The organism is Pseudomonas sp. B424 (assembly GCF_055408345.1).
Window position 1 is genome coordinate 1 of the sequence record NZ_JBUZTL010000011.1, and the last position, 57,671, is coordinate 57,671.

49 protein-coding genes, 4 pseudogenes and 1 riboswitch (1 of these 54 running past the window's edge) are annotated in these 57,671 nt (G+C 59.1%); of the genes and pseudogenes, 22 read left to right on the forward strand and 31 right to left on the reverse strand.

Going from position 1 to position 57,671, the window contains the following annotated elements:
- The 7 genes and pseudogenes from ACZRMS_RS14475 to ACZRMS_RS14505 form a co-directional block, all read left to right on the forward strand.
- A partial coding sequence (locus tag ACZRMS_RS14475; protein WP_463995788.1) for a YadA C-terminal domain-containing protein occupies positions 1-544 on the forward strand: 544 nt, incomplete at its 5' end.
- Between the two features lie 308 nt (positions 545-852).
- On the forward strand, positions 853-1,236 hold the full coding sequence (locus tag ACZRMS_RS14480; RefSeq protein ID WP_463995789.1) for a DUF1090 domain-containing protein: 384 nt from the start codon (positions 853-855) through the stop codon (positions 1,234-1,236).
- A 32-nt stretch (positions 1,237-1,268) separates the two neighbouring features.
- Positions 1,269-1,604, forward strand: coding sequence for a DUF2388 domain-containing protein (locus ACZRMS_RS14485; RefSeq protein WP_463995790.1), 336 nt, complete (start codon positions 1,269-1,271; stop codon positions 1,602-1,604).
- The gene (locus tag ACZRMS_RS14490; RefSeq protein WP_463995791.1) at positions 1,601-1,780 is read left to right on the forward strand and encodes a hypothetical protein; all 180 of its coding nucleotides are present in this window, start codon (positions 1,601-1,603) and stop codon (positions 1,778-1,780) included. Before ACZRMS_RS14485 ends, ACZRMS_RS14490 begins: the two co-directional genes overlap by 4 nt.
- 436 nt (positions 1,781-2,216) lie before the next feature.
- A pseudogene (locus ACZRMS_RS14495) lies at positions 2,217-2,291 on the forward strand (glycoside hydrolase family 19 protein); the annotation flags it as partial.
- Between the two features lie 142 nt (positions 2,292-2,433).
- The gene (locus tag ACZRMS_RS14500) at positions 2,434-2,976 is read left to right on the forward strand and encodes a lysis protein (RefSeq protein ID WP_463995792.1); all 543 of its coding nucleotides are present in this window, start codon (positions 2,434-2,436) and stop codon (positions 2,974-2,976) included.
- A 209-nt stretch (positions 2,977-3,185) separates the two neighbouring features.
- Positions 3,186-3,968, forward strand: a complete 783-nt coding sequence (locus tag ACZRMS_RS14505) for a hypothetical protein (RefSeq protein ID WP_463995793.1) — start codon at positions 3,186-3,188, stop codon at positions 3,966-3,968.
- 487 nt (positions 3,969-4,455) lie between these two features.
- On the opposite strand, the pseudogene ACZRMS_RS14510 reads toward ACZRMS_RS14505, so the two are convergent.
- A pseudogene (locus tag ACZRMS_RS14510) lies at positions 4,456-4,995 on the reverse strand (SOS response-associated peptidase family protein); the annotation flags it as partial.
- Positions 4,996-5,011: 16 nt separating this feature from the next.
- Between ACZRMS_RS14510 and ACZRMS_RS14515 the strand changes: the two are divergent.
- Positions 5,012-5,218: pseudogene (locus tag ACZRMS_RS14515) on the forward strand (LexA family protein); the annotation flags it as partial.
- Between the two features lie 103 nt (positions 5,219-5,321).
- Here the strand turns inward: ACZRMS_RS14515 and ACZRMS_RS14520 are convergent.
- Positions 5,322-6,236: a LysR substrate-binding domain-containing protein gene (locus ACZRMS_RS14520; RefSeq protein WP_133076794.1), complete on the reverse strand. Its 915-nt coding sequence runs from the start codon at positions 6,234-6,236 to the stop codon at positions 5,322-5,324.
- 278 nt (positions 6,237-6,514) lie between these two features.
- On the opposite strand from ACZRMS_RS14520, the gene ACZRMS_RS14525 reads away from it, so the two are divergent.
- The 6 genes from ACZRMS_RS14525 to ACZRMS_RS14550 all read left to right on the forward strand — a co-directional run bounded on the left by ACZRMS_RS14525 (position 6,515) and on the right by ACZRMS_RS14550 (position 15,036).
- A complete protein-coding gene (locus ACZRMS_RS14525) occupies positions 6,515-7,537 on the forward strand; it encodes a zinc-dependent alcohol dehydrogenase family protein (RefSeq protein ID WP_463995794.1) in 1,023 nt (340 codons plus the stop codon).
- A 324-nt stretch (positions 7,538-7,861) separates the two neighbouring features.
- Entirely contained in the window at positions 7,862-9,322 is a 1,461-nt protein-coding gene (locus ACZRMS_RS14530; RefSeq protein WP_463995795.1) for a hypothetical protein, read from the forward strand.
- Positions 9,323-9,417: 95 nt separating this feature from the next.
- Positions 9,418-11,067, forward strand: a complete 1,650-nt coding sequence (locus tag ACZRMS_RS14535) for a VRR-NUC domain-containing protein (protein WP_463995796.1) — start codon at positions 9,418-9,420, stop codon at positions 11,065-11,067.
- Positions 11,064-13,316, forward strand: a complete 2,253-nt coding sequence (locus tag ACZRMS_RS14540; protein WP_463995797.1) for an ATP-dependent DNA helicase — start codon at positions 11,064-11,066, stop codon at positions 13,314-13,316. The genes ACZRMS_RS14535 and ACZRMS_RS14540 overlap by 4 nt, the downstream gene beginning before the upstream one ends.
- Before the next feature lie 71 nt (positions 13,317-13,387).
- Positions 13,388-13,777, forward strand: coding sequence for a RidA family protein (locus ACZRMS_RS14545; RefSeq protein WP_003445324.1), 390 nt, complete (start codon positions 13,388-13,390; stop codon positions 13,775-13,777).
- 41 nt (positions 13,778-13,818) lie between these two features.
- Positions 13,819-15,036: an amino acid deaminase gene (locus tag ACZRMS_RS14550; RefSeq protein WP_463995798.1), complete on the forward strand. Its 1,218-nt coding sequence runs from the start codon at positions 13,819-13,821 to the stop codon at positions 15,034-15,036.
- 65 nt (positions 15,037-15,101) lie between these two features.
- Here the strand turns inward: ACZRMS_RS14550 and ACZRMS_RS14555 are convergent, their stop codons facing one another.
- Both ACZRMS_RS14555 and ACZRMS_RS14560 read right to left on the reverse strand, forming a co-directional pair.
- On the reverse strand, positions 15,102-15,377 hold the full coding sequence (locus ACZRMS_RS14555; protein WP_003445327.1) for a peptidylprolyl isomerase: 276 nt from the start codon (positions 15,375-15,377) through the stop codon (positions 15,102-15,104).
- A 71-nt stretch (positions 15,378-15,448) separates the two neighbouring features.
- Positions 15,449-16,300: pseudogene (locus ACZRMS_RS14560) on the reverse strand (ATP-binding protein); the annotation flags it as partial.
- Positions 16,301-16,810: 510 nt separating this feature from the next.
- On the opposite strand from ACZRMS_RS14560, the gene ACZRMS_RS14565 reads away from it, so the two are divergent.
- Positions 16,811-18,112, forward strand: a complete 1,302-nt coding sequence (locus ACZRMS_RS14565; RefSeq protein ID WP_463995799.1) for an OprD family porin — start codon at positions 16,811-16,813, stop codon at positions 18,110-18,112.
- 158 nt (positions 18,113-18,270) lie between these two features.
- Here the strand turns inward: ACZRMS_RS14565 and ACZRMS_RS14570 are convergent, their stop codons facing one another.
- From ACZRMS_RS14570 to ACZRMS_RS14605, 8 genes are all read right to left on the reverse strand, one after another.
- Positions 18,271-19,209, reverse strand: a complete 939-nt coding sequence (locus ACZRMS_RS14570) for a carbohydrate kinase family protein (RefSeq protein ID WP_463995800.1) — start codon at positions 19,207-19,209, stop codon at positions 18,271-18,273.
- 5 nt (positions 19,210-19,214) lie between these two features.
- Positions 19,215-20,708, reverse strand: a complete 1,494-nt coding sequence (gene xylB / locus ACZRMS_RS14575; protein WP_463995801.1) for a xylulokinase — start codon at positions 20,706-20,708, stop codon at positions 19,215-19,217.
- Positions 20,709-20,775: 67 nt separating this feature from the next.
- A complete protein-coding gene (locus ACZRMS_RS14580) occupies positions 20,776-22,251 on the reverse strand; it encodes a mannitol dehydrogenase family protein (protein WP_463995802.1) in 1,476 nt (491 codons plus the stop codon).
- Between the two features lie 32 nt (positions 22,252-22,283).
- Positions 22,284-23,387 carry an ABC transporter ATP-binding protein gene (locus ACZRMS_RS14585; RefSeq protein WP_463995803.1) on the reverse strand — a complete coding sequence of 368 codons (1,104 nt, stop codon included), beginning with the start codon at positions 23,385-23,387 and terminating at the stop codon, positions 22,284-22,286.
- 22 nt (positions 23,388-23,409) lie between these two features.
- Positions 23,410-24,240, reverse strand: coding sequence for a carbohydrate ABC transporter permease (locus tag ACZRMS_RS14590; RefSeq protein WP_463995804.1), 831 nt, complete (start codon positions 24,238-24,240; stop codon positions 23,410-23,412).
- An 8-nt stretch (positions 24,241-24,248) separates the two neighbouring features.
- Positions 24,249-25,175, reverse strand: a complete 927-nt coding sequence (locus tag ACZRMS_RS14595) for a carbohydrate ABC transporter permease (protein WP_463995805.1) — start codon at positions 25,173-25,175, stop codon at positions 24,249-24,251.
- A 168-nt stretch (positions 25,176-25,343) separates the two neighbouring features.
- Positions 25,344-26,654: an ABC transporter substrate-binding protein gene (locus tag ACZRMS_RS14600; RefSeq protein ID WP_463995806.1), complete on the reverse strand. Its 1,311-nt coding sequence runs from the start codon at positions 26,652-26,654 to the stop codon at positions 25,344-25,346.
- 140 nt (positions 26,655-26,794) lie between these two features.
- On the reverse strand, positions 26,795-27,730 hold the full coding sequence (locus ACZRMS_RS14605) for an AraC family transcriptional regulator (RefSeq protein ID WP_463995807.1): 936 nt from the start codon (positions 27,728-27,730) through the stop codon (positions 26,795-26,797).
- A 99-nt stretch (positions 27,731-27,829) separates the two neighbouring features.
- On the opposite strand from ACZRMS_RS14605, the gene cobF reads away from it, so the two are divergent.
- Positions 27,830-28,585, forward strand: coding sequence for a precorrin-6A synthase (deacetylating) (gene cobF, locus ACZRMS_RS14610; RefSeq protein ID WP_463995808.1), 756 nt, complete (start codon positions 27,830-27,832; stop codon positions 28,583-28,585).
- Between the two features lie 99 nt (positions 28,586-28,684).
- Positions 28,685-30,649: an acyltransferase family protein gene (locus tag ACZRMS_RS14615; RefSeq protein WP_463995809.1), complete on the forward strand. Its 1,965-nt coding sequence runs from the start codon at positions 28,685-28,687 to the stop codon at positions 30,647-30,649.
- Here ACZRMS_RS14615 and ACZRMS_RS14620 read toward each other — a convergent pair whose 3' ends face one another.
- Positions 30,650-31,939: a glycosyltransferase gene (locus tag ACZRMS_RS14620; protein WP_463995810.1), complete on the reverse strand. Its 1,290-nt coding sequence runs from the start codon at positions 31,937-31,939 to the stop codon at positions 30,650-30,652.
- A 202-nt stretch (positions 31,940-32,141) separates the two neighbouring features.
- Positions 32,142-32,338: riboswitch (cobalamin riboswitch) on the forward strand.
- Positions 32,339-32,432: 94 nt separating this feature from the next.
- On the opposite strand from ACZRMS_RS14620, the gene cobW reads away from it, so the two are divergent.
- The 4 genes from cobW (at position 32,433) to ACZRMS_RS14640 (ending at position 39,048) form a co-directional block, all read left to right on the forward strand.
- Positions 32,433-33,503 carry a cobalamin biosynthesis protein CobW gene (gene cobW / locus ACZRMS_RS14625; RefSeq protein WP_463995886.1) on the forward strand — a complete coding sequence of 357 codons (1,071 nt, stop codon included), beginning with the start codon at positions 32,433-32,435 and terminating at the stop codon, positions 33,501-33,503.
- Between the two features lie 3 nt (positions 33,504-33,506).
- Entirely contained in the window at positions 33,507-37,277 is a 3,771-nt protein-coding gene (gene cobN / locus ACZRMS_RS14630; RefSeq protein ID WP_463995811.1) for a cobaltochelatase subunit CobN, read from the forward strand.
- Positions 37,278-37,375: 98 nt separating this feature from the next.
- Positions 37,376-38,383 (forward strand): ATP-binding protein, encoded by a 1,008-nt coding sequence (locus ACZRMS_RS14635; RefSeq protein ID WP_463995812.1) that lies wholly within the window; start codon positions 37,376-37,378, stop codon positions 38,381-38,383.
- A 110-nt stretch (positions 38,384-38,493) separates the two neighbouring features.
- Positions 38,494-39,048: a vWA domain-containing protein gene (locus ACZRMS_RS14640; protein ID WP_463995887.1), complete on the forward strand. Its 555-nt coding sequence runs from the start codon at positions 38,494-38,496 to the stop codon at positions 39,046-39,048.
- A 60-nt stretch (positions 39,049-39,108) separates the two neighbouring features.
- On the opposite strand, the gene ACZRMS_RS14645 is transcribed toward ACZRMS_RS14640, so the two are convergent.
- Positions 39,109-39,375, reverse strand: coding sequence for a hypothetical protein (locus tag ACZRMS_RS14645; RefSeq protein WP_463995813.1), 267 nt, complete (start codon positions 39,373-39,375; stop codon positions 39,109-39,111).
- 339 nt (positions 39,376-39,714) lie between these two features.
- Here ACZRMS_RS14645 and ACZRMS_RS14650 point away from each other — a divergent pair, with 339 nt between their 5' ends.
- Positions 39,715-41,031, forward strand: a complete 1,317-nt coding sequence (locus ACZRMS_RS14650; protein ID WP_463995888.1) for a sigma-54 dependent transcriptional regulator — start codon at positions 39,715-39,717, stop codon at positions 41,029-41,031.
- Between the two features lie 72 nt (positions 41,032-41,103).
- Here the strand turns inward: ACZRMS_RS14650 and ACZRMS_RS14655 are convergent, their stop codons facing one another.
- The 17 genes from ACZRMS_RS14655 to efeO form a co-directional block, all read right to left on the reverse strand.
- Positions 41,104-42,408: a transporter family protein gene (locus ACZRMS_RS14655; protein WP_463995814.1), complete on the reverse strand. Its 1,305-nt coding sequence runs from the start codon at positions 42,406-42,408 to the stop codon at positions 41,104-41,106.
- Positions 42,409-42,454: 46 nt separating this feature from the next.
- Entirely contained in the window at positions 42,455-43,195 is a 741-nt protein-coding gene (locus ACZRMS_RS14660; protein WP_463995815.1) for a hypothetical protein, read from the reverse strand.
- Positions 43,196-43,240: 45 nt separating this feature from the next.
- A complete protein-coding gene (locus tag ACZRMS_RS14665; protein WP_463995816.1) occupies positions 43,241-43,921 on the reverse strand; it encodes a C39 family peptidase in 681 nt (226 codons plus the stop codon).
- A gap of 62 nt (positions 43,922-43,983) precedes the next feature.
- Entirely contained in the window at positions 43,984-44,763 is a 780-nt protein-coding gene (locus ACZRMS_RS14670; RefSeq protein WP_463995817.1) for a heme utilization protein, read from the reverse strand.
- Positions 44,764-44,832: 69 nt separating this feature from the next.
- Positions 44,833-45,408 (reverse strand): adhesin, encoded by a 576-nt coding sequence (locus tag ACZRMS_RS14675; RefSeq protein ID WP_463995818.1) that lies wholly within the window; start codon positions 45,406-45,408, stop codon positions 44,833-44,835.
- Between the two features lies 1 nt (position 45,409).
- Positions 45,410-45,850, reverse strand: a complete 441-nt coding sequence (locus ACZRMS_RS14680; RefSeq protein ID WP_463995819.1) for a hypothetical protein — start codon at positions 45,848-45,850, stop codon at positions 45,410-45,412.
- A 384-nt stretch (positions 45,851-46,234) separates the two neighbouring features.
- Entirely contained in the window at positions 46,235-46,771 is a 537-nt protein-coding gene (locus ACZRMS_RS14685; protein WP_463995820.1) for an AAA family ATPase, read from the reverse strand.
- Positions 46,768-47,331 (reverse strand): nicotinamide riboside transporter PnuC, encoded by a 564-nt coding sequence (pnuC, locus tag ACZRMS_RS14690; RefSeq protein WP_463995821.1) that lies wholly within the window; start codon positions 47,329-47,331, stop codon positions 46,768-46,770. Before pnuC ends, ACZRMS_RS14685 begins: the two co-directional genes overlap by 4 nt.
- A 133-nt stretch (positions 47,332-47,464) precedes the next feature.
- A complete protein-coding gene (locus ACZRMS_RS14695) occupies positions 47,465-49,075 on the reverse strand; it encodes an ArnT family glycosyltransferase (protein ID WP_463995822.1) in 1,611 nt (536 codons plus the stop codon).
- A 74-nt stretch (positions 49,076-49,149) separates the two neighbouring features.
- Complete coding sequence (locus ACZRMS_RS14700; protein ID WP_463995823.1) at positions 49,150-50,514, reverse strand: UDP-glucose dehydrogenase family protein; 1,365 nt, start codon at positions 50,512-50,514, stop codon at positions 49,150-49,152.
- The gene (gene arnF, locus ACZRMS_RS14705) at positions 50,511-50,918 is read right to left on the reverse strand and encodes a 4-amino-4-deoxy-L-arabinose-phosphoundecaprenol flippase subunit ArnF (RefSeq protein ID WP_463995824.1); all 408 of its coding nucleotides are present in this window, start codon (positions 50,916-50,918) and stop codon (positions 50,511-50,513) included. Before arnF ends, ACZRMS_RS14700 begins: the two co-directional genes overlap by 4 nt.
- Positions 50,915-51,259 (reverse strand): 4-amino-4-deoxy-L-arabinose-phosphoundecaprenol flippase subunit ArnE, encoded by a 345-nt coding sequence (gene arnE, locus ACZRMS_RS14710; RefSeq protein WP_463995825.1) that lies wholly within the window; start codon positions 51,257-51,259, stop codon positions 50,915-50,917. The genes arnF and arnE overlap by 4 nt, the downstream gene beginning before the upstream one ends.
- Positions 51,256-52,905: a lipid IV(A) 4-amino-4-deoxy-L-arabinosyltransferase gene (gene arnT, locus ACZRMS_RS14715; RefSeq protein WP_463995826.1), complete on the reverse strand. Its 1,650-nt coding sequence runs from the start codon at positions 52,903-52,905 to the stop codon at positions 51,256-51,258. Before arnT ends, arnE begins: the two co-directional genes overlap by 4 nt.
- Entirely contained in the window at positions 52,902-53,786 is an 885-nt protein-coding gene (arnD, locus tag ACZRMS_RS14720; protein ID WP_463995827.1) for a 4-deoxy-4-formamido-L-arabinose-phosphoundecaprenol deformylase, read from the reverse strand. The genes arnT and arnD overlap by 4 nt, the downstream gene beginning before the upstream one ends.
- A complete protein-coding gene (gene arnA / locus ACZRMS_RS14725) occupies positions 53,786-55,777 on the reverse strand; it encodes a bifunctional UDP-4-amino-4-deoxy-L-arabinose formyltransferase/UDP-glucuronic acid oxidase ArnA (RefSeq protein WP_463995828.1) in 1,992 nt (663 codons plus the stop codon). Before arnA ends, arnD begins: the two co-directional genes overlap by 1 nt.
- On the reverse strand, positions 55,774-56,787 hold the full coding sequence (gene arnC, locus ACZRMS_RS14730; protein ID WP_463995829.1) for an undecaprenyl-phosphate 4-deoxy-4-formamido-L-arabinose transferase: 1,014 nt from the start codon (positions 56,785-56,787) through the stop codon (positions 55,774-55,776). Before arnC ends, arnA begins: the two co-directional genes overlap by 4 nt.
- Before the next feature lie 484 nt (positions 56,788-57,271).
- Positions 57,272-57,671, reverse strand: the end of a protein-coding gene (gene efeO, locus ACZRMS_RS14735; protein WP_463995830.1) for an iron uptake system protein EfeO. 425 nt of this gene lie beyond the right edge of the window; 400 of the gene's 825 nt are visible here — the last part of the coding sequence; its start codon lies beyond the right edge, outside the window — the gene reads right to left on this strand; it ends in the stop codon at positions 57,272-57,274.

A 57,671-nucleotide genomic window follows, 5' to 3' on the forward strand; every position in this document is an offset into this window, starting at 1 on the left:
TGCGACGAATAAACAGATCGCTGCAGCCGCCACGAACGCGGTGGATGCCAAGGCATCTAAAAACAGTAGCGATATTACGACGAACAAACAGATCGCGGCTGACGCAACCCGCACGGTTGATGCTAAGGCCGTACAGAATATAAGCGATATTGCGGTAAACAGAAGCGTAATTCAAACTAATACTCGGGCCATAAATACCAATAGCCGTATGATATCCTGGGTTAACGGACGGGTAGATGAGTTAGATGCAAGGCTCAATGGACTTGATAATCGGGTCAGTAGAACTGAAAAGAAACTGGCCGAATTAAAGTTGAATGTAAGTGGTTTTATGGCTCAGAGCGCAGCGATGTCGTCATTGATCACGCCCATGACCCCAGGTAAAATCTCAATCACGGCCGGTGTAGGGTCTTCAGGACCTGCGCAAGCTTTTGCAATTGGCGCGGGGACAAGGTTTGACGAGATGTGGAGTGCGAAAATCAGTGCGTCCTATGACAACGTAACGGAGCAAGTTACGGCTGGCGTTGGTGTTGGCATGGAGTTTTGAAAGTGGCTATGTCCGAAGAGTGTGAGGTATATCATACTACTATGATGGTGATGTGCAACTGGCGACGAGCGAGTATAAAGTCAGTTCTAAATATAGCATGCGCTCAGAAGTTCAATTGAACTGGCTGTGTATTGAAAGTGGAAATCTTGGAGGGTACGCTCAGTAGCCTTGAATAAATAAGGCATTTTGTTCGTGAACGAAAAGTGGTGGATGGTTACCTGGGTGCTGTTGAAGGACATGTTCAGCCCCCAGGGTGGGTTCTATTATATGTGCGTATTTAATTCAAATTGTCGTGCCGAGGCCTATAGATGCGTAAGAAAGTAGTCAGTCAATGGACATTAGGCGTTGGGTTGGGTTGCCTCTTGATGAGTGGTTACTCTGCGGGTCATAATGACAGTACCTGTGCTGAGCGTCGTGATGAAATACTGTATCAATTAGAACAGGCCAAACTAAGTGGTAATCGGTATAAGCAGTCGGGGCTGGAAACAGCCCTGCGCAACGTAGAACGGTACTGTCAGGACGATCCGGTTGAGCGTCATCAAAATAAAATAGCAAGCGCTGCGGCTGAGGTGATTTACAGAAGTGAGCAACTTGAAAAAGCGTTGGAAGAGGGCGCGCCAAGTAAAGTTAAAGTATGTCGAGAGAAACTGCATCACGCTCGTAGGGAGTTAGCCCGTGCAACAGCGGATTAATGGTATATCGTTATTAAATAATGAGAGTCAGCATGAGCAATGCATGGGTTAAGGGTATGTTGATTTGCGCACTGGCAACATTTTCCAGTTCGGCAATGGCCATGAATGATTTTTGGCTTGAAACGTTAATATCCAGTACGTCCGGTGGAACAACCTATCTCACTTCCAAGGACAACAAACTGAACGTGTCCGTACTTGGTGATGCGAGCAGTTTTGTTGCAAGCGGTGGTACTATCCGCGGCCCTTACCTGGAGGCGTCAATTAATGCTATGCGGGAGTCTAACCCCGACCTGGATGTTAGTGATATGGAGTTGGCCACACGTTTATTGTTGCTATCGGTATCTGAGTCGTTGGGGGAGTCATCATGAAGCTTAAGATTTTACTTGCCGGCGTCCTTATGTTTACTGTAAGCATTTCAGGTTGCACGACCAGAGACTGGATTCAAGCAGTGGGTGGTGCTGCACAAGCCCGTGACGATTACGCCAAAAAAAGCCGTATCGAACGTCTAAAAAAAGCAAATACCGCGTCCTCTCGCGTAAAATAAATTCGAAGCGTTTGCGGAATCTAATTTCCAATAAAACATTGATTTATATGTAAAAAATGCGTTTTGAAAATACGTCCACTCCGGTTCGATTTCAGCTTCGGTCCCCACCTTCTAAAGCCCCGTGACCTTGGTCCAAGCGTTTTTTTTGCCTGCGATTTGAAGATGATTTCCGCCGGCAGCCTCTTTAATCCGTAATTTGGAGCCTCGTTACGAGGGGAGGGCTTCGCCTGATCTCATGGGCCGATTAGTCTGCTTTCGGCCCAGAGTGTGTAAAAACGTGTCGCCAAAATCGAAGTGCGCGCTTCTACGTTAAATCTGAAATTTATCAGCACATCAGCAGATGTGAATTTTGCGTAGAAGCGCGGTTTCCAGTCTGGTTTTGAGTAAATTTCGCATTGAAAAACGTCTTTACACAACCTGGGCCGAATGTAGACGATCACCCGAGGCAGACGGCGACGGCCAGAGGTATCGGGGCCGTGGCCTGATCCAGATCACCGGGCGGGCCAACTACACGGCGCAGCAGATCCTCAGGCGCTGTATGCCCGTGCCCTCAAGGTGTTGGCGTGAAGCTCGATGCGGTGAAGTGTGGAGTGTGGAGTGGCAATGCTGCTGATTCTCGGCCTTATGGCTAGCAGTGCCTGGGTAGCTTGGGCGTGGCAAGCCAACGCCTACAACAAGAGACTCGCCAGCAAGAAGCCGCCCACCAAACAATCCTGACCCATGTGGCCAATTCCAACTCAGCGCTAATCCTCGCCGAGCAGTGTAAACGCCTCGCCCTGGAGCAATGGCTGGCAGCGAGTGACCAAGCCCACTATCGAGCACTGACCGATACCAAAACCTCTCAAACCCGCCTGCGTGATCGCCTTGCTACTGCGGACCTGCGGCTGTCAGTCCTGCTCGACACCAACGCCACACATGATCGTGACGGAATGCAAGCCACCACCGGTACCGGCGGCGTGGTTCATGGAGCCGCGAGAGCCCAACTTGACCGAGCGCATGCTCAACGAATTATCGAAATCACCGGCGACGGCGACCAAGGACTTATCGCGCTGCAGGCCTGTCAGGCGTACGCCAAAGAAGCCTCACACACGAAATACAAAGAGCGGCCGAATCTGGATGCAACAACATCCAGCCCGGCCATTGAACCCTCGGATAATTCATCAAGCCCAGCCAAAGCTCCCGCTATCACCCTATAAATACTAAAAACTGTTCTGCGGCCGATACGTTTCGTTGTCGAAAAATAGCGATGGCGTGAGTGTATGGGCGATATTTGATAGTTGTAATTACTCTGCTCGGCAAGATGTGAGGGGGTCACTGATTACAGTGAGGTTTGCTTTGAAACAAGCCTTGTACCGCTTGGTCGAGGATCGTCAGTATTGACGTCGTTATATAAGGGGTTAAGAGAGTGGGTTTCAAATTATTATCTGGCAGCAGAGCGCTAAAAACTATTGATGTGATATGTCACGATTTTTTTTGTCAAGCATTAGAAGATAAAAGGGTGGGGTCGCACAATTTAAAAAAATTTGTTAAGCGTGTAAATAATACTCCGCATCCGCATAGAACAATAAGCATTGATGAGTTTGGTCTTATTAGCAAAGCCCTTAGAGGCGTTAACGAAATATTTAATCGTCAGGGGGGTGATCTGAAGTCTGCTAAATACAAGACTCTCACAGAGACATTGTTGCTTGTAAGCAAACCTAAAAAAAACGAAATTTCGGCCAGGAATAAGTCTATTTTAGATCAGGTGCAGCGCGGGGCAGTTGCTCTGAAAGAAAAGGCTGATCTGTTGGAGACTAGAATTAGTAATATCAAGAATGACTGCCTAAATATAATTGAAGGTCTAGAGCCTGACTATAAAGAAGAAGCGCTTCAATACTCTAATAGTCAAAGGCTGTTTTATTGGCAAGATGGGTTTGCTGGCGAGACTACTTATTCTATATTTGCAACAGATTCGTCAGAGACGCAAGATCTTGCCTCAGCCCAAGATGGGGGGGCTCAAGTTAAATTATTGTCTTGGGTGTCACTGGGGCCGAAAATTCACTTAAAATTTCAGAAGGAAAATGAGCTATCAGCGTTAAAAGAATTGATTGCAGTAGCAGACAATATGGTCAAGAGAGAGGTTGGCGTGTTATCTGTCCCGTATTTCACTCCGGACGAGTATAAGGTGTACGGCCATGGGCGACAGTGACACCGTGCGAAGCCATAGGGCCTGACATAGAACTCTTATAAATTTGGCATAACGCCGCAGGAAGATTGGGGCACCCTTGTATTTTTTTTGCGGGGGAGCGCGAAGCTTAGATGTGTTTCAATTCATATTTAGTACAGTGGGTGCCCCGTTAATATGCCCCGTAATAATTGATATGTTTAGGCTTTGACGCCTTTAGCGCTCACGGTTGCTTGAGCCCTCACCACAAGCAGATGAAGCATAGAGTTTATGAAAATACAGCGCATGGGTATTAATCTCTATAGGTAATATTCGAGATTTCATTCAATAGTGTCACCCTTAAAAACCGAGATGAACACTATGTTTGTCGTCTACGCTTGTTCTTATTAACATGGTGGGCTTATTTTTTTGTTGTATGTGCTTTGCAAACCCCTTACCTCAGAATGCCAGATTACAGATGGATCACAGGCACTTCATTAGAACTGCGCAGTGCCACTGCAAATTATCGTGTTTATGACTTCAGCGGCATGATCCGCTCGGCACCTTGGTTTTTCACACTCCCCACAGCGTTGCCAACCGGGTACCACTCAAAGTCTTTAGTTGGCTGGCAACAGTTCAACGCCAACTCTTCAGCGATTTTTTGATCGAGGTCGTTCTCCATCCACTTACGCGCATGCTCGGGAGAGAACACCACGGGCCGTCGATCATGAATGTCGACCATCCCCTGACCACTGGCAACAGTGATAATCACAAACCCATCCCCTTCATGAGGCTCCAGCCCAGTGTGAACCTTGGCCAACACCGCGAAAAACATCGGCGCCTGAGTTTTCAGGCGAATGAAGTATGGCTGTTTCTTTTTCGGGTAGTCAGGGTCTTTGACCCACTCATACCAACCGTAAGCCATGACTAATGCGCGGCCGTCTGGCCAAAGCTGTTTAAAAAATTTGTCGGTCGTTACGGTCTCGACTCGTGCATTGATCGGATGAGGTCTTTTGCCTTTGGCCCAGAAGGGCGCCCAGCCCCAGCGCACAGGATCGATTCTCAGGTTGTCCTGTTGATTGTGGAGAATGCAGGGAGCTGGGATATTTGCAGGCGATGTGGCCGTGGTGGATCGTGCAATTGAGCCGGCGCATGACTACATCATCGTTGCGCTACTGAATAACGATCCGCTGTGTAAACGGCTGGTGATCCGTGGAAAGGCAATGATCCTAAGGCCAGGGAACCCGAAGTATCCAGATCGTCACATCATGGAAGGGGATGAATTCTCTGTCTGAGGTGTGATGACGTAAACGGTGCGAAGCCATTTACGATAAAAGTTTGGGATCTTTTCGTTACGGCCAGCAGTGCATGGACGGCCTGGACGTGGCAAGCCAACTGTCAGAGGCTGTCCGGATCCCCGAAAAACATCTGGATCCGCGAACGCAACCAGCGCTCGCCGGGGTCGTTGTCCTGGGCGCCGCGCCAGGCCATGTGCAGTTCAAAGCTTTGCACGTCCAGCGGAGGATCTTCGGCGCGTACACCGCCTGCCGCAGTGAGGGCTTCGGCAGTGTAGTCGGGGACGGTGGCGATGATGTCAGTCCCGGCCAGCAAGGTGCTCAGGCCATTGAACTGCGGTACGGCCAGCACTACGTGGCGCTTGCGGCCCATTTTTTCCAGTTCGGTATCTATAAAGCCGCTCAGGTCGCCGGCAAACGAGACCAGGGCGTGGGGCCGCTCGCAGAAGTCATCCAGGCTCAGTGCGCCGGGCATGGTGTCGGCCCGCAGCAGCTTGGGCCGGCTGCGCCGCAGTACCTTGCGCTTGGCGTTGGCAGGCAGGTCGCTGGTGTAGCTGACACCCACCGAGATTTCGCCCGAGGCCAGCAGGGGCGGCATCAGGATGTAGTTGACCCGCCGAACCACCAGGACGATGCCCGGCGCTTCAGCACGCAAGCGCTTGAGCAACAGGGGCAGCAGCGCGAACTCGACATCGTCCGACAGGCCGATCCGGAACACCGAGGTGCTGGTGGCAGGGTTGAACTCTGATGCACGGCTCACCGCCGTGGAAATCGAGTCCAGGGCCGGCGACAGCAGGGCAAAAATCTCGATCGCCCGGGCGGTGGGCTCCATGCTGCGCCCCGTGCGCACGAAAAGCGGGTCATCGAACAAGTTGCGCAGGCGTGACAAGGCTGCACTGATGGCCGGCTGCCCCAGGAAAAGCTTCTCGGCTGCGCGGGTCACACTGCGTTCATGCATCAGGGTTTCAAAGACGATCAGCAGGTTCAGATCGACGCGACGCAAGTCGTTACGGTTCATCGGGCAGGCTTCACAGGGGAGTCAACAGGTAGTGAGGTAACGGATCTTACTGGCAAAATTGATTTTTCGTCACTCGGTAGATTTAGTTTCGATCTTAGATGGCGAAGGTTTCTCGTCTATTTACTACGGTTTTCTAGGGCTTTTAGGAGCCGCGTCGGCTAGCAATCTGTCTGCGGATCAATGTCAGGCATGTCGACTATTAATGCTGTCTGTTAGTCTTGCGCACAAAGCCCGGATAAAGTCCCGTGGTATTAGCGATTAATTAGGCGAGGTTTGTAATGTCGCGCACGATCCGTTTTCACAAGTTTGGTCCGGCCGAGGTGCTCAAGTGCGAAGAGCACGAAGTCGCCGCGCCTGCGCCTGGCGAAGTGCAGGTCCGTGTCGAAGCCATTGGCATCAGCTGGTATGACGTGCTGTGGCGCCAGAACCTGGCCCCTAGCCAGGCGCGGCTGCCTGCCGGTATCGGCCATGAAATGGCAGGTGTTGTCACCGCTGTCGGCGCGGGTGTTGATGACCTGGCCATCGGTGACAAGGTCGCCAGCTTTCCCGGCCAAAGCGCCAACGACTACCCCACGTACGGCGAGCTGATCCTGATGCCGCGCTCCACGCTGACCCGCTACCCGGACGTGTTGTCCGCGGTTGAAGCCAGCGTGCATTACACCCCGTTGCTGATCGCCTACTTCGCCTATGTCGATCTGGCGCAGGTCAAGCCAGGGCAAACTGTGTTGATCACCGATGCCAGCCACTGTGCCGGACCTTCGTTTGTGCAGTTGGGCAAGGCCCTTGGCCTGAAGGTGATTGCCGCGACCAAGGATGCAGCCGAGCGCGAATGCCTGCTGAGCCTGGGTGCCGACAAGGTGATCGTCACCGAAGAGCAAGACCTGCTGATGCAGATCAACAAGATCACCGACAACAAAGGCGTGGATGTGGTGCTCGATGGTTTGGGCGGCCCGCAAATGTCGGTGCTGGGTGACGTGCTGGCACCTCGTGGCAGTCTGGTGCTGTATGGCCTGCAAGGCGGCAATCAAACCCGCTTCCCGGGCTGTGCCTGCTTCCAGAAGAACATCAAGTTCTTTGTCCACTGCATCGGCAACTTCACCGGCAAGCCGGAGCTGGGCATTGCCCAGGACGAAGAGGCCATGAAGCGCGCCCTGCGTGACATCAACCAGTTGACCGCTGACCGGGTACTGACGCCACTGGAAATACGGGTGTTCCCGTTTGAACAGTTCGTTGAGGCGCATCGCTATATGGACGATTGCCCATGTCGCGGGCGAGTCGCGCTGCAATTGCCCCCAGCCTGAACTCCCGCTGCCGGGCAGTACTCATGCCAGCAGCTGTAAAAACGCCCCTGAACATTGCGTTCAGGGGCGTTTTTGTTTGTGCCCGGGCTAACAGGGTGTTTAGGAGGGAGTAGCGGCTATACACCGTTTCAGGAGTGCGCAGGGAAATAAACTATTCACAAAGATGTCATATACGACAAATTGTATTTTTTTGAGTGGGTTTTATGTAGGGCTATTCCTGTGCGTATGTGAGCCATGTCTGTTCCGGGTTGGAGGGTCGAGGTAAATGTGGGCGCGTCCAGTGGGGCTGCTGATAATGCAGTGCTCGAACTGGAGGAGTCATCCATGAACAACTTCCATGAACAAGCCATGTGTTTTGTTTATCAACAAGTACTGCAGCGGCTATTGGGTTTTTTCAGCCGTCCCGAGCGCATTGCCTTGCAACTGTTGATTCAACGGTTACTGGTGGCGGCGGGGGGCGTGGACAACATCGGGCGCTATCGGGTCATGGTGGTTCACGAGGGGGGCAAAGAGTGCGCTTATACATTGGCTTTTTTGCGGGCAGCCCAGCTCAGCATTGCGGGGCGTTCGCCCGGCACATTCATGTTGCGCGTTGCAATACTGCGTCAGCCGCGAATGACTGCCAATGTAATGGAGCGTATTCAGACCCAATGCAGCGAGTTGTTTGTCTACGAGGATCGGCGAGTGGAGCTGCTGATGGTGGATGAACACGAGGCCAACCGGTTGCAGGCGCCGGCAGCCTTTGAACGCCTGACATCGGTCATGAATCGCACGCAGGTACTGATGTCGGGGCACCTGACCCAGGGGGATACGCGGGCAACGTTTTTTTACTCCGACCTCTTGTCTCGAGCCGGGCTGTATCGTCGGGCGTGCGAGTGGGGCGGTGAAGTAGACGCCTTGATTGACCGTCGCCCGCCCACCCACCTTGGGCAATACATGGCGTGGATCCGGCGGGTAGCTCAACAGCAGGGGCATGTGTTGCAGGGCGGGCACCGGGAGGGGCTCGAAAGTGTGGTCAAGTTGTGCTGCAAGCTGGATGACGACTATAAACACTTGTTGCGTCTGTCAACGGCCTCGGGGGTCGAAGTAGCGGGTGGCGCAGCCGCCAATGATATCAACGTGATTAATGTGTTTGATTGCCTGTCCCAGGAAGTGGATGTTTCGCGCTCTCAGGTGCTGATGTTTGTCGAAGGGCCCTGGAATCTGAAAGCGCTGGATATAGAAGAGCCTCAGGCCGCTGTCGTGTTATTGGCCGCCCACGTGCACGGTTTGCGCGGGGCGTACAAGTACGGCGTTGAATACAGCGTCGGGGTGGATGCCTACTTGCGCCGGGCCTCGATGGAAAACAAGTGCAATGAGCGATTCAAGGGGCAACTGGTCAGGCAGTTGGGGGCGGCTTTTAATACGCCCAAAAGAATAGAAAAATTGCACGGTACGGCCACGCAATACCTGAGAGAACTGCACGGTGTCAGTGACGAGCAGTTGGGATGTTTTATTTGCTCTCCTTTTGTTAACCAGGGCCGGGGTCTGCAAGCGTTCCTGCAAACGTGCTACCCCGAAAAGCTGGCGTTGCTCGACGAGTTCCGGCAGGTGCTGATGGGGCAACCCATATCCTTGCAAGTGGATGCGACCTGGCTGGTGTCAGTGAGCGGCTTGCCCCTGGACTCACTTCAAGCGCTGTATCACATGCAAAATATCGACTTCAGGCAAGACCGCTCCCTGATTGCCACCCTCTGGGCCCACGACCCCAGGAAGCAGCCCTGGCACTCGGCCCCTGCGGGTTGAGGCGTGCCGCTCATCCAATAGGATTTGCCAGAACACTGGGCAAACTGATATCTGTACGCATATCCAGTATCGAAAGCCAGTGGTCCGTCCTGCCCGTGATTTCCAATCCCCTTGAAGACCCGTTTTACTACCTGAAGAATTTCCAGCATGTACTTGGCTGGATCGCAGCCCGTTATGACGACGTATTAAGTGATGAAGAGCACCGCTTTATCGCCGGTTTTGCAGAGCTGCCCGGCACGTCGCAAGCGTTGTGGGTGCGTATGGTCATGCGTAAGGGCCAGCATTTTCGGGCCAGCAAGCTGAGCTATCCGGAAATCGGCGACGCGTCTCGGGCTGCGGCTCCCTTGCTGGCCTCGGGGTGGCTCAGTGATCAGGCGCCGCTGGCATTGGCCGAGGTGTTCGAGGTTCTGCAAAAACCTGAAATTCTGGCCCGGTTCAGCGGGCATATCGTGCAGCCCAAGGCTAAAAAATCGGAGTGGCTGGCGGCGCTGGAGGTCGATTTTACCCAGCATCAGAGTCTGGCCCAGTGGCATCCCGACCTTGAGGAGCCGCTTTACACCCTCAACCACCGGCCCCTGTGCGATCGCCTGCGGCTGATGTTTTTTGGCAACCTCAGCCAGAGCTGGTCGGACCTGGTGCTGGCGGACCTGGGCCTGTTTACCTACGAAAAAGTCGATTTCAGCCATGGGTCACGGGCGCTGCGCAACAGGGCCGACATTGATGGTTATTTGCATCTGCATGCCTGTCGTGAGCAGTTTGAAGCGGGGGGCAGCGTGACTGAGGTGTTGCAACAGGTGCTCGGCTGCCAGGCGGATAACCGCTGGTTGCAGCGACGTCGCGCGCGCTTGCTGTTTCAGCTCGGCCAGCACCTGGAGCGCATCGATGATTTGCCCCTGGCGTTGCAGGTCTACCGCCAGAGCCAGCACCCTGAGGCACGCCAGCGCAGCATCCGGGTGCTTGAGCGTCAGGGTGAGTACCAAGAGGCACTGAGCCTGGCAAATACCGCGCAACAGGCGCCGCTCACTGATGCCGAACAGCAGCATCTGCTGCGGATCATCCCGCGGTTGCGGCGCAAGCTCGGGCTATCGGCGCTTGCGGTTTCCAGGCCCGGCCCACCCGACCGGCTGGACCTCAGCCTGCCACGGGACGACGCCACCTGCGTTGAACTCATGGTGGTCGCACATCTGCAGGTGCCCGAGGCTGCGGTGCATTATGTGGAAAACACCCTGATCAACGGGTTGTTTGGCTTGCTGTGCTGGCCGGCCATCTTTGCGCCGTTGCCGGGGGCGTTTTTTCACCCGTTTCAGAGTGGCCCGGCCGACTTGCTGGAGGAGGACTTCAGCCTGCGCCGCGCCGAGCTGTTCGACGCTTGCCTGGCACAGCTGGATGACGGGCGTTACCTGCATACCATCCGCGCGGTGTATGCCGCCAAGTACGGCGTGCAGTCGTCCTTTGTGGCCTGGAGCTACCTGAACCCGACCCTGCTCGAACAGGCGCTGGAGTGCTTGCCGCCTGCGCACCTGAAACTCTGGTTCCGGCGCCTGTTGCTGGATATCAAGGCCAACCGCACCGGCATGCCTGACCTGATCCAGTTTTACCCGGCACAAAAAACCTACCGCATGCTTGAGGTCAAGGGCCCGGGTGATCGCCTGCAAGACAACCAGCTGCGCTGGCTGGCCTTTTGCAAAGCGCATCAGATGCCGGTCACCGTGTGCTACGTGCAATGGCAGGAGCTCCAGGCTTGAGTTATCGCGTCGCGGTGCGAGCCCTGTGCGAATTCACGGCCAAGGCCGGAGATCTGGATTTGCGTTTCACGCCTTCGCCCACGGCACAGCAGGGGATTGCCGGGCACCGTACGGTGGCAGCGCGGCGCGGCGGGCAGTATCAGGCAGAGCTGAGCCTGGAAGGCGAGTACGGTGCCTTGACCGTGCGGGGCAGGGCAGACGGCTATGATCCGGCAGGCAATGTGCTGGAAGAAGTGAAAACCTTTCGCGGCGATTTTACTGCCATCCCGGCCAATCATCGCCAGTTGCACTGGGCCCAGGCCCGGGTCTACGGCTGGCTGCTGTGCCAAAGCCTGCAACTGGAGCATGTCAACCTGGCGCTGGTGTACTTCGATATCGTCAGTGAAAAGGAAACCCGGCTTCAGGAGCGCTGGGCGGCCGCGGACCTGGAGCAGTTTTTCAACCGGCAATGTGCGTTATTCCTGAGTTGGGCCGAGCAGGAAATGACCCACCGCCTTGCGCGGGATGCGGCCGCCCGTACGCTGACCTTCCCCCATGCCGGGTTTCGCACCGGGCAGAGGGCCCTGGCCGAGGCAGTCTACAAAACGGCCAGCACCGGTCGCTGCCTCATGGCCCAGGCGCCCACCGGGATCGGTAAAACCATCGGTACCCTGTTCCCGCTGCTCAAGGCCATGCCCGGCCAGCAGCTCGACAAGCTGCTGTTCCTCACGGCCAAGACACCGGGGCGCAAGCTGGCCCTTGATGCTGCGCAGGTGCTCTACCCAAAGGCGCCGAACACGCCGCTGCGGGTACTGGAGCTGGTGGCGCGGGACAAGGCCTGCGAATACCCCGAAAACGCCTGCAATGGCGATTCCTGTCCGCTGGCCAAGGGCTTTTATGATCGTTTGCCGGCCGCGCGGCTGGAAGCGGTCGCCCGCACGCCCCTCGATCAACAGACCCTGCGCGGCGTAGCCCTGGCACACGGGGTATGCCCGTACTACCTGAGCCAGGAGATGGCGCGCTGGGCGGATGTGGTGATCGCCGATTACAACTATTACTTCGACTTTACGGCGCTGCTCTATGGCCTGGCCCAGGCCAACCAGTGGCGGGTTGCAACCCTCGTGGACGAGGCCCATAACCTCGTGGAACGCGCTCGCCAGATGTACAGCGCAAGCCTCGACCAGCAGACCCTCAACAGCGTGCGCCACACAGCCCCGGCAGCCCTCGACAAGCCGTTCAGGCGCCTGAACCGTGAATGGAATGCCCTGCACAAGGAGCAAGTCGGGCCGTATCAGGTTCATCCGCAACTGCCGGCCAAATGGCTGAGTGCCTTGAGCGCATGCATCACTGCCATCGGCGACTACCTCAACGATCACCCTCAGGGCCTGAGCGGCAACCTGCAAGGGTTCTACTTTGAAGCCTTGCAGTTCAACCGGGTGGCGGAGCTGTTTGACGCGCACTTTCTGTTTGATGTGAGCCTGCGCGAAGACGGCAAGCGGCGCTTGTCGCAACTCAACCTGCGCAACATTGTGCCTGCCGCCTTTATCGGCCCGCGGCTGGCCAGCGCACGCAGCAATGTGCTGTTCTCGGCCACCCTGAGCCCGCAAACCTACTACGCCAACCTGCTGGGTTTGCCGGCGGACACGGTGTGGATGGATGTCGAGTCGCCGTTCCAGGCCGAGCAACTGCACGTGCAGGTGATCAGCCACATATCCACCCGTTTCGTGCACCGCCAGGCCTCACTGGCGCCGATTGTGGAGTTGATCGCCCGCCAGTTCGAACAGCGCCCGGGCAACTATCTGGCGTTTTTCAGCAGTTTCGATTACTTGCAGCAGGTCGCCGAACTGCTCGCCGAGCGTCATCCGCACATCCCCCGCTGGTTGCAGGCGCGGCGCATGGATGAAGCGGCGCGCCAGGGGTTTCTCGATCAGTTCACGATGTCGAGCCAGGGTGTCGGGTTTGCGGTGCTGGGCGGAGCCTTCGGTGAAGGCATTGACCTGCCCGGTGCGCGGTTGATCGGCGCCTTTGTGGCGACCCTGGGGCTGGCCCAGTTCAACCCGGTCAACGAGCAGGTCAAACAGCGCATGGCGGCACTGTTTGGCGCCGGGTATGACTACACCTACCTGTACCCGGGTGTGCAGAAAGTAGTGCAGGCCGCCGGGCGGGTGATCCGTACCCAGAGCGACCAGGGCACGCTGTTCCTGATCGACGACCGTTTCGCCGAACGCAAAGTGCAGCAGTTGCTGCCGCGCTGGTGGCGATTGGGTTGAGGGTGCGACCTTGTGGCACACTGTTCGGCCTGCGGCGCATGAGGCGCCTTTCCTACAGTGGAGTTCCCCCTATGAGCATCAAACGTTTTGGTACCGGCGCAGTGGGTGCAGGCGGTCAGCCTTTGCCTTTCGCCCGTGCGGTTGAGGCCGACGGCTGGCTGCATGTGTCCGGCCAGGTGGCCATGGAAAACGGCGAAATCATCAATGGCGGGATCGTCGAGCAAACCCACAAAACCATGCAGAACCTGATCGCGATTCTCGAAGAGGCCGGTTATGGCCTTGAAGACGTGGTCCGCGCCGGTGTCTGGCTGCAAGACCCCCGCGACTTCTGGAGCTTCAACAAGGTCTTTGCCTCGTACTTCAAAAGCGAACACGCCCCGGCACGTGCCTGCGTGCAGGCGATGATGATGGTCGATTGCCGGGTCGAGATCGACTGCATCGCCTACAAAGCCAAGCGCTAACACCGTTACCGCGCATAAAAACAATACGTGAGGAGTCGAGTGTGTCGAAGACGCTGAACCAAGCCCAGGTGCTTAAAGGCGCTGCCAACCCCGGCGACAGTCTGGTACGAGATGTCAGCTTGCCCGCGCTGGTGATTCACCGTGACGCGCTGGAGCACAATATTCGCTGGATGCAGGACTTTGTGACCCGCAGTGGTGCGGTGCTCGCGCCCCATGGCAAAACCAGCATGACGCCGGCACTGTTTCGCCGCCAGCTGGAGCAAGGCGCCTGGGGCCTGACCCTGGCCAGTGCGGTGCAGACCTGCACCGCCTATGCCGGTGGCGTGCGTCGCGTGCTGATGGCCAACCAGCTGGTGGGTCGGGCCAATATGGCGCTGATTGCCCAGTTGCAGACAGATCCCGGGTTTGAGTTTCACTGCATGGTCGATCACCCGGACAACGTGGCGGCATTGGGGGCGTTTTTCGCCGAACGCGGCCAGCGCCTGAATGTGATGATCGAGTACGGTGTGGTGGGCGGGCGTTGTGGCTGCCGATCCGAGCAGGAAGTCATGGCGCTGGCAGATGCCATCAAGGCACAACCGGCCCTGGCTTTGACCGGGATCGAGGGTTACGAAGGCGTGATTCACGGCGAGCATGCGGTCAGCGGGATTCGTGCGTTTGCTGCGTCGCTGGTGCGTCTGGCGTTGCAGCTGCAACGTGACGGCGCGTTTGCGCTGGACAAGCCGATCATCACCGCGTCGGGCTCTGCCTGGTACGACCTGATTGCCGAAGGCTTCGAAGCCGAGGCTGCCAGCGGACATTTTCTCAGCGTGCTGCGCCCTGGCAGTTACGTGGTCCACGACCACGGTATCTACAAGGATGCGCAATGTTGTGTGCTTGACCGTCGCAGCGACTTGCAGGAAGGCTTGCGCCCGGCGCTGGAAGTCTGGGCCCATGTGCAATCGTTGCCCGAACCCGGCTTTGCAGTGATTGCGCTGGGCAAGCGTGACGTGGCCTACGACGCGGGTTTGCCGATGCCGTTAAAGCGCTATCGCGAAGGGGTAGTGCCTGCGGTGGGGGATGATGTCAGCGGGTGCAAGGTCACGGCGGTAATGGACCAGCATGCCTTTATGACCGTTGCGCCGGGCACTGAGCTGCACATCGGCGACATCATCAGCTTTGGCACCTCGCACCCTTGCCTGACGTTCGACAAGTGGCGTACCGGTTGCCTGGCGGACGAGCAGTCGAATGTGGTTGAGAGCCTTGAAATAGTGTTCTAGGGCAGTGCTTGACCCCTGCTCGCGAAAGACCTTCGCGAGCAGGCTCGCTCCCACAGCACGTATTTTTAGTCGCGGTAAAACACCTGCACCAGGTGATAGCCGAACTTGCTTTTGATTGGCCCGTGCACCACCCGCAACGGCTTTTTGAAGATGATCTGGTCGATAACGCCAACCATCTGCCCCGGCCGCACTTCCCCCAGATCACCCCCGCGCTTGCCTGACGGGCAGGTGGAGAATTTTTTCGCCAGCACATCGAAAGCTTCGCCCTTGGCGATGCGTTGCTTGAGCGATTCGGCTTCTTCTGCGGTTTTCACCAGGATATGACGGGCTTGAGCTTTCATGGGACTTTACCTTGGAACTGTGGGGCTTATTGCGAGGGCGCGGATTATGCCTGAGTTTTGTCTTCAGGGCTGTGGTAGCGCGGCAGGTACAAGCGCACGCAGGTACCGCTGCCGCTTTGGCTGCTGATGCTGACATGCCCGCCTGATTGCTGGGCAAACCCGTAGATCATGGACAGCCCGAGCCCCGTGCCCTGGCCAACAGGCTTGGTGGTGAAGAACGGGTCGAAGGCCTTGGCCAGGACTTGCGGTGTCATGCCCGTGCCGTTGTCACTGACTTGCAGCATCACATAGTCGCCTGAATCAATCGCTTCCAGGGTGCTCAGCTCACGGGCATCGAGGTACTGATTGGCGGTTTTGACCACCAGGGTCCCGCCTTCGGGCATCGCATCGCGGGCGTTGATCATCAGGTTGAGCAGGGCGCTTTCCAGTTGCCCGGTGTCGGTGTTTACCGGCCAGATGTTGTGGCCCAGATCCAGGCTCAAGTCGATGTGTGTGCCCTCGGAGCTGCTGAACAGTGCCTGCAGCGAACTCACCAGCTGATTGGGATCCAGCGGCTGGCGGTCCAGTGACTGTCGGCGGGAGAACGTCAACAGGCGGTTGGTCAGCGCGGCCGCCCGCTGTGCGGAAGACACGGCCGCATCGGCAAAACGTTCCACCTCGGCAATACGGCCCGCCGCGATAAAGCGCTTCATCAAATCCAGGCTGGCGATGATGCCGGTGAGCATATTGTTGAAATCATGGGCGATGCCGCCGGTCAACTGACCCACGGCTTCCATTTTTTGCCCATGGCGCAAGGCCTCTTCGGCGCGTGCGCGCTCCAGTATTTCGCGTTGCAGTTGCAGGTTGGCCTCGGCCAACGCCCGGGTGCGCTCGGCCACGCGCGCCTCGAGGGTTTCGTTAAGTTCAAGCAAGGCTTGTTCGGTGGCGCTGGCCTGCAAGCGCTGGCGCCGCCTTGAACTCTTGATTGCCATGGTGGTTCCCAGGATGAATCTCAAAGTAAGTCTATTTAATGCCGGATACCGGCTCAAAGCTATCAACCATGTTGCAAGCCGCGGTTTTGACAGTGCGACTAAGGTCGAATGAGGCCAAGGCCTAGGGTCTGTTAACGTTTGGTTGTGAGCCGCGTCGCTGGGTCAAATTTTGCCAGGCAAGGCGCAGGGTGAAGGGAATGGTTGTTCCCTTCTCAAGCCCTGCAACGCTGCCTGGGGAAATTTGACACGCGACCCGAAGGGCCGATAGCCCATGTGGCGCAGGGCGGCGTTGCTCGCAGCTTATTTGGAACAACCCAACCACGCTGCTCGCGTCTTGCCCTGCACCACATGGGCTATCGGCGCGGCCACAACCAAACGTCAACAGACCCTAGCCTTTCGTACCATTGCGGCCATTTTTTTGGTGGGTCTTTTCTCGCCAGTATTCGCTGTTGGAGCTTGTTCATGGTTGTCCCTTTTTCATTGCTGGCGCAGAGCCGGGTTACTCGCCTGGGTGCGCTTGCAGTGTGTACCGGTTTTGCCGCACCGGCACAGGCCGGTGGTTTTTTTGAAGACAGCAGCGCAAAGCTGGAAGCGCGTACGGTCTACTTCAATCGCGACTTTCGCGATGGCGACACTTCAAACCCCCAGGGCGCTTCCAGGCGCGATGAAACGGCGCAAGGTTTTATCCTCAACCTGCAATCGGGTTATACCGAAGGCACTGTGGGGTTTGGCCTCGATGCACTGGGCATGCTGGGCCTGAAGCTGGACTCCAGCCCGGCCGACAGCAACAGCGGTCTGTTGCCTTCGACCGGCAACGATCCGCGTCGTTCCAAGGATCAATACGCCAAGCTGGGCCTGACCGCCAAAATGCGTGTGTCACAGACCGTGCTCAAGTACGGTGCGCTGCTGCCTGACCTGCCGTTGCTCAAGTACAACGATGGTCGCTTGCTGCCGACCATGTTCAACGGCGCCATGCTCGTCTCCCAGGACATCAAGGACCTGAAGTTCATGGCCTCGCGCCTTGACCGCTACACCGCGCGGGACTCCACCGACGCCCAGGACCTGCGCCTGAACTGCAAAAACAAGCGTTATGCCTGCAACATCACCGCCGACCACTTCAACATGTACGGTCTGGACTACAAGGTGAACGAGCGCCTGACAGCGCAGTACCACTATGCCGAGCTGCAAGACATCTACCGTCAGCAGTTTGTCGGTTTGCTGGCCAGCCAGCCGGTGGGGCCGGGTGTGCTGTCGGCCGATGTGCGCCTGCTTAAAAGTGATGATGCAGGCTCGGCCAGGGCCTCGACCATCGACAACCGCGCCCTGGGGGCGATGCTGGGTTACTCGCTCGGCGGGCATAAAGTCAGCGCGGGCTGGCAACGCATGAACGGCGACACCTCCATGCCGTACCTGGATGGCAGCAACCCGTATCTGGTCAACTACTTGCAGGTCAACGACTTTGCCAATGCCCAGGAGCGTTCCTGGCAGCTGCGCTACGACTATGACTTCAAGGCCATCGGCATTGACGGTCTGTCGTTCCTGACCCGCTACGTGAATGGCGACCACATCAAGGTGGTGGGCAGTACCGAAGAAGGCAAGGAGTGGGAGCGCGACAGCGAGCTCAAATACATCGTGCAGAGCGGCACGTTCAAGGACGTCAGCCTGCGCTTGCGCAATGCCACCTACCGCACCAACTACGCCCAGTTCGCCCGTGACGTGGATGAGACCCGCCTGATCGTCAGCTACAACCTGTCGATCTGGTAAACAACACGCACAAGCCTGCAGATACTCCGTTACCGGTCAAGGCCCCTGTGGGAGCGAGCCTGCTCGCGAATGATCTTCGCGAGCAGGCTCGCTCCCACAGTTGAAGTATCTGTAGCCGCAGCGACCCTGAAGGTCCTGCGGCGGCTATAGGGCGGCGGTTACATCAGCTGAGCGCGATACGGCAAGTCGGGCCCGGTCTTGCTGCAGGTGAGGGCGGCAGCCCGGCTGGCGAAAGCGAGCAGACTGTCGAGCTGGATCGCACTGAGCTGTTGCAGCCCTTGGACTGAGTCCAGCTCATGCTCGGTCAGCCAGGCAATCACGGCCGCCTGGAAGGTATCCCCCGCGCCCACGGTGTCTGCGACGGTCACCGCGCTGGCGGGGATTGAGCGCTGGCCGTGTTCGCGGCTAAAGACACTGGCGCCCTGGCTGCCACGGGTCAAAAACACCAGCTGGCAACGCTGGCTCAGCCATGACCGGGCGATCATCTGCGGGTCTTGCCCCGGATACAGCAGTTCAAGGTCTTCATCACTGACCTTGATCACATCGGCATAGGGGATCAGCTCATTGATCCGCTGGCGCCACACTTCAATGTCCGGCTCGGGGTTAAGCCGCACATTGGGGTCGAGGCTGATCAGGCGGCGTCCGCTTTCGCGCTTGACCAGAGCCAGCAAGGTGTCCGCAATCGGTTGCACCACCAACGAAAAGGACCCCACGTGCAGCCCCCGCACTTCAGGCCCCAGTTCAGGCAAGTGATGGCTGTGCACCTGGCGGTCGGCGCAGCCTTCGCCCCGAAAGCTGTAAGCGGGTGAGCCGTTGGCGTCCAGGGCAACCATGGCCAGAGTGGTGGGTGCGTCCAGATCCAGCAAGTAGCGGTCACTGACGCCTTCGTCCAGCAGCACCTGCTTCAGGCGTCGACCCAGATAGTCAGTCGACAGCCCGGCAAACAGTGCGCTTTCGATCCCCAGGCGGCGCAAACCTACGGCGACGTTGAAAGGCGAGCCTCCGGCAATGGCCTTGAACTCTACTTTGCCTGCCTGTGTGCTGCTTTGCGCCTGGGCGAAAAAATCAAACAGTGCTTCCCCACAAATCAGATACATAACGTTTACTCGGTTAAGGCCGCGACCTGTTGTCGGTAGCGGTTGTAGGCCTGTTCGTATGCCGCGACGTGGTTGGCGTCGGGCGAAGTTTGAGTGGCGGGGGCCAGGCGTACGCAGCGCTGGCACAGTTCTGCCAGGGTCTGCTTGCCGCCTGCAACACACCAGGCTGCCTGAATCGCCGCGCCCAGCGCAGCGGCTTCACTTTGTTCGGTGCACACCACCGGGGTGTCCATGATGTCGGCAACCATCTGGCGCCACAGCGGGCTTTTCGAGCCGCCGCCCGCCAGCCGTATGGTGTGGCTTTGCAAGCCGTTGTGGCGCAGCAGGTCCAGGCCGTAGCGCAGGCCAAACGTGGTGCCCTCCATGGCCGCCCGGCAGAGGTTGGCCCGGGTCATGTTGGTCAGTGTAAGCCCCTGGATGCTGCCACGGGCATCGGGCAGGGCGGGCACGCGTTCGCCATTGAGAAAAGGCAGCAGGCTGACCCCTTCAGCGCCGATCGGTGCCTGGCCGGCCAGTTGATTGAAGGCGTCCAGCTCCAGCCCGAACAACTGGCGCACGGCGCCGGTGACATTGGTCAGGTTGAGGGTGCAGATCAAGGGCAGCCAGCCGCCGCTGGAGGAGCAAAAGCTGGCCACGGCGGCATCCGGGCTGACCTGCGGTTGTGGATCAAAGGCATACACCGTGCCCGATGAGCCGAGGCTCATGGTGATGATTCCCGGTTCGATATTGCCGGTGCCGATGGCGCCCATCATATTGTCGCCGCCACCGCTGGACACCATGGCCCCGGGGTTGAGCCCCAGCAGTCGGGCCACGTCGGGGCGCAGGGTGCCGACCGGTTGCTCGGAGCCGATCAACTCAGGCAATGCCCGCTCAAGCCGGCCTTCGGGATCGATATGGCGCAAAAGATCGAGGTCCCACTGGCGGGTACGCACATTGAAGTAACCGGTGCCCGAGGCATCGCCATACTCAGTGCAACAGCGACCGGTGAGCCAGTAATTCAGGTAGTCGTGGGGCAGCAGAATATGGGCGATCTGCGCAAAGACCTGCGGGTGATGGATTTTCGTCCATAGCAGCTTGGACACCGTATAACCCGGCGCAATCACCAGCCCAAGGCGCTCCAGAGAGCCGGCTTCACCGCCCAGCCAGTGCAGCAGCTGACGGTTTTCGGGGGCCGATTCGACATCGCACCAGAGCTTGGCCGGGCGCAATACCTCGCCGTGCTTATCCAGTAACACGAGGCCGTGTTGCTGGCCCGAGACACCAATACCTTGAATCTGCTGGCCGCTGACCCCGGCCTGTGCCAGAGCCTGGCGAGTGGCTTCCTGCAACGCGTGCAGCCATTGCGTGGTGTCTTGCTCGCGACGGCCGTTTTCGGCCTGGATCAGCGTATGGGGCGCTGCCCCCAGCCCCAGGACCTGGCCGGTGTGGCTGTCGAGTACCAGCGCCTTGGTGCCCTGGGTGCCGCAGTCGATGCCGAGGAATAAGTTTCGAGTGTTCATGCAGACCCTGTTTTTAGCCAGATCAAAAGCCCCTCTCCCTTACGGAGAGGGTTGGGGTGAGGGCGGTTCAAAGCCGCAGCAATTTCTCCAGGGTCCCGCTTACACCCGCTTCTCGCAAGCTGTTCAGGCACCACTCAAACGCCGCCACAAACTCGGCCGACTGAGAAATCGTACTGCCAAAAATCTCTTCCACGGCCAGCAGTCGCTGCACGATCAATGCATCGTCGGCTACCAGCGCCCGGCAAAACTCGGCCCGCGGGTCGGGAATGGCGTAGGTCTGGCCGTTCTCATCCACGCCCTTGAGGTACAGCGCCCAGGCCGCAACCACCAGAGCAGCGCGTTTCAACTCGGCACCATCGGCGATGAGGCGGTTGATCGTGGGGACGGTGAACTTGGGGAACTTGGACGAGCCGTCGGAGCACACGCGCTCCAGCTGGTCGGCAATGGCCTGGTTGGAGAAACGCTGCACCAGGGTGTCCTTGTAGGCACCAAGGTCAATGCCGGGCACCGGCGCCAGCTGCGGGGTCACGTCCTGGTCCATGTATGCGCGCATATAGGCCACAAACAACGGATCGTTCATGGTCTCGTGGACAAAGCGATAACCCTTGAGAAACCCCAGGTAGGTCAGCGCCAGATGGCTGCCGTTGAGCAGTTTGATTTTCATCTCTTCATAGGGTGTCACGTCGTCGGTGAGCTGCACACCGACGGTTTCCCACGCCGGGCGGCCATTGCCGAACTTGTCTTCCAGCACCCATTGGATAAACGGCTCGCAGACCACCGGCCAGGCATCGTCGATACCGAGCTGGTCGTGCAGTTGCAGGCGATGGGCATTGCTGGTCATGGGCGTGATGCGGTCGACCATGGCATTGGGGAAACTGACGTTGGCCGCGATCCAGTCATGCAAGTGCGCATCGCTCAAGGCGACGTAGGCGAGCAGGGCTTTACGGGCCACGCGGCCGTTGTGCGGCAGGTTATCGCAGGACATCACGGTAAACGCCTGGGTGCCGTTTGCCCGGCGTTGGGCCAGGGCGGCACAGAGTACGCCGAACACGGTTTTCGGCGTTTTCGGGTGGGCCAAATCGTGCTGGATAGCAGGCAGCGCAGACATGAATTCGCCGCTGCTGTCATCGATGCAATAGCCGCCTTCGGTAATGGTCAGCGAGACGATGCGGATAGCCGGGCTGGCCAGTTTGTCGATCACCGCCTGTATGCCGTCTTCAGCCACCAGCATGTCGCTGATCGAGGCGATGACCCGGCTCTGGGTGTCGTCGCCGTCGCCCAGTTCAAACAAGGTATAGAGGTAATCCTGACTGGCCAGGTCGTCGCGCGCCTTGCGGTCTTCGGGGCGCAGGCCGATCCCGCAAATGCTCCAGTCCAGATCGCGGCCCTGGTTCATCAACGCATCGGTGTAATACGCCTGATGCGCGCGATGGAAACCACCGACCCCGATGTGCGCGATCCCGTGTCGGGTATCACTCGCCAGGTACGTCGGTTTGGCCACTTTGTCCGTCAGGTTGTGCAGGTTAAAGCGATTTAACTTCATGGCGTCACTCTCAAGAAAAGCGTTCGCAGGCGTCAGGCAGCAGCGCGCAATGGACGGGTAAGGGCCAGCCCGTCTGCATCGAATAAGTGGCAATGTTCACTGTCCAGGTGCAAGTGCAATTGTTCGCCGTACTGGCTCGCCATATCGCCCCGGATACGCATGGTCAGGGGCTCGCCGCACGCGGTAATCACGTGGCAGTAGGTGTCGCTGCCCAGGCGTTCGCCCACATCGGCAGTGACGGTCAGGGTGCAGTCACCGGGGTTGGCCAGGTTCAGGTGCTCGGGGCGGATGCCCAGGGTCACGTGGCTGCCCAGGCTCAGCGAGGCACCGCTGAACGGCAGCTGGATGCGGGTGCCCGCGTCCAGTTCGACTTCGCAGCCCAGACCATCGAGACGGCTGACCTTGCCTTTCATAAAGCCCATTTTCGGCGTGCCAAGGAACCCGGCGACAAACAGGTTGGCCGGCTGGTGATAGAGATCCAGTGGCGAGCCGACCTGTTCGACTTTGCCCGCATTGAGCACTACGACCTTGTCGGCCAGGGTCATGGCTTCGACCTGATCGTGGGTCACGTAAATCATCGTCGCTTGCAGCTCCTGGTGCAGGCGCGCCAGTTCGAGGCGCATTTGCACCCGCAGCGCCGCATCGAGGTTGGACAGCGGTTCATCGAACAGGAAGATTTTCGGGTTGCGCACAATCGCCCGGCCAATGGCCACGCGCTGACGCTGCCCGCCGGACAGGTGTTTGGGTTTGCGTTCAAGCAAGGGTGCAAGCTCCAGGATTCGCGCCGCTTCGTTGACCTTCTTCTCGACCTCGGCCTTGGGTACGCCCGCCAGGTCGAGGGCAAACGACATGTTCTTGCGCACGCTCATGTGCGGGTACAGGGCGTAGGTCTGGAACACCATCGCCAGGTCGCGTTTGGCCGGGCTGACTTCAGTAATGTCGCGGCCATCCAGCTCGATGGTGCCATCGCTGACTTCTTCCAGGCCGGCAATCAGGCGCAGCAGGGTGGACTTGCCGCACCCCGAGGGGCCGACAAATACCACGAACTCGCGGTCATGCACTTCAAGGTCGATGCCCTTGATGATGGAAAAGCCTTCGAAACCCTTTTGCAGATTCTTGATTTTCAGGTTGGCCATGATGGGCCTCCACTCGTTGTTTTTATTTAACCGCGCCGAAAGACAAACCGCGTACCAGTTGCTTCTGGCTGATCCAGCCGAAAATCAGGATCGGTGCGCAGGCCAGGGTCGACACCGCCGACAATTTGGCCCAGAACAGGCCTTCGGGGCTGGAGTAGGACGCGATCAAGGCGGTCAGTGGTGCAGCACTGGACGACGTCAGGTTCAGTGACCAGAACGCCTCGTTCCAGCACAGGATCAACGACAGCAGCAGAGTCGAGGCCAGCCCGCCCTTGCTGATGGGCAGCAGCACCCGGACCACTTCCTGCCACAGGGTGGCACCGTCCAGGCGGGCGGCTTCGAGGATGTCCCTGGGGATGTCCTTGAAGTAGGTGTAAATCATCCAGACCACAATCGGCAGGTTGATCAGGGTGTAGATGATGATCAGCGCGGTGCGGGTGTCGAGCAGGCCAAACGTCTTGGCCAGCAGGTAGATCGGCATCAGCACGCCCACCGGCGGCAGCATTTTGGTGGAGAGCATCCACAGCAGCGTGCCCTTGGTGCGTTTGGTTTCGTAGAACGCCATCGAGTAGGCCGCCGGGATCGCGATCAACATGCACAGGGCGGTGGCGGTGAACGAGATCACCACCGAGTTCCAGGCAAAACGGAAATAGCCGCTGCGTTCTTCGATGTGCAGGTAGTTCTCCAGGGTCGGGCTGAAGATGAATTGCGGTGGCGTGGCAAACGCATCGATTTCGGTTTTAAAGCTGGTCAGCACCATCCAGAAAATCGGAAAGAAAATCAGGATCGCGATGGCCCAGGCCAGAGTGCCGAGCAGCAGGCTTTGCAGGCGGCGGGATTGTTGAAGAGTCATGGCGGGCCTCAGGCTTTGTCTGTCAGGTTTTTGCCGAGCATGCGCACCAGAATGATGGCCGCGATATTGGCGATGACCACGGCGATCAAGCCACCGGCCGAGGCCATGCCCACATCGAACTGCACCAGCGCCTGGTTGTAGATCAGGTACGCCAGGTTGGTCGACGCATAGCCGGGGCCACCATTGGTGGTGGTAAAGATCTCGGCGAACACAGACAGCAGGAAGATGGTTTCAATCATCACCACCACGGCAATGGGGCGCGCCAGATGGGGCAGGGTCAGGTGCCAGAAAATCGCGACGGGCCCTGCACCGTCCAGGCGTGCGGCTTCTTTTTGTTCCTGGTCCAGCGACTGCATGGCGGTCATCAGAATCAGAATGGCGAAGGGCAGCCATTGCCACGACACAATGATGATGATCGACAGCAGTGGGTAGTGCGCCAGCCAGTCAACGGGCTGAGCACCAAACAGTTTCCACACGGCGGCCAGAACCCCGGACACCGGGTGGAAAATCAGGTTTTTCCAGATCAGGGCGCCCACGGTGGGCATGATGAAAAACGGCGAGATCAGCAGCACCCGCACGATGCCGCGGCCCATGAATTCGCTGGCTTCGAGCAGGGCGCTGATCAGTACACCGAGCACCACGCTGATCAGCAAGACGCTGCCCACCAGCAGCAAGGTGTTGGTGGCGCCGGGCAAGAAGCCGGAGTCGGTGAGGAAGTAGGTGAAGTTCTCCAGCCCCACAAACTGGTTTTCGCCGGGGTACAGCAGGTTGTAGCGGATCAGCGAAAAGTACAGGGTCATGCCCAGTGGCACGATCATCCACAGCAGCAAAAGCGCCACGGATGGCGTGACCAGAAACCAGCCCGGGTTGAACAGGCGTGATCGGCGCGCCGCAGGCGGAGCGTCGAGCGCTGTAATAACAGTCGAAGTTGTCATGGTGAATACACCTGTAGAGGGCAGGCAAATGGCTTGTGGGGGGGCCACTGTCTTGAAATCGGCCATCCACTGTGGGAGCGGGCTTGCTCGCGATTCAGGAGGCGCGGTTGTGCAGTCAAACCGCGTCGATGCCATCGCGAGCAAACCCGCTCCCACAGGGTCAGGTTGCTATTTGGGATAACCCGCCCGTTTCATCTCGCGCTCGGTGCTTTGCTGGGCCGCCGTGAGCGCTTGATCCACCGTGGTCTGGCCAATCAGCGCGGCGCTGAACAGCTTGCCGACCTGGGTGCCCACCGCCTGGAACTCGGGGATGGTCACCAGTTGAATGCCCACGTAAGGCACGGGTTTGAGCGTCGGGTCCTTGGGGTTGGCGACTTTCAGGGATTCGAGGGTCACTTTGGCAAACGGCGCCGCCTTCAGGTAGGCATCGGTGTAGGTCGAGTTGCGGGTGCCGGGCGGCACGTTGGCGATGCCGTCTTTCTCGGCAACCAGGGCGCCATATTCCCTGGAGGTGGCCCAGGTGCTGAAGGTTCTGGCTGCGTCCTTGGCTTTGGAACTGGCAGGGATCGCCAGCGCCCAGGAGTAGAGCCAGGCGCTGCCTTTGTCCGTGACCGCCTGCGGGGCAAAGGTGAAACCGACGTGATCGGCCACTTTGCTCTGGGTGTGGTCGGTGACGAACGAGCCCGCGACACTGGCATCGACCCAGATCGCGCACTTGCCGCTGTTGAACAGCGCCAGGTTTTCGTTGAAACCGTTGCTGGTCGCACCCGGCGGGCCAGAGGCCTTCATGGTGCCGACATAGAAGTCCAGTGCGTTTTTCCACTCCGGCCCGGTGAACTCTGGCTGCCACTGCTCATTGAACCAGCGCGCGCCGTAGGCGTTGGCGATGGTGGTGATCAGCGCCATGTTTTCGCCCCAGCCGGCTTTGCCACGCAGGCAAATGCCGTATTGCTCTTTCTCGGGTTTGTTCAGGGTTTTGGCGAACGCTGCGATCTGCTCCCAGGTCGGGTGCTCGGGCATGGTCAGGCCGGCATCCTTGAACAGGTCGGTGCGGTAATAGGTCATTGAGCTTTCGGCATAGAACGGCAGGGCGTAGAGCGTGCCCTTGACCGACAAGCCTTCGCGCACCGAGGGGAATACATCATCAATGGCGTAGGTGGCCGGCAGGTCGGTCATGGGTTCGAGCCAACCCTTGGCGCCCCAGAGTGCGGCTTCGTACATGCCGATGGTCAGCACATCGAACTGGCCGCCCTGGGTGGCAATGTCCGTGGTCAGGCGTTGGCGCAAGACGTTTTCTTCCAGCACCACCCAGTTGAGCTTGATCTCGGGGTGTTCGCTCTCGAAGGTCTTGGCCAGTTTTTGCATGCGGATCATGTCGCTGTTGTTGACCGTGGCGATGGTCAGGGTTTGCGCGCCCAGGCTCAAGCCGCTGAGGGTCATGCACATAGCGACACATAACGCTTTGACAGGAAAATTCATTGAACACTCCACTTCATGGGCCAGACGGCTTTTGAAGGACGGTTATTGTTTTTATAGCTGCCCGCTGCAGGCGAGCACGTGGGCCGATTACAGCCCTCAATCACCGTTGTGACAAATCACTGGAAGCACTCGAACCGATACTATTTTGCACTGCGCAGGCGTTCGCTCAGCGGCGGCTGGTTTTGCTCGGTCAAACGTTGCACCGCCAGGCGCCGATAGTGTGACGGCGTCATGCCCTTTAGCTGCTGAAAGCGGCGGTTGAAGTTGGAGATATTGTTGAAACCGGACTCAAAGCACACGTCTGTTACGGGCTTTTGGCCGTCGGCAAGCAATTCGCAGGACTTGCTGATGCGCAGGCGATTGACGAACTCGATAAAGCAGCGCCCCGTGGCCTGTTTGAACACCCGGGAAAAGTAGGTGGGTTTCATGCCCATGTAGTGAGCCACTTCTTCGAGCGGCAACTCGCGGGCGTAGTGGCTGAAAATATAATCCACGGCCCGGTTGGTACGGTCGATGGTCTGCTCGTCGGCCAGTTGCCCGCATGTGACGCCCGACAGCAACTGATAGTCATCACACTCGGCCAGCAGCTCCAGCAGGATCAAAAAATGCCCCAGACGGGTCACGCCCGTGGAGTCGGCGATGGTCTGCATCAGGGCCATGGCCTTGCGGATCGTGTGGGGGCAGCGAAACTCGATGCCGTAGTGCGCCCGCTCCAGCATCGGGGTCAGGGTTTTGAGTTCGGTAAATACCGAGGCGGCACCTTCGAGCAGCTCATCGGTAAAGTTCACCAGCATGTCGCGGGTGGGCACCACTTCATCCTCGGCCACCTGGCTGATCCAGTTGTGGGGCAGGTTGGGGCCGGTCAGGAACAACGACCTGGGGTGGAAATTGCCGATATAGTCACCAACAAACACCTTGCCGCTGCTGGCCACGATCAGGTGCAGCTCGTATTCCTTGTGGAAATGCCAGCGCACCAGGGGGCAGGGGAAACCATGCTGGCGATAGATGATCGACAGACCGTTGTGGTCGTCCATCAGTTCGTAAGACGGGTCTGTAGCTCTGGCGAGTCGAGTCATGGTCGGGCCGAATCAAGTCTTCTTATGGCACTTATCATGCCGCCTTCGCCTAATTTCCACCAGCCAGGATCTTCCGGCTTGATCGAGGGGCAAGACACGATGAAAACACTGTTACTGATCGGCATTGGCGCCGGTGACCCGGAGCACATCACTGTACAGGCGATCAATGGGCTGAACCGTGCCCGGGTGTTGTTTGTGCTGGACAAGGGCCAGACCACTGACGATCTGGTGCGCCTGCGCCTTGAAATCTGCCGGCGCTACATTCGCGAGCCGGGTTATCGGGTGGTTCGGGTCAGCGACCCCAAGCGTGACAGCGCAACGCCTTCCTACACTCAGGGTGTTGAAGACTGGCATGAGCGCCGGGCCGAGGTGTTTGCGCGGTTGATAGACACCGAACTGGCCGATGGAGAATGCGGGGCCTTCCTGCTGTGGGGCGAGCCGGGGCTGTATGACAGCACCCTGCGCATCCTGGACCGGGTACGGGCCAATGGCTGCACCGACTTTGACTACCAGGTGATCCCCGGGATCAGCAGCGTACAAGCTCTGGCGGCCCGGCATCGCGTGCCGCTCAACGGCATCGGCCAGCCGATCCGTATCACCACCGGCCGGCGCCTGGTGGCGGCAGATCTGGACAACGTGGCCGTGATGCTCGACGCGCACTGCGCTTTCGAGGCCTTTGTCGATCAAAACCTCGATATCTGGTGGGGCGCCTATATCGGTACCGACGACGAGATTTTGATAGCCGGCAAGCTGGCCGAGGTGTGCGAGCAGATCAAGCAGGCCCGTAGTGCGGCCCGAGAGCGCAAGGGCTGGGTGATGGACACGTATCTGTTACGAAGACGTCCTGTAGATTGACCCGATTCCTACATGAAAGTCGGATCGTGATTACGGTGCCGATTTTGGGTGGAGGGGTAGCTTTCGCGTTCCAACGAATAACAAAAAGCAGGAAATACGATGCGCAAAGCTTCCCCGGCTTACCTCCCGGCAATAGATGGGCTACGGGCCATCGCCGTAATCGCTGTAATCCTCTTCCATGCGGATTTTCTGGATGTGCTCCCCGGCGGCTTCACCGGGGTCGATCTGTTTTTCGTGATCTCGGGCTATGTGATCAGCCAGTCCCTGTGCGACCGGGGGCATTCGGGGTTTGTGGACTATCTGAAAGCGTTCTATCGGCGCCGGTTGCTGCGTATTTTGCCGGCGCTGCTGGTTGTGCTGGTGGCTACTTTTCTGGTCTCGGCCCTGTTTGTGCCGCAGTCCTGGCTCAGTGAGCAAAGCAATAGCACCGGGTTGGCGGCCTTTTTTGGGGTCAGCAATATCGTGCTGGCCTGGAACACGGATACCTATTTTGCCCCTGGTGCCGAGCTCAACCCGTTTTTGCATACCTGGTCGCTGGGGGTTGAAGAGCAGTTTTACCTGGTCTTCCCGGTGCTGTATTTCCTGTGGCTTCGTTATAAAAAACACAGCGCCCTGGTATGGGCGGTGCTGCCGGTACTGGCCATCGCCTCGCTGGCGGTCAGCGCCATGCAGACAAAAACCGATCAGCTCTCGGCCTTTTACTTGCTGCCCGGCCGGTTCTGGGAGTTGGCCGCTGGCGCCATGCTGTTCCAGCTGATGGATACACGGCGCGCTTCACTGCGCTCCAGACCGCTTGCCAGCCTGTTGCTGGCCGGCGGTCTGGGGCTGGTACTGGCGGGGTTTGTGTACGCCGAAGAGCAGGGTTTCCCTTTTCCGTGGGCGCTGGTGACGGTGTCGGGGGCGGTGCTGATGATCGCTGCGCTGGCACTCCCGGCCGACGGATATGGTTCGCCCCTGCAGCGCCTGCTGCAAGCACCCTGGGTGACCTATATCGGTCGCCTGTCGTTTTCCCTGTATTTGTGGCACTGGCCCGTTGCCGTGTTTTTACGCTGGACTACGGGGACAGAGCTGCTGCTTGTCCAGTTGCTGTATCCGGTACTGGTGATGGCGCTGGCGGTGGCCTCTTATCACTGGATCGAAATCCCCGTGCGTACCGGTAAATCGGCGTGGCAGCGCCAGGCCTGGAGCACGTTCGCCGTGAGTTTCGGCGCGGTCGGCCTGCTCTGGTGGTCGGCGCTGTGGGTGACGGACAACACTGAGCAGCTATCCCTGAGCCAAACCCGTGACACCTACACTTGGTATGCCTACAGGCACTACCCCAGGGAAGACATCGTAAAGATCGAGGACCCGCGGGTTAACGGACGACAGCTGTTTGTGATCGGGGACTCGCATACGGCGGCCTATCGCACGCTGCTTAACCGCGTGTCGCTCAAGCTTGGGGTCACGGTGGTGGAGTACGAGCAGGGCGGGTGCGCAGTGGCGAACCTGATGGCCGCTGATCCGCCCGATTGCGCCGAGCGTCAGGAAGCCGACCTGAGTGATATCGAAAGTCGGGCCAGGCCGGGCGACATTGTGTTCCTGGCCTCTTTGCGCATGCCGGAGCTGCAAGATGTTGCATTCGATCAGGCCCTGGCCCTGCTGACGCCGCAGAGTAACGCCGCAGCCCGAGCCTCGGCCGAGCTCACGTTGGCCCGGCTGGCGGCTGCCAACGTCCGGGTCTTGATCGACGCCCCCAAGCCACTGTTCAAGGCACCTCCCGGACGCTGCTCGGACTGGTTCAACCGGATGAACCCGGTTTGCGCCGAAGGCCTGACGGTCGAGCGCGAGCAGCTTGAACGCCTGCGCGCGCCACAGATGCAGCTGCTGGAGCTGTTGCAGCGTGAGCATTCCGGACTGACCGCCTGGGACCCGTTCCCGCTGCTGTGTCCGGGCCCGGTGTGCTCGGCTTATGACACCGACGGCCAGCCACTGTTTTTCGACTCGAACCATCTCAGTGGCCATGGCAATCGGGTGCTGGAGCCGTCCTTTACCGAAGTGCTGCTGAAAATCTGGCGTAACAGCTAGTCAGACCCGGTTCTTGGCCTCGATCCACTGCGACATGTATTGGGTACTTTTGTGCTGGTGATGGCGCAGCATGGCGCCGGTGAAGTTGTTGCGCCGGTGCTGCTCAAGCCCGGCGCGGCATGCTTCGATCCGCTCGACCAGCGCCGGGCCGTGAGTGCCCTGCAGGTAACGCGCCGCCAGCAGTGCCTGCCCGTGCTGCTGGGCCTGATGCCAGGCCTGCGGGTTTTGGTACAACTCGACGGCGGCGGCGGCAATCGCACTGGCGCTTTGCTCGATGGCACCGGCCCACGGCAGATCGCCGTGCATGCCTTCGGCGCCCACGGGGGTGGTCACGTTGGGGGTGCCACAGAGCATGGCGTCGGCGATTTTGCCCTTGATCCCTGCGCCAAAGCGTATGGGGGCCATGCAGATCCGCGCGTTGCTCATCACCTCAAGGGCGTCTTCAGCCCAGTTGAGTACGTGAAAACCTTGCGCCGGGTTGTGCAGCGCCGTGGCTTTGGGCGGGGTGTAAGCGCCGTAGACGTGCAGCTGCGCGGTGGGCAGTTGCTGGCGGATCAACGGCCAGATGCCGGTTTTCATCCAGAGCACGGCGTCCCAGTTGGGGGCGTGGCGGAAGTTGCCGATGCTCAGGAAGTGCTGGCGCTGTGCATAGGGCACGAACGTGGCCGGCACACTGTCGACCATCAGCGGGCACCAGTGCAGCAGGGCCTTGGGCACGTTGAAGTGTTCCACCAGCAAGTCGATTTCGTATTCGGAAATCATCAGGTTGAGATCGCAGCGGTAAATCGCGGCGATTTCCCGTTGCGCCAGGTCGGTGCCGGCCATCTGTTCGAACGTTTCGCGCTGGGCCGGGGCGAACAGGCTGCTGAAATCGTTCAGGTCGGTGTCGTGCTTGAGCCGTGCCTTGAGCTGTTGCTGACGGGCGTCGCGCAGGCTTTGCAGGTCGGAGGTTTCCAGCACGCGCAGCGCATCGGGGCAGTGCTTCTCTACCCGCCAGCCAAACTGTTCTTCCATCATGAAACGGTCGAACAGCACGATGTCCGGGGCCAGTTCGGTGATAAAGGCATCAAAACTGCTGTTGTTCAGTTCAATGGCCACTTCATCAATGCCCAGCGCGGCCAGGTCCGCCTTGTGCTCGCCAATGCCTGCGGGGCTGCTGAAGGTGATGTGCCAGCCTTGCTGCAGGAAGCTCTCGATGATTTGCATCATGTGTCCACCGGCCGCCGAAGAGCGTGGTTCGGGCCACACGTAGCCGATAATCAGGACGCGGGTTGGGCAGGTGGAGGGCATGGGCAGATCCTTGAAGCAGGGCGGCTGAAAAAAGGCGGCAATTAGAACACACCTGCAGGGCCTGCGGGACCTGTGGGAGCGGGCTTGCTTGCGATGCAAACAGCGGGGTCTATCGGTCAAAATGCGGCGATGCCATCGCGAGCAAGCCCGCTCACACAGTAGATGGGTCACAGCTGTGCATTGACCTGTTACAAAGCACTGCGTAGCCTTGCGCGTTCGAGGTTCTTCGCCACGCGAAGCTAAGAAGGGAACGCGGTATGCCGCGGCTGCCCCCGCAACTGTAAACGGTCAATGATCTTGCCATGCCACTGCGTTACACGCGGGAAGGCGCAAGGTCGGGATCAGCCCTGCTGAACCCCAGCCGTAAGCCAGGAGACCTGCCTCGTGACAGATTCTTACTTCAACCGGGCGGGGTGATCCGGTGGCGAATGTTGACCGCACACTGCCTGCGGTCGTCGTCCCGTATGCCCGCCGCTTTGCCAAAGGGCATCCGATGAAAACACTGGCCAAAACTCCCGTCACCATCGTTACCGGTTTTCTCGGTTCGGGCAAAACCACGCTGCTGCGCCATATGCTGGATAACGCACAGGGCCGTCGCATTGCGGTGATCGTCAATGAATTCGGCGAGCTGGGCATCGACGGCGAAATCCTCAAGCAATGCACCATCGGTTGCACCGAAGAAGAAGCCAGCGGCCGCATCTATGAGCTGGCCAACGGTTGCCTGTGCTGCACCGTTCAGGAAGAGTTCTTCCCGGTGATGCGCGAGCTGGTTGCGCGCCGTGGCGACATCGACCATATCCTGATCGAAACCTCGGGTCTGGCCCTGCCAAAGCCGCTGGTTCAAGCCTTCCAGTGGCCAGAAATCCGCAGCGCCTGCACCGTGGATGCGGTGATTACCGTGGTCGACAGCCCGGCCGTGGCTGCCGGTACGTTTGCCGCCTTCCCGGACCAGGTTGACGCCCAGCGCAAGCTCGACCCGAACCTGGACCACGAATCGCCGCTGCACGAGCTGTTCGCTGACCAGCTGGCCAGTGCCGACCTGGTGATTCTCAACAAGGCCGACCTGATCAGCCCTGAAGACCTGGCAAAAGTGCGCGCCGAAGTGGCTGAAGAGCTGCCGCCAGCGGTCAAAATCATCGAGGCCAGCAGCGGTCGATTGCCGCTGGACGTGCTGCTGGGCCTGGGCGCCGGCTCCGAAGACCATATCGATGGCCGCCACAGCCACCACGACCATCACCACGATGGCGATGATGGTCACGACGATCACGACCATGATGCCTTCGACTCGATTTCCATTGAGTTGCCACAAGGTGAAGAGCGCGTATTGATGGAGGCCCTGACCCAGTTGGTGGTCAAGCACGGCATCCTGCGGGTCAAAGGCTTTGCAGCAATCCCGGGCAAGCCGATGCGTTTGCTGATCCAGGGCGTGGGTACCCGCTTTGACAAGCACTTCGACCGTGCCTGGGCTGCGGATGAGTCACGCGTTACCAGGCTGGTGCTGATCGGCCAGGACCTGGACGCCGAACTGCTCGAGTCCACTTTGCGTAAAGCGTTGAGCGAGTAAGCCATGCATCTGCTCAGGACCCAGCCCGGTGGCTTTGTATTGGACGACAATATTGCCGATTTAGGCCAGACCCCCGCCGAGCTGGTGATCCTGTGCAGCGGTGATTCAAGCCTGGCACTGCTGGCCGAAGCGGCGCAGCAGTTGCCTGAAGATTATCCAAGCTTGCGTCTGGCCAACCCGATGCAAGTGCAAAATCATGCCTCGGTCGACCTTTATGTCGATCAGGTGCTGCAACACGCCAAGGTGATACTGCTGTCGTTGCACGGCGGCATCGGCTATTGGCGCTACGGTATTGAGCGCCTGGTGCAACTGGCCGAGCGCGGCGTAACCCTGATCCTGGTGCCCGGTGATGATCGCCCCGACCCCGAACTCAGCGGGCTGAGCACCGTACCCGCCGAACAAGGCGAGCGGCTCTGGCACTTTTTGCGTCAGGGCGGGCGGCATAACGCGCTGCAGCTCTATCGTTGCCTGGCCAGCCAATGGCTGGGCCGCGACTACCCATGGGACGAACCGCAAACCCTGGCGCGTACCGCGATTTATCATCCGGCCCACGCCAATGCCCAACTCAAGGGCTGGCAGGCCGACTGGGTCCCCGGGCAACCGGTGGCGGCGCTGTTGTTCTATCGCTCGCATTTGCAGGCGGCCAACACCGCGTTTGTCGATGTGTTTTGCCAGCGCCTCCAGGCCGCCGGGCTCAACCCCTTGCCGATTGCCGTGGCCAGCCTTAAAGAGCCGGGTTGCATGGCCGTGGTTGAAGACCTGCTGGATGAAGTGCAGGCCGGGGTCATTCTCAATACCACCGGTTTTGCCCAGTCCAGCCCCGAAGCGCCGCATCTGCGCCCGTTTCGGCGCAATATCCCGGTGATTCAGGCCATTTGCGCCCAGGACAACGAGCCGGGGTGGCGGGCCAGCGAACAAGGCCTGGGGCCCCGCGATCTGGCGATGCATATCGCCTTGCCGGAACTGGACGGGCGGATTATCAGTCGCCCGATCAGCTTCAAGGACCTGGCATGGCGCAGTGAGCGCAGCCAATCGGATGTGGTGTGTTATCGCGCTCAACCCGAACGGATGAATTTTGTCGCGCAGCTGGCCCGGCGCTGGGTTGAACTGGCCCGGGTGGCGAACCCGCAAAAGCGTGTCGCGCTGATCCTGGCCAACTACCCGACCCGCGATGGCCGCATCGGCAACGGCGTGGGGCTCGACACCCCGGCGGCGGCGCTGAATATCCTGCGGGCCTTGCAGGCTCAGGGGTATCCGGTGGACTGCGCGTTGCCCGAGAGCGGCACGGCGCTGATCCAGGCCCTGTTGGGCGGGGTCAGTAATGACCTGGACAGCCTCGACCTGCGCCCGTGCATGCAAAGCCTGGCGCTGGATGAGTACCTCGCGATGTTCAATGCGCTGCCCGCGGCCAATCGCCTGGCAGTGACCGAGCGATGGGGCGAGCCACACAACGACCCGATGTTCCGTAGCGGGCGGTTGATGATTGCGGGGCTGCGCTTTGGCCTGACCTTTGTCGGAATTCAACCGGCGCGGGGCTATCAGGTCGATGCCAGTGCGGTGTACCACGACCCGGATCTGGTGCCGCCCCACGGCTATCTGGCGTTCTACTTCTGGTTGCGCCACACCTATGGCGCCCACGCGGTGGTGCACGTGGGCAAGCACGGCAACCTGGAATGGCTGCCGGGCAAGGGCGTCGGGCTGTCCGAGCACTGCTGGCCGGACGCGATCCTGGGGCCCATGCCCAATGTCTATCCCTTTATCGTCAACGACCCGGGCGAAGGCGCGCAGGCAAAACGGCGGACCCAGGCGGTGATCATCGATCATTTGATGCCGCCCCTGACCCGGGCCGAAACCTATGGTCCGTTACGTGATCTGGAGCTACTGGCCGACGAATTTTACGAAGCGCAGTTGCTCGATCCGCGTCGGGCGCGGGAGTTGCAACGGGACATCCTGGCGCTGGTGCGCGAAACCCGGATCGACCGCGAGCTGCAACTGGACGCAAAGCTCGACAGTGATGCAGATGCGGCGATCTGGTTGCCCCGCCTGGACACCTATTTGTGTGACCTCAAAGAGTCGCAAATCCGTGACGGGCTGCATATTTTTGGAGAGTCGCCGGCAGGGCGGCTGCGTATCGACACCTTACTGGCGTTGTTGCGCATCCCCCGTGGCGATGGCCGTGGCGCGCAATCCAGTCTGTTGCGGGCGCTGGCCAAGGCCTTTGAATTGGGTTTCGACCCGCTGGACTGCGCGCTGGCCGAACCCTGGACGGCGCGCCAACCGATTGAACTGCGGTCCATCACCGACGCGCTGTGGCGCACGGCGGGCGATACCCGTGAGCGTCTGGAGCTGTACGCTGCGCAGTTGATCGAACAGGCACTGGCCGATGAATTGCACTTGCCCGATACCGCGCAATGGGCAGAGGTGCGGGCCATTTTTGACGCGCTGCTGGAGGTGGTTGCACCGCGTCTGGATGCCTGCGGCCCGGCCGAGATGCAAGGCCTGCTCGATGCCCTCGGCGGGCGCTTTGTGCCGGCGGGCCCCAGTGGCGCGCCGAGTCGTGGCCGTCTGGACGTGCTGCCCACCGGGCGCAACTTTTTTTCCGTGGATGTGCGCAACCTGCCAACCACCACGGCCTGGCGGATTGGTTTTCAGTCGGCCAACCTGATCCTCGAGCGTCACTTGCAGGACCACGGCGACCATTTGCGGCAGTTGGGTTTGTCGGTGTGGGGCACGGCGACCATGCGCACAGGCGGTGATGATATCGCCCAGGCCATGGCTTTGATGGGCGTGCGCCCGGTATGGGCCACGGGCAGCCAGCGGGTGGATGACTTTGAAATCCTGCCGGTAAGCCTGTTGGACCGCCCGCGGGTGGACGTGACCTTGCGCGTGTCGGGGTTCTTTCGCGATGCGTTTGCCAACCTGATCCGTCTGTTCGATGCCGCCGTGCAGGCGGTGGCGGCGCTGGACGAACCGGACGACCTCAACCCGCTGGCGGCCAAAGTGCGCAGTGAACGTGAACAACTGGAGCGTGACGGGCTGGCACCGGAGCTGGCAGCTCGCCAGGCGGGCTGGCGGGTTTTCGGCGCCAAGCCCGGGGCGTATGGCGCCGGGGTGCAGAACGCGATTGACGGCCGTCTGTGGCAAAGCCGCGATGACCTGGCCGAGGTGTATCTGAACTGGGGCGGCTATGCCTATGGCGGCGCCGATGAAGGCACCGCTGCGCGCGACCAGTTTGCCCGGCGCTTGGGCCAGGTGCAGGCGGTGGTGCAAAACCAGGACAATCGCGAGCACGATCTGCTCGATTCCAATGACTACTATCAGTTCCAGGGGGGCATGCTGGCGGCGGTTGAAAGTTTGAGCGGGCAGGCCGCGGCCAGTTACCACGGCGACCACAGCCAGCCAGACCTGCCGAAAATCCGCACCTTGAAAGAAGAGCTGAACCGGGTGATACGTTCCCGCGCCGCCAATCCAAAATGGATCGACGGGGTCAAGCGCCACGGCTATAAGGGTGCGTTTGAAATGGCCGCGACCCTGGATAACCTCTTCGCGTTTGACGCCACCACGCACTTGATTGACGACCACCAGTACGCGTTGCTGGCGGATGCCTACCTGCTGGACCCGGACACCCGCGAGTTTGTGCGCGAGCATAACCCGCACGCCTTGCGCGATATGACCGAACGCTTGCTGGAGGCTCAGCAGCGCGGGTTGTGGAGTGAACCGGGTGAGTATCAGCAGGCACTGGAAAACCTGTTGCTGGATATAGAAGAAGAGTGAAAGAGCAGCCCTCGCCCCAGCCTTCTCCCGGATGGAGAGGGCTGGGGCGAGGGGTTTTATGAACTTGATCAACTTTCTAAGATGTGGAACCCGAAAACATGACTGACACCCCGCATTTCCCGTTATCGGCGGTGGTCGGCGCGCAGGCCTTGAAACTGGCGCTGTGCCTGACGGCCATTGACCCGAAAATCGGCGGCGTGCTGATCGAAGGCCCGCGCGGCATGGCCAAATCGACCCTGGCCCGGGGCCTCGCGGACCTGCTGGCCAGCGGTCAATTTGTCACCTTGCCCCTGGGCGCAACTGAAGAGCGGCTGGTGGGCACCCTCGATCTGGATGCGGCGCTGGGGCAGGGCAAGGCGCAGTTTTCGCCCGGCGTACTGGCCAAGGCCGATGGCGGCGTGCTGTATGTGGATGAAGTGAATTTGCTGGCCGACCATCTGGTGGATGTGCTGCTGGATGTGGCAGCGAGCGGCACCAACGTGGTCGAGCGTGATGGCATCTCCCATCGCCACGCCGCGCGCTTCGTGCTGATTGGCACCATGAACCCCGAAGAAGGCGAGTTGCGCCCGCAGTTGCTCGACCGTTTTGGCCTGAATGTCGCCATGAGCGGTCAGCCGCCACCGGCCGAGCGCGGAGAAATCATTCGCCGCCGACTGGACTTTGATGCCGACCCCCAAGGGTTTTGCGCGCACTGGGCGCCGCAGCAGGACGCCTTGCGCGAACGTTGCCAGCAGGCCCGTGAGTTATTGAACAACATCGCCCTTGATGATCAGGCCCTGACGGTGATCACCGAACGCTGCTTTGCCGCGGCAGTGGACGGCATGCGCGCCGACCTGGTGTGGCTGCGGGCGGCGCGGGCCCATGCGGCATGGCGCGGGGCAACGGCGATCAGTCTGGACGATATCGATGCAGTGGCCGAGTTCGCCTTGCGCCATCGTCGCCGTGAATCCAGCCCCCAGGCACCTGCGCCCGAACAGCCGCAATCGCCGCCACAATCGAGCAGTGCATCACCCCGGTCCGGCCAGGGCCAGTGGGGCGAGTTACCGGCCCAGTCCCAGGTATCCGGGGCTCGCCGTGAAGTGCCGAGCTGGCCAAAAAAGCCTTAGGCATTCGCCCCCGACCGGCAGAGGGGGTGGATGCCGGACCCCGGGCAGGCCAGCTCAGTACGGGCAAGCAGGGCGCCAGTCGCAGTGCCGACAACGGGGCGGTTGACTGGGTGCAGACTTTGCTCGGTGGGCGCCCGCGTCAGCGTGCCGATCTGGCATTTAAAACCCGGCAAAGCAGCGCTCAGGAACTGTGGCTGGTGGTGGTGGATGCGTCCGCCTCGACCCGTCGCCATCAGGCGCTGAGCGACGCCAAGGGCGTATTGGCCCAGCTGTTTGAAGATGCTTATCGCCAGCGTGCCCGGGTGGCCGTGATGACGGCCAGCGGCCATGCGCCGCAATGGCAGGTCAGTGGCTCGAAGGCGTCGAAAGCTCTGGATGAATGGTTGCAGGGGCTGGGTGCAGGAGGTGGAACGCCGTTGCTGGAGGCATTGCGCGAAGTGGCGAGGTGGCTCGATGGTCGGCGCAAGCAATTCCCGCAGGAGCAGCAGCGCTTTTTGTTGCTGACCGATGGTCGTTTGAAGGAGTGGTCGACCTTGCCCGCGATTGACTGTCCGGGGCTGCTGATCGATATCGAGAGAGGCCCGATTCGCCTGGGGCGATCCCGTCAGATGGCGCTGGAACTCAATGCCGAGTATCGGCATATCGACGGGTTGAACCTGGCGTAGAGACTGAAAATAAAATGGGGGAGCGGGCGGGCCCGGTCCCCCATGTCAGCGGTAAAGCGATTAAGCCGGCATTACCCAGGGCTGCAACGCGTAGCCTTCGCTGCTCAGCTCGGCCCGGGCTTGTGCCAGCAGGCTTTCGAGTTGGGCGGCGTCTGCGCAGGCGCTGCGCGGGATCTGTTTTTGGCCGATACGGGTACTGGTGCGGTCGATAACGGTCAGGCTCAATTCGCCGTGGCCGTCCTGTGCAGCCCAGGCAACGCATTGAAAAGGTTCAAAGGCGTGGCCGGCAATCAAAAGTGCTTCGTTGAAACGGAGCGGGGCGTTCATAGGGTCGTCTCTCTCGTGTGCCCATCAAGTGATTAACCGTCGGCTGGGCTTACCGTTCGGTTGGTTACTTGTACTGATGACTTCTGACCGGCATCAGGTCACACACTTTCGTCACTTTTTTAAAAGTATTTTCACCCGACTGATCCAGATCAATGTTTGCAGTCACGGCAAAAATTGCTCCCATTCATTTGGGTGTACACAGTTTAATTGGCTATTAGTGTTATAAAAAAACGATCCTGAACGTTTGCCCAGCCTTGCTAAGGTTACGCTTGAGTTGAACAAGGGACTGTTTCTATTGCTGTTTTAATTCTTTGGCGCCAAGGAACAGTCATGCTCACGATGCCATCTGCGCGACGTCTGCTGGTCGTTGATCCCTGTGAAGATTGCCATGACTTGCTCCCCGGGCTGCGAACGCTGGGCTGGGCCGTAGACAGTTGCAGCCTGGCAACCGTGGTTGACCGCGCTTGCGACGTTGGGCTGTTCAGGTTGCAGCCTGATCATCTTGAGCACCCCGAAGCGGTGAAAGACATGATCAGCCGCAGCGGTACCGAGTGGATTGCGGTGCTGACCCCGGATGTTCTTAAACTGAAGAATGTGGGGGACTTTGTCTGCGAGTGGTTTTTTGACTTCCACACCTTGCCCTTCGATGTCTCGCGGGTACAGGTCACGCTCGGCAGGGCCTTCGGCATGGCGCGACTGCGTGGCCGGGTGCTTACCCACGCCGACAGGCGGGTAGATGAGCTGCTGGGTGACAGCCAGAGCATGCGCAACATGCGCAAAATCCTCGGCAAGTTCGCGCCCACCCAATCACCCATACTGATCCGCGGTGAAAGCGGTACCGGCAAGGAACTGGTTGCCCGCACCCTGCATCGCCAGTCCTTGCGCAGCTCCATGCCCTTTGTTGCGATCAATTGCGGTGCCATCCCGGAAAACCTGATCCAGTCAGAACTGTTTGGCCATGAGAAAGGTGCGTTCACGGGCGCCCATCAGCGCAAGATCGGACGTATCGAAGCGGCCAACAGCGGCACGTTGTTCCTGGATGAGATCGGCGATCTGCCGCTGGAACTGCAAGCCAATCTGCTGCGCTTTTTGCAGGAAAAACACATAGAAAGGGTGGGCGGCAGCCAGCCCATTCCCGTCGATGTGCGGGTGCTGGCGGCCACCCATGTGGACCTCGAAGCCGCGATTGTGAGCGGGCGCTTTCGCGAAGACCTGTACTACCGGCTCAACGTCCTGCAGGTGGTCATGGCTCCTTTGCGTGAGCGTCATGGTGATCTGGCCATGCTGGCCAATCATTTTGCCAGTTTCTACAGCCTGGAAACCGGTCGCCGCCCCCGCACTTTCAGTAATGACGCCCTGATTGCCATGGTTAATCATCCCTGGCCCGGCAATGTGCGCGAACTGGCCAACCGCGTGCGCCGGGGGCTGGTCCTGGCGGAAGGGCGCCAGATCGAGGCCCATGACCTGGGGCTGGAGTCGCTCCCGGTCTTTGCGGGCACCATGTGCACCCTGGAGGAGTACAAGGACCGGGCAGAGCGTCAGGCACTGAGCGAAGTGCTGAACAGGCACGGCGATAACCTGAGCCTGGCGGCCAAGGTGCTGGGGGTTTCGCGCCCGACGTTTTACCGGTTGCTGCACAAGCATCACATCCGCTAAGCCCCATCCAGCCTCCCAGAAAAACAAAAGGCCCGCGGCGTTTGAGCGCTGCGGGCCTTTTGTCGGGAGCGTTTAGAAGTAGTACGGGAATTTAAGGCTGAAGGTGAAGTCTGGCGCATCGTCGGTCAGGCCAATCGACAGGTTTGGCACGATGGTCAGGTTGTCGGTGGCAGCCACGGTCATGCCGACGTTGAAGTAGCCCGCGTTGGCATCGCTGGTGGTGACGGTTTGCCAGTCCCCGCCATCCTGCTTGAGCTTGCTCTTTTTCTGGATCAGGTCGGACACGGAGAACGACATACTCATTTTTTCGTTGAGTGCGAATGCAACACCGGCACCAATCTGGAAGCTGTCACCCAGTTTGACCTTGCCCGGTTGCTTCAGGTTGTTGGTGGAGCTGATGTCGTCAAAAGACTCTTCCAGGTTGTGGGTGTACGACAGGGAGCCGAACAGTACCGCCGGGTCGAAGGTTTTAACCAGGGAAATGGCAGGGCTGATCGACCACACGCCGTTACCGGTCGGCAGGTCTTCAGGGGTGAAGACGTTGGTGTTGTCAACCGATTGCACCAGCTTGATCCCGAACGGGTCTTTGCCGGTAGGGGCCTTGACCCGCACGCTGAAGACCGCATCGGGGGTGTTGACCGACTCGTCGAGGAACTTGTAAGCCACGCCAAAGTTGATATCGCCAATGGTCGGGTCGCGGGTGACCGTTTCTTCTGAAGTCGCCTGTGCATCACCGCCGTTGGCACCACCGGACTGGTAGGTCGACTCGCGATAGATCACGGGTACGTTCACGTCGAACTGCCAGCGGTTATCCAGGTTGTAACGGCCGGTCAGGTCCAGAGTCCAGTTGTCGGCCTTGATGCGATCGAGGTTGAGGTTGCCCAGGAAAATCGAGTCCAGGGCCAGGAAGCCATTGAGGATCAGCTGACGGGTGTCATAGCGCGAATACGTGATGCCGGTTTCGAGGCTGAACTTGCCACCGCCGAAAAAACCGCTGGCCTCATCGTAAAGGTTGACCACGCTCTGGGCGGGTGCGGAATCATCCTTCAAGGACTCCCCATACGAACTGCCGGCGGCGGCGCTTGCCGCTCCACCTGCCGCGCCACCGCTGGCTGCGATGACACCCTTGTTGCCTTTCATGTCGGCCGGCGATTTGGCCAGGCGCTTGGGGGCTGGTGCTGCCGGCTGGTCTTCAACTTGACGAACCCGCTGTTCAAGTACTGCCAAGGCTTTTTGTTGTTGGTCGTAACGTTGGCGAAGCTCCAGTAGTTCTTTTTTTAGTAGCTCTACATCACTATCAGGGGCTGCATAAAGCAGGGCTGACGGCAATAGAGTGCTCATACATACGACTGCGCGAAAAGTTAACGTTCGATGCATGAAATAGGCCGCCCAAGTAGACCGAATTGTAAGTCAAGAGCCTAGTTCAATATCCCATGTTGCGTAGACCTTTTAACGGACTAAGGTTGCAATCAAGCGCACCGGTACTTGGCAAGTTATTGCGCAACACCACATTAAGTTGGGTAAGGTTATTTACCGAGTTGCCTCCACCTAATAGGGTTGTGCTCTGCAACACGCCACCTTGAGCGATTTGTTGCAATGAACTGCCCTGATTGTTGTTGGCCTGGATCGCCACCTGGACACCGCCACCAGTAGCGGAAACGCTCAGGTTGCCTGCACTGCTTGTTTGCGTGACGGGGTTATTGGCGGTCAGCAAGACGCCTTGCTGGTTCACCACCGGGGCCTGATTGGCTTCGCTGACATTGATATCGACGTTGTTGTAGGCCGTGTTGTTGTCGCCGGCAGCCCGTACGCTCTGGGTCACGCCCTGGCCTGTGGTCAGCCCTGTGCCGCCTGTCACCATGCCGGTGCCGGCAGATACCGGTGCGCCGTTGCCGGCGGAGCTGTAGGTCGAGACATAGAACCGGGGTTCGACGGTACTTTGCACGGTCATGCTGGTTGAAGCGCCAACAATCCCGCCGTTACTGCTGGTCCAGGTACTGTTCATCACAATGCCGAAACTGATGATCCGCCCCGGCATCACGAATCGACCGCGCAGTTGGGCCATCTCAGCATCTTTCAATTCGACCGGTTTAAAGGTCGAGGCCGCCTGGGCGGGCAGGCTGCCCGCAAGGCATGCGGCAATCAGCCAATAGTGAGTTTTCATGTGCTGCTCCAGGAGCGTCTGGCCCCGTCGCCATGATTGGCACACCTAAAAGAAGTCGCTTTGGATAAACCCGAAGTCCATGAGTTCTGCGTCTTTGACCGGGCTGAACATATCCAGCTGGTTTTTTGCCGTCAGCGGAGCAGGGGGCGTCAGTAGCGCGTTGGTTTTGTCGTAACCGGGGCCAATGATGGCGAACACGATGCCATTCCAGCCCTTGAGGAAGTCTTCATGGGAATAGCGCTTGTGGCCCAGCACCGGATCGCCGATGTAGACCCAGTCTTTCTGGGTGCGTTGCAGGACCACAAAGTGCTTGTAGCCACGTATGTCCAGCAGCACCACAACAGGAATGTTCACACTTTCAAGGCTCTGGGCCGGTATCCGGTAACCCCGGGCACGCATGCCGATACTTTCGACGTAGCGCTTCATGTCGAGCATTGAAAAGCCCTGGGTGCGTACCAGGTCCTGATCTGCGTTTTGCAGCATGCCCTTGATGATCTGGTCTTCGTTGACGTCCAGCCAGTAGGCCTGTCGCAGTACGGTAGCAAGCGCCGCGGCACCACAACTGAAATCGGTTTTTTGTTCGACGATGTCGGTAAAGCGTCGCTCACGGATGCTCTGCACCTGCTTGAACACCAGATTGCCGCCAGGCATGGCAGCGATTGGCATCTGTGCGGCCTGGGCCGTACCGGCCAGGCAGAGCATGAAGGAGAGAGCAGCAATACGCATGATCAATACGCCCTGAAGTAGAGAAAGGGTCCCGTAACGGGACCCTTTTTTAACTGTCGCGATTACATGCAGACTTTGCAGCCAGCAGCGATGGACAGAGAGTTGCTTTGTTGGTTGCCCACACCGGCTGCGATGTTGGCACCGCCATTACCCGAGATGCCATTGAATGAATGGTCCATGGTGGCGTTGTTCACGACAGGGGTGGTGTTGTGGTTCCCGTATGAGCCTTGCGACCAGGTATTCACATTGCTCAGGTAGGACGCCCCAGCCTCGTTGATCACCGACAGATTGTTCGAGGTTTGGTTGGCGGTTGCGCCTGCGCCTGCGATACGGCCATTGGATACGGCGATGGCCAGGTTGTTTTTCTGTTGGTTGAAGTCGCCGGCAGCCACGTTTATGCCCACATTGCCTGAGCTGCCATTGCCTGAACTGTCGAGCTTGGCGTTATTTTGTGTGCCGTAGTTGTGGTCGTTGTTATGACTGTTGGTCTGGGTTGCGCTGGTCAGGGAGGCGGCAGTACCAAAGACGAACGTTTCGTCAGCGGTTGCGATTGCAACGGCGTTGTCTTGTTGGTTGCCTGAACCGGCTGCGGCGTTCACACCCATGTTGCCTTCAGCTCCTTTGACGGAGTCTTTGACGGTAGCGGTGTTTTTGATCGCTTTGTTGGTCACATTGTTGTTGTGACTGTTTTGCACATCAATCACAACAGCGGCAGCCCCTGCATTAGGGTCCATGGTGTAAGACGGTGGAGGTGGTGGGCCATCGTTGTGAGCGTGTGCAGCTACGGACAGAAGTGCGGCCATAGCGAAAGCCAGAGGTTTCAGAGCGCTTGACGGTTTCATGGTGTTTCTCCGTGCTTCATTAGTGAGTTAAGTGTTGGCACTTTCTAATTGCACTGCGTTGTTGCCGGGTCAGTCAGCAACCCGGATGTTGAGGGTGTTAGCCATGCGGTTCCCCACCCCTGCACTCTGGTTCAACTGCACCACCCCGCGGCTGCCGGTGAAGGCCTGGTCGCCTGTCACGACCTGGCGGCTGCCGCTGGTGGGGGGAGCAGTGCCCGAGTCTGGAAGCAGCGCCACGTTCTGCTGTGACAGGGCGCTGTCGTCGATGCCTTGGGGTTGGGCACTGATGCCGACCCGCACTGCATTGACCATTTGGTTGTTGGCGCCGGCGGACTGGTTGATCCCGATCACGCCGGTGCCATTGCTGAATGAGTTGCCGAGAATCGCTGCCTTGGCATTGAGCGAAGGGTCGGCACGGGTGTTGAGTTTTTGGGTGACGGAGGTGGAGGCGTGTGCCTCGGTGCCGATGGCAACAGCCCGGATGTTGACTTGCTGCTGCTGATCGCCAGCCGCCTGGTTGACCGTGACGTTGCCATGGTAATCAGCACTGGAACTGTTGATCTCGGCGTTGTTGCTGCTGGCAGCCAGCACGTTGGCACTGGCCAGCAACGCGGCAATCAGTAAGTGCAGTCGGCGAACGGTCATATCATTTCCCCTGGCTCAGTATTGAGAGCGGGCGCATACCCTGTTCGATGCTGTTGCCGATCGTGTTGGACACCGTGCCGCCGCTGCCGCCGCCATGGCCGTTGGTCATGCCCGGCAGGCCGTTACTGTTGCTGAGCCCTGGCAGTGAATTGGTGTGGGGGATGATGGTGCGGTTGATCGAAGCACCGGTGCTCACGCCGGCAAAGTCACCATCACTGAGTTCACCGGTTGCGCCCAGAACTTGTGCTGAAGGGTTGGCATTCACGGTGCGCGGATCGGGATCGGGATGCATGGGCGGGTTACCCACCGCATAGGGTTGAACTGTACGTGTCACCACAATCTCGCCATTAGGCGCGGCCTGGACGGTGCAGCACAAACCCATCAAGGCGCTCAAGCCACAAGCCGTCAGCAAATTATGGTTACCGCGATAGAGGTGACGCATGTTCGTGCTCCCTGTATTCGACGCTGGCCCTAGTCAGCGTATTAAGGAGAGAGCAGAAGCTGTGCCACTTTATGTTTAGCCTTTAAAAACAACAGCTGTTGTAACCGTGTCGTTGTATGCCCAGGCCGAGTGTTTCAAACGTGAGACGCATAATGACCCGCTGGAATAAGCATCAGGCCAGGCAGGTACACTGTTTTAATGCTGTATCGGGAAGTGTTTCACGGACTTTACAATAAGCCGGAAAAAGCGTGAGCCCTTTGTTTTAGCGGCTTTGGCGTCGAGCGAGTGTTTCAGGAATGGACAACTTCAGGGTGCTGAAACCTTTAACTTGCGGGGCAGAAAGTTAAAGGTCTCAAGTGCCATAACTAAAAGACTAAGGATTTATTAATAAGTTGCTTGTGGGGCGATTAATTGTTCAACCGCGGCAAAAGCCTGCTGCTGACGAGCCTGCCAATCGCCCTTAACAACCTGTACGGGTTGTTGATGGCGATCGAGCCATTGCGCACTGGCGTTGAAAAATGCCTGACGTTCAGCCAGCGAGGGTTGGCAGCGTTGACCGTCGGGTGTCCATTCCACATCATCGGGCGACAGCAGCAGGTGCAGGTCGTAATGACGGCTTAGCAGTTGCGCTTCCAGCCAGTCAGGGCAGTCGTCAAACAGGGTCTGGCTCCACAGCATGTTGCTCAGCAAGTGGGTGTCCAGAATCAGCAGCTCGGGCTGTTGGCTCCGTGCCTGATCTTCCCAGTCGAGCTGGCCACGGGCGATCGCCGGAATGTCTGCCAGGCAGGTGTCGCGGGGGTTTTGTTCGATGAAGTAACGGACATATTCGCCCACCAGAATGCCGCCGAAGTGCTGCTGCAACTGCGCAGCCAACCAGCTTTTACCACTCGACTCCGGCCCTGCCAGTACCACCACCTTCATGTGCGCAGCGCCGGGTCGCGGTGCCAGTCACGCCAGCCCTGGATTGCGATGACCGTGAACAGCGCGTACAGGCCCGCCGTCCCGTACAGATCCTGGTAAGCAAAGAAGCCGATGTAAAACACGTCGATCACACACCACAGTGCCCAGCACTGCAGGCGTTTTTGGGCCATCCACACTTGGGCGACCAGGCTGAAAGCGGTCAGCGCTGCATCCTGCCAAGGGAACTGGGAATCGGTCCAGTGCGCCATCGAGGCGCCCAATGCCAGGCTGCCCGCAGCGCCGATAACCAGACCGAGTATCACATGCAGGGCACTTAACCGGGTCACGACGCGGCCCTCATGTTGCTCGCCCGCGCGGGTCCACTGCCACCAGCCATAAACTTGCAGCAGGGCAAAGAACACTTGCAACAACATGCCGGAGTACAGTTTGAGGCCGAAAAAAATCCAGCTGTAAAGCAGCACCATCACCAGGCCAATGGGCCAGCACCAAGGGTTCTGCTTGACCGTCAACCAGACGGCGATCACGCCGAGTGCGGCGGCAAACAGTTCGAGCCCTGACATTGGGATTCCTGGGGGTGAGAGAGAAGGGCGGCGATTGTAGCAAACCTTGGCGCATTGCAGTCCCGGTAGTCTCTGACGAGGAGCGGGGCTGCGATGGGAGTCCCGCTCTCAGCCTCGTCAGCGATTACGGGTGTTATCGGGGTTTGTGCAGCAGCACGTAATCGTTTTTATCGAAACGGCCGCTGAGTGCCGGTGCGATGTTGCCCAGTTCACTGCCTTGCAGGGCCTCGTAATCCTTGCGGTCCATGACGATCCAGACCGGGGCTGGCAATTCGCTCAGCTCGGCGGGCGATTGCGTAAACAGCGGCAGCAGGTCGCGGTTTACGTTGACCATGAACTTGATGGCCTTGGCATCTTTGCCCATGCCGTGCAGCACCAGCGGAGCCGGGGCTTGTTCGATCAATTGCATGGTTTTCTGAGTGAATGCGCGGGTGTCGTACAGGCTGCGTTCGGCCGGTTCATACACCATGATGTAACTGCTCCAAAGCGCCAGTACCGCACATGCCGCCAACCCGGCAACGCGCCATCGGGCTTTGAACAGCAAACCCACAGCCAGTAGCTGCAGAACCGCCAGCACCACAAAAGTGCCGTTCAATGCAGGCAGTTGCTCGCCAAAGCGCGAGCGGGCAACCAGCAAACCGGCAATCAACAAACCCGGCAGCAGTACAAAAATGCCCTGTATGAAACCGCGCAAGACGCCAAACACCCGGCCCTGCATCACTTGAAACGGATACGCCGCAATGATCGCGACCATTGGCAACATGGGCAGAAGGTAGCGGGCTTTTTTAGCCTGGGGAATCGACAGTCCGATCATCACCACCAGAGCGGCTGCAACGCAGTACTTGACCAGTTGCAGAGCCGGTCCCGATTGCGCGCGCCCGGCAATCAGGATCGCTGCCAGCACTGCGACCGCCAGCGGGTAAGCCAGCGCATAGTTGCCCATGGAACTGGTGAAGTAATACAGCACGCTGCTGGCGCCTTCGGTGCCGTCCATGCGCCCGGTAACCTGCATGCGGATCACTTCATGAACAAAGTCTTCACCACCACTGATCCAGGCCAGCATCAGCAATGTGCCGATGCACAGCACGAGCAGAACCAGTGCCTGGAGCCCGAAGCTGATCAGTCGGCGCCACTGGCCGTTGAGCAGGTAGAAACTGCAGAGGATGCCGGTGGGGATTACCAGACCGATCGGGCCGCGAATGGCAAAACCCAGTATCAGCAGGGCCAGCAGCAAAAAGTGCCGGCGTGGCGCACCGAAGTGCTCGTGGGAGTAGGCCAGATAGAATGCACTGAAGCTCACGGCTGCGAGCATTTGGTCCAGCGAAACAGCCCGGGTTTCGGTGACAAAAGTCATGCTCAGCAATAACAAGGCCACGCTGACCAGGGCCCAGGTACTCGATTGCGGTGCGATCAGGCGGTACATCAAGGTCACGATCGTTGCACTGGCAACGGCAGTGGGCAGCCACGCGGTCAGACTGGTGACCTGGCCAAAAGGCAGCGACAGCAACCACGTCAGCACGGTCGAGGTTGCGCTGTAGTCAGCGTAGGGCTGGCCATAGGTGGTCGGAAAGAAACCGGGGCCGTGGCGCATCATCTCGTTGGCAAACATCACAAAGCGCGAATCAAAGCCGATCGCTGCCTCTTGATGGTTACCCAGGATAAACAGCACGAATGCCAGTGCCCCCAGAATCAGGGAATGCCTGCGCTGTGTCAGCAAGGCCATGGGGTTGAAGTCGGCAGGCATGTCGAGTCTCCTTGACTCAATCTACGAACAAAAAAAACGCCGCCATTGTTGCCAATGGCGACGTGATTACCCAATCAAACGGCCGTTGCGCCCTGGGACACCGGCAAGTTGCACGATTCCCCCCGGCCCATCGGGAAGTACTGCAAGCCGATGCGCGCCAGGCGCTCACCTTCATACAGGTTGCGACCATCGAAAATCACCGGGGTCTTGAGGCGCTGCCTGATCAAGTCAAAGTCAGGAGCCTTGAATTGCTGCCACTCGGTACACACGATCAATGCGTCCGCACCGTTGAGCGTCGATTCCGGCGTGCCCATCAGGCTCAGGCGCGGTTCGTCGCCGTACAGGCGCTGGGTTTCCTGCATGGCTTCGGGGTCAAAGGCACGCACGTCGGCGCCCGCGGCCCACAAGGCTTGCATCAATACACGGCTTGGTGCGTCGCGCATGTCATCGGTATTGGGCTTGAACGCCAGGCCCCACAGGGCAAAGGTCTTGCCTTTAAGATCGCCCTTGAAGAACGCATTGATACGGTCGAACAACTTGTGTTTCTGGCGTTCGTTGATGGCTTCGACAGCCTGCAGCAGGTCGCTTGAGCAATTGACCTGCTGGGCGCTGTGGATCAGCGCGCGCATGTCTTTGGGGAAGCACGAACCGCCATAGCCGCAGCCAGGGTAAATGAAGTGATAGCCAATGCGGGTGTCGGCGCCGATGCCCAGGCGAACGGCTTCGATGTCGGCGCCCAGGTGCTCGGCCAGCTCGGCGATCTGGTTGATAAAGCTGATCTTGGTCGCCAGCATGCAGTTGGCGGCGTACTTGGTCAGTTCGGCGCTGCGCAGGTCCATGAAAATGATGCGGTCATGGTTGCGGTTGAAGGGTGCATAAAGGTCACGCATGACTTCACGCACTTCTTCGCGGGCGCAGCCGATGATGATGCGGTCAGGGCGACGGCAGTCGCTGACCGCCGAGCCTTCCTTGAGAAATTCAGGGTTCGAGACCACGTCGAATTGCAGCGAGCGTCCGGTCTGGTCCAGGGCTTTATTGATATGGGCGGTCAGCGCGTCGCCGGTGCCCACGGGTACGGTGGATTTCTCGACCAGAATCAGCGGTTCCTTGCGATGGCGGGCTACCGCGTCACCCACAGAGAACACCTGGCCCAGGTCAGCCGAACCGTCTTCGCTGGGCGGAGTGCCGACGGCGATGAACAGGACCTGGCCGTGTTCGATGGCGAGTTTTTCATCGCTGGTAAAGCGCAGGCGATTGCTCTCAAGGTTTTCACGCACCAGGCTGGAAAGCCCGGGCTCAAAAATGCTCACGTGCCCTTGTTGCAGCAACTCGACCTTCTTCTGGTCAATGTCCATGCAGATCACATCGTGGCCGACTTCCGCCAGTACCGTCGCCTGCACCAGGCCAACATAACCACTACCAATTACACTGATTTTCATGCGCAGTTCCTGGAACTTGGGGTACGTCGAGAGTTGATCGTAAGCACCCCCAGAATGACCAAGGTCACACCAAGGGTTTTTGAAAGCGTGAAGCTTTCATGGAAAATCGGCAGGCTTGCAGCCAGCAAATACACCAGCGCGTAGCTGATGCTCAACAGCGAGTACGCCCGGCCCAGCGGCAAGTCGCGCAGGGCCAGCAGCCAGCAGAGCATCGACAGTGCGTAGGCGACGATTGCGCCACACACCACGCCCAGGGCGACAAGTGACACGTCGCCCTGATTGATTGCGCTCAGCCATTGAGCCGGTTCCGGCAAGCGCGTCATGCTCCAGCGCATGCCCAGCTGGGCACCGCTGACCAGCAACACGCTGCCTGAGGCAAAGGCAAATCCACGGCGCAGGTTCATGCGTGTTGCCCCAGCAAAACCACCCCGGCAATCACCAGCCCGACGCCCAGCCAATGGCGCAGGTCGATGGCTTCTTTGAACAGGTAGCGGGCCACCAGGGTGATCAGTACAAAGTTGAGGCTGAGCATCGGGTAAGCAATCCCGACCTCAAGCCGTTGCAGCACCAGCAACCACACGAGCAAACCCAGGCCAAGGCACAGCAGTGCCAGCCACAACCAGGGCGAGCGCAGTTTTTGCGCCACCCCGGTGTCGATCCCGCGCCAGCCCTCGACCGCGTATTTCTGGGCGATCTGGCCGGCACAGGTCAGCAGGCAAGCCAGCAGCAGGAGTGTCAGGGTCATGGAGCGATCTGCGGGAAAATCAGAATCACCATGTTGCCTTCGTCATAGCGTTTTGCATCTTTGGGCAGCTCGTCCATTTCATGGCTTTCGTCGCTGTCCTTGACCCGCATTACTACGCCGACAGGACCCTGGCGGCGGGCGTCAATCATCCACTGGCCAATATCGGCCAGGCCGATGCTTTTGCCTTTGGCGTCGTCATAGGTCAGGCCGTATTTGACTTCGCCCTGGGTGTTGTAAAGCGTCACGTCCGGACGGCGCAGGCGCCAGGCAAGGGCAGAGGCCGCGCCCAGGTCGTTGCTTAGAAAGGTCCTGGCCTGGGACAGTTCGTCCATATGCTCAAGGATGAACTGGTCGGGCATCTTGTTGTGCACCACGCTGGTCGGCATGGCCGCAGGCAGGGCGAGCACCAGCACACCCATCGCCAGGGCAGGCGCAGCCCACATTTTCAGCGGTTTTGTCAGCGTCAGCAGGCTGGTCACGATCCACACCAGCAGCACGACGACCAGCAAGGCCATGTGTTGCGGTTCGTTTTCATAGAACGGCTGCTTGATCTGGAAGTAGACCAGGGCCAGCAACGCTGCGCTGCCGCCGATCAGGTTGACCAGACTATTGAAGCGCAAGGCTGACGTTTTGGCCTGTTCAACCCGCTGCATCATCGCGTGGCCTATCAACAGGGCCAGCGGTAGCATGCACGGCATGATGTAGGTCGGTAACTTACCCTTGCTCAGGCTGAACAAGCCCAGCGGCAGCAGCAACCACAGCAGCACGAACACGATGCTGGCATGGCCCTTGTTTTTCCAGGCGTCCTTGAAGGCAACGGGCAACAAGGCTGCCCACGGCAAGCTGGAAACAACCATCAACGGCAGATAGAACCACCACGGACGACCGTGCTGGGCGTCTTCACCGGCAAAGCGGCGGATGTGCTCGTGCCAGAAGAAGAAGCGCCAGTAATCGGGCTCCTGGGCGTGAACCGCGAGTACCCACGGCAGCGAGATGGCGGCGGCGACCAGCATGGCCACCAGGCCGTACTTGACCAGTTCCAGAAAACGCTTTTGCCAGATCATGTAGGGCAGGGCGATCAGCACGGGCAACAGCAGGGCCAGAAAGCCCTTGGTCATAAAGCCCATGCCGCAGGCAAAACCCAGTACGGCCCAGCTGATCAGGCGGTCGCGGGGGCGGGTGCTGTCAACGGCAAACCACAGCGCAACCATGCTCAGGTTGACCCACAGGGTGAACTGCGGATCGAGGTTGGAATAACCGGCCTGGCCTGCAATAAGGCCAAAGGTCATGTACACCAGGGCGCAGGCAAAACTTTTGCGCGGGTCATTCCACAAACGGCGGGCCACGGCATAGGCCAGAAACACGCTCAGGCCGGTGGCGATGGCGGACGCAATGCGCACGCCAAACAGGTTTTCACCAAAAATGGCCTGGCCGATGGCAATCATCCAGTAGCCGGCAATCGGCTTCTCGAAGTAACGCAAATCCATGAAGTGCGGGGTGATCCAGTTACCGTCGACCAGTATTTGCTGGCCGATTTGCGCATAGCGCGTTTCGTCAGGAATCCACAAGCCGTGGGTGCCCAGCGGCAACAGGTAAAACGCAATAAAGGCTAAAACCAGCAGCGGTATTGTCCAGCGTGTAGTCATGGTTGCTGCACTCCCAGCCAGCCTTCACGGCCTTCGAGCACTCCACGGCTCAACTGCCCGGCTGGCAGGCTGTTGAGGTCGTCGGGGAGCAAATCGCGCAAGGGTTGGAAGTGAATGTTGCGGGCACGGGCTTGAGCCAGTAATTGACGGAAGTCGTTAGCCATTAGAATCCCTTCTACTTCAGCATGGATGGTGTACGCGTTCAGCTTTTGCGGGCTGAAGCGATCAAGAATGTATGAGTTGAAATCGGCAGCACTGATCTGCGGTCCGGCCACTTCATCGAAGGTGGGTAAATCCACAGGGATTTGCGGCGCGCCCAGACTGCCGTCGGTCAACCTCGGCCGAAACAGACTGTGCCCGCGGCAATCACTGTTGTAACGAAAGCCAAAGGTTTGCTTGGCCTGGACGACGCGTTCATCGGCCCGCCAGCCGGCGGCGGCCGAACACTCGACGGCTTGCCCGGTGATGTCGCTCAACGTCTCGACACCACGGCGGATCTGCTCGATCAGTTGGGCCTCGCTCCAGCGGCCGGTATTGGCCTGCCAGCCATGGTGATCCCAGGCGTGCAGGCCAACTTCATGGCCGGCGGCCAGGGTCTGGCGCATCAAGTGCCCCAGATCCTTGCCGATCGGTTTGCCCGGCCAGGCGGTGCCGGCCAGCAAAATGTCCCAGCCGTACAAGCTGGCCGCCTTGGAGCGCATCATCTTCCAGAAAAACTGGGGCTTGATCAGCCGCCATAAATGGCGGCCCATGTTGTCCGGCCCCACGCTGAAAAAAAACGTGGCTTTGATCTGGGCTTCGTCGAGCAGTTCGAGTAGCCGCGGAACCCCCTCACGGGTTCCACGGTACGTGTCGACATCAATACGCAGTCCAGCTTGCATCAGCGTTTTTCCGCGATTTCTACCATGGCTTCACGCAGGAAGAAGTCCAGGGTCTTGCCAATGGTTTCGCTCAGCTCAGTGGTCGGCGTCCAGTCGATCAGGCGACGGGCGTTTTCAACACTTGGCTTGCGATGGCTGACGTCCTGATAACCGGTGCCGTAGAACGACTGGCTTTCAACGTCGCGGAAACCGGCAAACGGAGGGAAATTGGCACGCAACGGGTGAGCTTCGAACTGGCGCAGCAACTCTTCGCCCAGTTGACGAATGCTGGCTTCGTTATCCGGGTTGCCGATGTTGATGATCTGGCCATCGCACTTGCCACCCTTGTTGTCGATGATGCGTGCCAGGGCTTCGATACCGTCCGCCACGTCGGTGAAGCAGCGTTTTTGTTCGCCGCCGTCAACCAGACGGATCGGGGTGCCTTCCACCAGGTGCAGGATCAGCTGGGTGATTGCACGCGAGCTGCCAACCCGTGCCGAGTCCAGACGGTCCAGACGCGGGCCCATCCAGTTGAACGGACGGAACAGGGTGAACTTCAGGCCCTTGGTGCCGTAGGCCCAGATCACGCGGTCCAGCAGTTGCTTGGAAACCGAGTAGATCCAGCGCTGTTTGTTGATCGGGCCAACCACCAGGTTGGAGGTGTCTTCGTCGAAGTTCTTGTCCTGGCACATGCCATACACTTCGGACGTGGACGGGAAGATCACGCGCTTGTTGTACTTCACGCAGTAGCGGACCAGCTTGAGGTTTTCTTCGAAGTCCAGCTCGAAAACGCGCAACGGGTTGCGGGTGTATTCGATTGGCGTGGCGATGGCCACCAGCGGCAGGACCACGTCGCATTTTTTGATGTGGTATTCGATCCACTCGGTGTGGATGCTGATATCGCCTTCCACAAAGTGGAAGTTGGGGTGGCTGCGCAGGCGGTCGATGGCGTCGGAGCCGATGTCCAGACCGTACACTTCGTAGCGGTCGTCTTGCAGCAGGCGCTCTGACAGATGGTTACCGATAAAGCCGTTCACGCCAAGGATCAGGACGCGGGTGCGACGTGCCGGGCGACCGGACTCGCTGCCACGCAGGCGCGAACCTTCAACCAGACCCAGTTCACGGGCCAGTTGCGGGCCGCTCAGGTACAGGCCGTTGTCATTGCGCTGGCCGGCAGTGACGATCAGGGAGTCCTGGCCGCAGGCAATGCGCAGCGGGTCGCAGCTGATCACCTGGCCAGGGGCATGGCCCTGATTGCCGGCAACCACTTCGGCGCCCCAGACAATCAGTTTGTGCTCGCCCACGGCGCAGAAGGCGCCCGGGTATGGTTGGGTAACAGCGCGAACCAGGTTGAACAGTTCTTCGGCCGGACGGCTCCATTGCAGCAGGCCATCTGCCGCGGTGCGGCGACCGACGTAAGTGGCCTTGGATTCGTCTTGCGGGGTTTCCTGGAGCTTGCCTTCAGGCAGCAGCGGCAAGGCTTCGGCCAGCAGTTGAGCGGCGGTCTCGCGCAGTTTGGCGTGCAGGCTCAGTGCGGTGTCGGAACGCTCGATGCTGATGCGTTGCTGGGCCAGGATGGCACCAGCGTCGGCACGCTTGACCATGCGGTGCAGGGTTACGCCGGTTTCGGTTTCGCCGTTGACCAGCACCCAGTTGGCCGGTGCGCGGCCACGGTAGCGCGGCAGCAACGAACCGTGCAGGTTGAAAGCACCCTTGCTGACGCTGGACAGCAGTTCTTCGCCCAACAGGTTGCGGTAGTAGAACGAGAAAATGTAATCGGCGTTCAGCTTGCGGATACGCTCGATCCACAGTGGGTGGTTGGCGTCTTCCGGCGCGTGTACCGGGATGCCTTTACGGGCGCACAGTTGGGCAACCGAAGCGTAAAAGTTATTTTCCTTGGGGTCGTCAGCATGGGTAAACACAGCAGCAATTTCATAACCTGCATTGAGCAAGGCTTCGATGCCTGTGCAGCCAATATCGTGATAGGCGAAAACAACGGCTTTCAAACTCATGATTGGACCTGTGCGGAAGTAGAGGAAGTCTGGTTGCTAGTTGGAACGGAAGAAGTTGCAGGTTCGGCGCGAACGATTTTCTCAATGAAAAACCGTGGCCGGGCCCGCACATCGCTGTACATGCGACCCAGGTATTCACCCAGTAGCCCCATGCCGATAAATTGCCCGCCGGTGAATACAAACAGCACCGCAAACAGTACGAAAGTACCGTGGCCGGCCCAGGAGGCGCCGAAGATCAGGCGCAACATGACCAGCGTAATGGCGAACAGCACGCCCAGTACCGCCATGCTGAAACCGAGAATGCTCAGCAGGCGCAACGGGGTGGTGGTCATGCATGTGATCAGGTCGAACATCAGGTTGATCAGGCGCATCGGGCTGTACTTGGAGTCACCGTGTTCGCGCTCGGCATGCTCTACCAGCACTTCAGTGGTATGACGGGCAAAGCTGTTGGCGAGAATCGGGATAAAGGTACTGCGTTCGCGACAGGCCAGCATGGCGTCGACGATGGAGCGGCGATAGGCGCGCAGCATGCAGCCGTAGTCGCTCATGGCTACGCCGGTGGAACGTTGCACGGCCAGGTTGATCACGCGCGAAGGCCAGCGGCGCCAGGCGGAGTCCTGACGGTTGTTGCGCACGGTGCCGACCACGTCGTAACCCAGTGCCGCTTGTGCGACCAGGCGCGGAATTTCTTCCGGCGGGTTCTGCAGGTCGGCATCGAGGGTAATGATCACATCGCCTTTGGAGTGCTCAAAACCGGCCATGATCGCGGCATGTTGCCCGTAGTTGCGGTTGAGGATCACCGCGACAACGTGGCTGCCTTCACGCTCGGCCGCTTCTTCAAGCAGTTGCGCCGACCTGTCCCGGCTGCCGTCATCGACCAGCACGATTTCATAGGCCTGGCTCAACTGCGCACAGGCCGCTTCAGTGCGGCGCAGGAGTTCGGGCAAGCTCTCTTCTTCGTTGTAGACCGGGATGACGATCGACACACACTGGATAGGGTAGGGTTTCAAAGTATTCGTTCCAGTCAGTTTCAATGGCACAAGACGACATGTCTGAGTCGGCCCCACTCAAGCGCACTTTTAGAGGCTCGCGCTCTTCACGAGTAAAGACTATTACTTACAAACGTAAAGATAATAAATTGCGTTATCTACATGATTTTCCTGCTAACCCCAGGGGGTTTCCCTATGAGGCAGGGGTATACGTTAAACGCAACTTTGTGAAAAACCTATGAAAGTTAGATCAACAGTCCATGTTTTCTAAACACTAGACAGGTGCTATTCAGGAATAGCCTTTATAAGGGTCAACGCTGATCTTTCGACGGTGACAGCGCCTGTCTGACGTGGGTAGATTCTTACACCAATTGTACGAATTAGAACAGTTATTCAAGGCAGTAAATAAAAAAAGGCAGGGCTTTGTTAGAGCAAAACTATCGTAGCGCCAACCTGCGGATATGTGACGCATGTCACATCGGTTGGCGCTGTCAAAAGACGTTGGTTAATTCAAACCCAGCTTGCCGCGCAGGGTCGACAAGTCTTCGGCCAGGGTATTGACCGGGCCGATCAGCGCCTTGCGATCGTTGTCCTTGACCTTGTCGTAGGTTTCAAAACCACCGTCGGCGGTTTTGTACTTGGCCAGGATCTTGTTAACCGTGGCGAAGTTTTTATCCACCTTGGCCGCAAAGGCCTTGTCGCTCTGTTCGATTTGCGCGCGGAACAGGTCGAAGATCTTTTTCGCGCCGTCCACGTTGCCCTGGAAGTCATACAGGTCGGTGTGGCTGTAGCGGTCTTCCTCGCCGGAAATCTTGGTGGCGGCCACTTCTTCCATCAGGGCTGCGGCACCGCCGACGACTTTTTCGGGCGGGAAGGTCAGCCCGGCGACTCGGGTTTGCAGGTCT

Excerpts from the sequence above, each read along its gene's own strand:
- ACZRMS_RS14480 (WP_463995789.1), top strand. The coding sequence starts at position 853 with ATGCGTAAGAAAGTAGTCAGTCAATGGACATTAGGCGTTGGGTTGGGT.
- ACZRMS_RS14485 (WP_463995790.1), top strand. The coding sequence starts at position 1,269 with ATGAGCAATGCATGGGTTAAGGGTATGTTGATTTGCGCACTGGCAACA.
- ACZRMS_RS14490 (WP_463995791.1), top strand. The coding sequence starts at position 1,601 with ATGAAGCTTAAGATTTTACTTGCCGGCGTCCTTATGTTTACTGTAAGC.
- ACZRMS_RS14520 (WP_133076794.1), bottom strand. The coding sequence starts at position 6,236 with ATGAACCGTAACGACTTGCGTCGCGTCGATCTGAACCTGCTGATCGTC.
- ACZRMS_RS14525 (WP_463995794.1), top strand. The coding sequence starts at position 6,515 with ATGTCGCGCACGATCCGTTTTCACAAGTTTGGTCCGGCCGAGGTGCTC.
- ACZRMS_RS14530 (WP_463995795.1), top strand. The coding sequence starts at position 7,862 with ATGAACAACTTCCATGAACAAGCCATGTGTTTTGTTTATCAACAAGTA.
- ACZRMS_RS14545 (WP_003445324.1), top strand. The coding sequence starts at position 13,388 with ATGAGCATCAAACGTTTTGGTACCGGCGCAGTGGGTGCAGGCGGTCAG.
- ACZRMS_RS14555 (WP_003445327.1), bottom strand. The coding sequence starts at position 15,377 with ATGAAAGCTCAAGCCCGTCATATCCTGGTGAAAACCGCAGAAGAAGCC.
- ACZRMS_RS14565 (WP_463995799.1), top strand. The coding sequence starts at position 16,811 with ATGGTTGTCCCTTTTTCATTGCTGGCGCAGAGCCGGGTTACTCGCCTG.
- ACZRMS_RS14570 (WP_463995800.1), bottom strand. The coding sequence starts at position 19,209 with ATGTATCTGATTTGTGGGGAAGCACTGTTTGATTTTTTCGCCCAGGCG.
- xylB (WP_463995801.1), bottom strand. The coding sequence starts at position 20,708 with ATGAACACTCGAAACTTATTCCTCGGCATCGACTGCGGCACCCAGGGC.
- ACZRMS_RS14580 (WP_463995802.1), bottom strand. The coding sequence starts at position 22,251 with ATGAAGTTAAATCGCTTTAACCTGCACAACCTGACGGACAAAGTGGCC.
- ACZRMS_RS14585 (WP_463995803.1), bottom strand. The coding sequence starts at position 23,387 with ATGGCCAACCTGAAAATCAAGAATCTGCAAAAGGGTTTCGAAGGCTTT.
- ACZRMS_RS14590 (WP_463995804.1), bottom strand. The coding sequence starts at position 24,240 with ATGACTCTTCAACAATCCCGCCGCCTGCAAAGCCTGCTGCTCGGCACT.
- ACZRMS_RS14595 (WP_463995805.1), bottom strand. The coding sequence starts at position 25,175 with ATGACAACTTCGACTGTTATTACAGCGCTCGACGCTCCGCCTGCGGCG.
- ACZRMS_RS14600 (WP_463995806.1), bottom strand. The coding sequence starts at position 26,654 with ATGAATTTTCCTGTCAAAGCGTTATGTGTCGCTATGTGCATGACCCTC.
- ACZRMS_RS14605 (WP_463995807.1), bottom strand. The coding sequence starts at position 27,730 with ATGACTCGACTCGCCAGAGCTACAGACCCGTCTTACGAACTGATGGAC.
- cobF (WP_463995808.1), top strand. The coding sequence starts at position 27,830 with ATGAAAACACTGTTACTGATCGGCATTGGCGCCGGTGACCCGGAGCAC.
- ACZRMS_RS14615 (WP_463995809.1), top strand. The coding sequence starts at position 28,685 with ATGCGCAAAGCTTCCCCGGCTTACCTCCCGGCAATAGATGGGCTACGG.
- ACZRMS_RS14620 (WP_463995810.1), bottom strand. The coding sequence starts at position 31,939 with ATGCCCTCCACCTGCCCAACCCGCGTCCTGATTATCGGCTACGTGTGG.
- cobW (WP_463995886.1), top strand. The coding sequence starts at position 32,433 with ATGAAAACACTGGCCAAAACTCCCGTCACCATCGTTACCGGTTTTCTC.
- cobN (WP_463995811.1), top strand. The coding sequence starts at position 33,507 with ATGCATCTGCTCAGGACCCAGCCCGGTGGCTTTGTATTGGACGACAAT.
- ACZRMS_RS14635 (WP_463995812.1), top strand. The coding sequence starts at position 37,376 with ATGACTGACACCCCGCATTTCCCGTTATCGGCGGTGGTCGGCGCGCAG.
- ACZRMS_RS14645 (WP_463995813.1), bottom strand. The coding sequence starts at position 39,375 with ATGAACGCCCCGCTCCGTTTCAACGAAGCACTTTTGATTGCCGGCCAC.
- ACZRMS_RS14650 (WP_463995888.1), top strand. The coding sequence starts at position 39,715 with ATGCCATCTGCGCGACGTCTGCTGGTCGTTGATCCCTGTGAAGATTGC.
- ACZRMS_RS14655 (WP_463995814.1), bottom strand. The coding sequence starts at position 42,408 with ATGCATCGAACGTTAACTTTTCGCGCAGTCGTATGTATGAGCACTCTA.
- ACZRMS_RS14660 (WP_463995815.1), bottom strand. The coding sequence starts at position 43,195 with ATGAAAACTCACTATTGGCTGATTGCCGCATGCCTTGCGGGCAGCCTG.
- ACZRMS_RS14665 (WP_463995816.1), bottom strand. The coding sequence starts at position 43,921 with ATGCGTATTGCTGCTCTCTCCTTCATGCTCTGCCTGGCCGGTACGGCC.
- ACZRMS_RS14670 (WP_463995817.1), bottom strand. The coding sequence starts at position 44,763 with ATGAAACCGTCAAGCGCTCTGAAACCTCTGGCTTTCGCTATGGCCGCA.
- ACZRMS_RS14675 (WP_463995818.1), bottom strand. The coding sequence starts at position 45,408 with ATGACCGTTCGCCGACTGCACTTACTGATTGCCGCGTTGCTGGCCAGT.
- ACZRMS_RS14680 (WP_463995819.1), bottom strand. The coding sequence starts at position 45,850 with ATGCGTCACCTCTATCGCGGTAACCATAATTTGCTGACGGCTTGTGGC.
- ACZRMS_RS14685 (WP_463995820.1), bottom strand. The coding sequence starts at position 46,771 with ATGAAGGTGGTGGTACTGGCAGGGCCGGAGTCGAGTGGTAAAAGCTGG.
- pnuC (WP_463995821.1), bottom strand. The coding sequence starts at position 47,331 with ATGTCAGGGCTCGAACTGTTTGCCGCCGCACTCGGCGTGATCGCCGTC.
- ACZRMS_RS14695 (WP_463995822.1), bottom strand. The coding sequence starts at position 49,075 with ATGCCTGCCGACTTCAACCCCATGGCCTTGCTGACACAGCGCAGGCAT.
- ACZRMS_RS14700 (WP_463995823.1), bottom strand. The coding sequence starts at position 50,514 with ATGAAAATCAGTGTAATTGGTAGTGGTTATGTTGGCCTGGTGCAGGCG.
- arnF (WP_463995824.1), bottom strand. The coding sequence starts at position 50,918 with ATGAACCTGCGCCGTGGATTTGCCTTTGCCTCAGGCAGCGTGTTGCTG.
- arnE (WP_463995825.1), bottom strand. The coding sequence starts at position 51,259 with ATGACCCTGACACTCCTGCTGCTGGCTTGCCTGCTGACCTGTGCCGGC.
- arnT (WP_463995826.1), bottom strand. The coding sequence starts at position 52,905 with ATGACTACACGCTGGACAATACCGCTGCTGGTTTTAGCCTTTATTGCG.
- arnD (WP_463995827.1), bottom strand. The coding sequence starts at position 53,786 with ATGCAAGCTGGACTGCGTATTGATGTCGACACGTACCGTGGAACCCGT.
- arnA (WP_463995828.1), bottom strand. The coding sequence starts at position 55,777 with ATGAGTTTGAAAGCCGTTGTTTTCGCCTATCACGATATTGGCTGCACA.